Annotated in this window: 38 protein-coding genes and 1 pseudogene; 19 read left to right on the top strand and 20 right to left on the bottom strand. The window is 56.0% G+C overall.

What is annotated here, in order from left to right; genetic code table 11:
• Positions 1–95: 95 nt before the first annotated feature.
• Positions 96–236, bottom strand: a pseudogene (locus C4520_17890) (DUF305 domain-containing protein).
• A 283-nt stretch (positions 237–519) separates the two neighbouring features.
• Here C4520_17890 and C4520_17885 point away from each other — a divergent pair.
• Positions 520–846 carry a DUF4258 domain-containing protein gene (locus tag C4520_17885; protein ID RJP17073.1) on the top strand — a complete coding sequence of 109 codons (327 nt, stop codon included), beginning with the start codon at positions 520–522 and terminating at the stop codon, positions 844–846.
• Positions 810–1,067: a type II toxin-antitoxin system MqsA family antitoxin gene (locus C4520_17880; protein RJP17072.1), complete on the top strand. Its 258-nt coding sequence runs from the start codon at positions 810–812 to the stop codon at positions 1,065–1,067. Before C4520_17885 ends, C4520_17880 begins: the two co-directional genes overlap by 37 nt.
• A 371-nt stretch (positions 1,068–1,438) precedes the next feature.
• Here C4520_17880 and C4520_17875 read toward each other — a convergent pair whose 3' ends face one another.
• The 11 genes from C4520_17875 to C4520_17825 all read right to left on the bottom strand — a co-directional run bounded on the left by C4520_17875 (position 1,439) and on the right by C4520_17825 (position 13,264).
• Complete coding sequence (locus tag C4520_17875; protein ID RJP17071.1) at positions 1,439–3,280, bottom strand: tetratricopeptide repeat protein; 1,842 nt, start codon at positions 3,278–3,280, stop codon at positions 1,439–1,441.
• Between the two features lie 150 nt (positions 3,281–3,430).
• Positions 3,431–3,931 carry a hypothetical protein gene (locus tag C4520_17870; protein RJP17070.1) on the bottom strand — a complete coding sequence of 167 codons (501 nt, stop codon included), beginning with the start codon at positions 3,929–3,931 and terminating at the stop codon, positions 3,431–3,433.
• Positions 3,932–3,944: 13 nt separating this feature from the next.
• Positions 3,945–4,580 (bottom strand): hypothetical protein, encoded by a 636-nt coding sequence (locus tag C4520_17865; GenBank protein RJP17069.1) that lies wholly within the window; start codon positions 4,578–4,580, stop codon positions 3,945–3,947.
• Between the two features lie 125 nt (positions 4,581–4,705).
• Complete coding sequence (locus C4520_17860; protein RJP17068.1) at positions 4,706–4,996, bottom strand: hypothetical protein; 291 nt, start codon at positions 4,994–4,996, stop codon at positions 4,706–4,708.
• 23 nt (positions 4,997–5,019) lie between these two features.
• Positions 5,020–7,089 (bottom strand): serine/threonine protein kinase, encoded by a 2,070-nt coding sequence (locus C4520_17855; GenBank protein ID RJP17067.1) that lies wholly within the window; start codon positions 7,087–7,089, stop codon positions 5,020–5,022.
• 36 nt (positions 7,090–7,125) lie between these two features.
• Positions 7,126–7,911, bottom strand: a complete 786-nt coding sequence (locus C4520_17850) for a hypothetical protein (GenBank protein ID RJP17066.1) — start codon at positions 7,909–7,911, stop codon at positions 7,126–7,128.
• Between the two features lie 146 nt (positions 7,912–8,057).
• The gene (locus C4520_17845; protein RJP17065.1) at positions 8,058–10,559 is read right to left on the bottom strand and encodes a PAS domain S-box protein; all 2,502 of its coding nucleotides are present in this window, start codon (positions 10,557–10,559) and stop codon (positions 8,058–8,060) included.
• A gap of 144 nt (positions 10,560–10,703) precedes the next feature.
• Positions 10,704–11,492, bottom strand: coding sequence for an alpha/beta fold hydrolase (locus C4520_17840; GenBank protein ID RJP17064.1), 789 nt, complete (start codon positions 11,490–11,492; stop codon positions 10,704–10,706).
• Between the two features lie 59 nt (positions 11,493–11,551).
• Complete coding sequence (locus C4520_17835) at positions 11,552–11,773, bottom strand: hypothetical protein (GenBank protein ID RJP17063.1); 222 nt, start codon at positions 11,771–11,773, stop codon at positions 11,552–11,554.
• Between the two features lie 326 nt (positions 11,774–12,099).
• Positions 12,100–12,714, bottom strand: coding sequence for a hypothetical protein (locus C4520_17830; GenBank protein ID RJP17062.1), 615 nt, complete (start codon positions 12,712–12,714; stop codon positions 12,100–12,102).
• A 100-nt stretch (positions 12,715–12,814) separates the two neighbouring features.
• A complete protein-coding gene (locus tag C4520_17825) occupies positions 12,815–13,264 on the bottom strand; it encodes a response regulator (protein RJP17061.1) in 450 nt (149 codons plus the stop codon).
• 92 nt (positions 13,265–13,356) lie between these two features.
• On the opposite strand from C4520_17825, the gene C4520_17820 reads away from it, so the two are divergent.
• Positions 13,357–13,602: a hypothetical protein gene (locus C4520_17820; GenBank protein ID RJP17060.1), complete on the top strand. Its 246-nt coding sequence runs from the start codon at positions 13,357–13,359 to the stop codon at positions 13,600–13,602.
• 78 nt (positions 13,603–13,680) lie between these two features.
• Here C4520_17820 and C4520_17815 read toward each other — a convergent pair whose 3' ends face one another.
• Positions 13,681–14,514 carry a hypothetical protein gene (locus C4520_17815; GenBank protein ID RJP17059.1) on the bottom strand — a complete coding sequence of 278 codons (834 nt, stop codon included), beginning with the start codon at positions 14,512–14,514 and terminating at the stop codon, positions 13,681–13,683.
• Between the two features lie 289 nt (positions 14,515–14,803).
• Between C4520_17815 and C4520_17810 the strand changes: the two genes are divergently transcribed.
• The 10 genes from C4520_17810 (at position 14,804) to C4520_17765 (ending at position 26,191) form a co-directional block, all read left to right on the top strand.
• The gene (locus C4520_17810; protein ID RJP17058.1) at positions 14,804–15,655 is read left to right on the top strand and encodes an alpha/beta fold hydrolase; all 852 of its coding nucleotides are present in this window, start codon (positions 14,804–14,806) and stop codon (positions 15,653–15,655) included.
• Between the two features lie 63 nt (positions 15,656–15,718).
• A complete protein-coding gene (locus tag C4520_17805; protein RJP17057.1) occupies positions 15,719–16,675 on the top strand; it encodes a hypothetical protein in 957 nt (318 codons plus the stop codon).
• A gap of 74 nt (positions 16,676–16,749) precedes the next feature.
• Positions 16,750–18,144 carry a radical SAM protein gene (locus C4520_17800; GenBank protein RJP17056.1) on the top strand — a complete coding sequence of 465 codons (1,395 nt, stop codon included), beginning with the start codon at positions 16,750–16,752 and terminating at the stop codon, positions 18,142–18,144.
• A 127-nt stretch (positions 18,145–18,271) separates the two neighbouring features.
• Positions 18,272–19,945, top strand: coding sequence for a hypothetical protein (locus tag C4520_17795; protein ID RJP17055.1), 1,674 nt, complete (start codon positions 18,272–18,274; stop codon positions 19,943–19,945).
• 11 nt (positions 19,946–19,956) lie between these two features.
• The gene (locus tag C4520_17790; GenBank protein RJP17054.1) at positions 19,957–21,006 is read left to right on the top strand and encodes a methyltransferase domain-containing protein; all 1,050 of its coding nucleotides are present in this window, start codon (positions 19,957–19,959) and stop codon (positions 21,004–21,006) included.
• Positions 21,007–21,015: 9 nt separating this feature from the next.
• Complete coding sequence (locus C4520_17785) at positions 21,016–22,113, top strand: DUF362 domain-containing protein (protein RJP17053.1); 1,098 nt, start codon at positions 21,016–21,018, stop codon at positions 22,111–22,113.
• A gap of 49 nt (positions 22,114–22,162) precedes the next feature.
• Positions 22,163–23,002, top strand: a complete 840-nt coding sequence (locus tag C4520_17780; GenBank protein ID RJP17052.1) for an alpha/beta fold hydrolase — start codon at positions 22,163–22,165, stop codon at positions 23,000–23,002.
• Positions 22,995–23,900: a hypothetical protein gene (locus tag C4520_17775; protein RJP17051.1), complete on the top strand. Its 906-nt coding sequence runs from the start codon at positions 22,995–22,997 to the stop codon at positions 23,898–23,900. The genes C4520_17780 and C4520_17775 overlap by 8 nt, the downstream gene beginning before the upstream one ends.
• Positions 23,848–24,981, top strand: coding sequence for a dipeptide epimerase (locus C4520_17770; GenBank protein ID RJP17050.1), 1,134 nt, complete (start codon positions 23,848–23,850; stop codon positions 24,979–24,981). Before C4520_17775 ends, C4520_17770 begins: the two co-directional genes overlap by 53 nt.
• A 385-nt stretch (positions 24,982–25,366) precedes the next feature.
• Positions 25,367–26,191: a caspase family protein gene (locus tag C4520_17765; GenBank protein ID RJP17075.1), complete on the top strand. Its 825-nt coding sequence runs from the start codon at positions 25,367–25,369 to the stop codon at positions 26,189–26,191.
• An 8-nt stretch (positions 26,192–26,199) separates the two neighbouring features.
• On the opposite strand, the gene C4520_17760 is transcribed toward C4520_17765, so the two are convergent.
• Together C4520_17760 and C4520_17755 are read right to left on the bottom strand one after the other, a co-directional pair.
• A complete protein-coding gene (locus C4520_17760) occupies positions 26,200–26,943 on the bottom strand; it encodes a hypothetical protein (protein ID RJP17049.1) in 744 nt (247 codons plus the stop codon).
• Between the two features lie 15 nt (positions 26,944–26,958).
• A complete protein-coding gene (locus tag C4520_17755) occupies positions 26,959–27,930 on the bottom strand; it encodes an ATP-binding cassette domain-containing protein (protein RJP17048.1) in 972 nt (323 codons plus the stop codon).
• A 9-nt stretch (positions 27,931–27,939) separates the two neighbouring features.
• Between C4520_17755 and C4520_17750 the strand changes: the two genes are divergently transcribed.
• From C4520_17750 to C4520_17725, 6 genes are all read left to right on the top strand, one after another.
• Positions 27,940–28,119: a hypothetical protein gene (locus C4520_17750; GenBank protein RJP17047.1), complete on the top strand. Its 180-nt coding sequence runs from the start codon at positions 27,940–27,942 to the stop codon at positions 28,117–28,119.
• On the top strand, positions 28,100–28,945 hold the full coding sequence (locus tag C4520_17745) for an alpha/beta hydrolase (GenBank protein ID RJP17046.1): 846 nt from the start codon (positions 28,100–28,102) through the stop codon (positions 28,943–28,945). Before C4520_17750 ends, C4520_17745 begins: the two co-directional genes overlap by 20 nt.
• 235 nt (positions 28,946–29,180) lie before the next feature.
• Positions 29,181–30,710: a 2-isopropylmalate synthase gene (locus C4520_17740; GenBank protein RJP17045.1), complete on the top strand. Its 1,530-nt coding sequence runs from the start codon at positions 29,181–29,183 to the stop codon at positions 30,708–30,710.
• Between the two features lie 47 nt (positions 30,711–30,757).
• Positions 30,758–31,540, top strand: a complete 783-nt coding sequence (locus C4520_17735) for an enoyl-CoA hydratase (GenBank protein ID RJP17074.1) — start codon at positions 30,758–30,760, stop codon at positions 31,538–31,540.
• A gap of 218 nt (positions 31,541–31,758) precedes the next feature.
• Positions 31,759–34,245, top strand: a complete 2,487-nt coding sequence (locus tag C4520_17730) for a VWA domain-containing protein (protein ID RJP17044.1) — start codon at positions 31,759–31,761, stop codon at positions 34,243–34,245.
• Between the two features lie 291 nt (positions 34,246–34,536).
• Complete coding sequence (locus tag C4520_17725; GenBank protein ID RJP17043.1) at positions 34,537–36,096, top strand: long-chain fatty acid--CoA ligase; 1,560 nt, start codon at positions 34,537–34,539, stop codon at positions 36,094–36,096.
• Positions 36,097–36,200: 104 nt separating this feature from the next.
• Here C4520_17725 and C4520_17720 read toward each other — a convergent pair whose 3' ends face one another.
• From C4520_17720 to C4520_17700, 5 genes are read right to left on the bottom strand one after another with little or no spacing between them, the layout of a single operon-like run.
• The gene (locus C4520_17720) at positions 36,201–36,854 is read right to left on the bottom strand and encodes a DUF3347 domain-containing protein (GenBank protein RJP17042.1); all 654 of its coding nucleotides are present in this window, start codon (positions 36,852–36,854) and stop codon (positions 36,201–36,203) included.
• 52 nt (positions 36,855–36,906) lie between these two features.
• On the bottom strand, positions 36,907–37,446 hold the full coding sequence (locus tag C4520_17715) for a hypothetical protein (GenBank protein ID RJP17041.1): 540 nt from the start codon (positions 37,444–37,446) through the stop codon (positions 36,907–36,909).
• Between the two features lie 49 nt (positions 37,447–37,495).
• A complete protein-coding gene (locus C4520_17710) occupies positions 37,496–41,239 on the bottom strand; it encodes an efflux RND transporter permease subunit (protein ID RJP17040.1) in 3,744 nt (1,247 codons plus the stop codon).
• A 45-nt stretch (positions 41,240–41,284) separates the two neighbouring features.
• A complete protein-coding gene (locus C4520_17705) occupies positions 41,285–43,228 on the bottom strand; it encodes an efflux RND transporter periplasmic adaptor subunit (GenBank protein RJP17039.1) in 1,944 nt (647 codons plus the stop codon).
• Positions 43,225–44,649, bottom strand: coding sequence for a TolC family protein (locus tag C4520_17700; protein ID RJP17038.1), 1,425 nt, complete (start codon positions 44,647–44,649; stop codon positions 43,225–43,227). Before C4520_17700 ends, C4520_17705 begins: the two co-directional genes overlap by 4 nt.
• Between the last annotated feature and the right edge of the window lie 320 nt (positions 44,650–44,969).

Here is a 44,969-nt window from a genome sequence, read left to right as displayed (position 1 = left end):
AGAGAGCCAGAGAAAATGTAGTGCCTAGAGCTTTTTCTGTCTCTGTAAGTTCTTGATACAAAATAGCTTAATTTTTCAAACTGTCGAAAATGAGTCAGACGGTTCATACTGAATGTCGCGTGGTCAAGCGAGTAGACGAGTTGGTACATCAGGAAAAACATGATGAAAGTCGACGTCGCGATCATCGCCGCGAATCGGCTCCAGCTCATTCCCATCATCTGCTTTTGCTGCTCCATTATTGCTCCTCTGCTCTTATGGCTTCATTGTTGCTCCAACGTGGCGCCGCGACGAGCGGCGTTGCAAAGCCCAGCTTCTCCAACCGCCATGAGCTATTCCTGAACGAACTGCAGCACAGCCTCCCTCAATTCGTAAGTGTTGCGGTAGACTTTGCCGTAAAATGGGGGCACCTCTTCGCGATTGAAATGGGGTTCCGTTATCGAGTCTGAACGCTTCAAGACACTGAATACCGCCTCTCAGCGGAAATTGACTCTCAAGGTCCAAGAATAGTAGAATGAAGTCATGGATACCGATGAGCAAATACTTGCTCGATTACGCACGCAGGTAGAGAAGGATGAGGTGCGTGTCACTCAGCACGCTCATCAGGAAATGGTTGAAGAAGAAATTTCTCTCAACGATATTTACGAGGCTGTAGCTTCAGCCAGAATCGTTGAGAATTATCCCGAGCATCGTAGAGGAGCGTGTTGCTTAATTGCAGGTTACACCAGCAATGAAAGACCGCTTCACGTCGTTTGCACGACCGGCAAGCCTGTGCTCATAATTATTACGGCGTATGAGCCAAAACCACCGAAATGGAGGACACCATTCCAAAGGGAGCAAGGAAGATGAAATGCAGCATCAAAGGATGTCCAGGTGAGTACGAGCAGAGATTGGTCGTGCATACGGTTCGTCACAAGGGCCAGGTAATTGTCATTGACCATGTTCCGGCCGAAGTCTGCTCTGTGTGCGGGGATGTTCTTTTTAGTCCTGAGACCATCCGACGCATTGAAAAGTTGCTTCAAACTGCAGGTCATCCCACGGCGACCGTTCCTCTTTATGAATATGCTTAATCTGCGCTGAGGGGAATCGCCCATCCACATACCACGATGCGTCCGTATCCTCGATGCAGTTGATAATAGGTTGAGGTTTCAAGTTCAAGGTTCAAAGTCGAGCGGAAGGATCAAACTGGACCCTCGATCGAATCGAGGACGGTGTCTGTGAAAATCACGCCAAGGCGTGACCATGCGAGACGCTTGGCAGGCAAGGTCATGCGGAATCTGCGGATAGGTGTCTTTGTCGGCGTTCATCGGCGTGTATCGGCGGTTGAATGTAAGATAAAAAGCAAGACTGGATTCCTGTCTCCGCAGGAATGACTTCAAAGAGACGCTTCGGCGTTCATCGGCGGTTATATGAATCTGTAGAATCTGGGGGGCACGAGAACTTATCCGCGGCGGGATGGCGGCGCGCTCTCCTGAATCCGAAGAATCTCCAGATGTAAACGCTCGACCTCATCGAGCCGGCCCTGCTTCTCGTACACACGAATCAGATATTTGAGAAGCGGTAAGAGCCTGCGCTCGTCGGCTTGGGGCGCCTCTTTCAGGATTTCGACTGCTCGGAGCAACACTGCTTCGGCCTCGGCGTATTTTTCCTGGCAGAAATAGACATGTGCGAGGTTTCGAAGGGAGTAAACGACGTATTGGTGATCCGGCCCAAAGCTCTTTTCATTGAGTTCAAGCTCTCGCTGATAGAGTTCTTCGGCCTCGGCATATTCACCTTGATCATAATGCATTTTCGCTTTCCAGGTAACCACCGTCGCAAGGTCGGGGTGTTCCGGATTCAGAGACTCGAGTGCTTTCTCCGCGCGGGCGAGTAACTCGATTGCCTCCTGATATCGGCCCATTCGGACGTAGAGCGCGCCCAGGTTATTAAGTGCAAAAGCAGATCGAGGTTCGTCCCCTTTAAATGCCGTCTCGAATGTCAACAATGATCTTTTCAGAAGCATCTCGGCTTTCTCGTAGTGCTCTTGTGAAGTGTATACGGCCGCAAGATTGGCCAGATCTATCGCCACATTCGGATGATGCGCATCGAGGTCCCTCGTATCCATGTCCAACGCCCGCATGTGCATGGTTTCGGCATCAGTGTATCGTCCTTGCTGTCGATAGATTATTCCGAGCGCGGACAGGACGGACGATACTTCTTGATGATCAGGTCCGTATACTTTTTCTCCGATTGCCAGCGCTCGATTGCATAGGAATTCAGCTTCGGAAAGACGGCCATGCTTTTCATAAGCTTCGGCCAATCCAGTGAGGCTTCTCACCAGGCGCGGGTGCTGCGGATCTCTTGCTTCAGCTTCTCTTATAGATGCCGAAAACATGTTCTCGGCTTCGGTATACAGGCCACGCTCGAACGCCTTCCTACCATTAGCCGCGTATTTCTTCGAGAGCATTTCATGGCTGGTCAGTCGGATCCCGAGAAGAACTGTCGCGGCAGCAAGATAGGCGGCTGTTACGGCAAGGAGAAGAGTGCGAAAAACCTTTTTCTCATAATTTCTATCGCGCTGCGAAACGGAGTCAAGCGGCGCTTTCAATCCGCGCCACATCAATATGAATTCTGCTGCCGGGTGGACGGCGAGAAAGCAGAATGCGGAGGCGGCCGCAGCCAGGAATCTGCCGGTGCCGGTGAATTCTGCGATCGAGGCAAGAGCCCATCCGACAACCGCACTCAGGAGCAGAACGCACAGAAATTTTATTGAGTTCTCGTGCAGGCGCTCCCAGCTTTGCTCCCCATAGAACGCGAATTTCAGAGACTTTTCGAATGTTGACTTTTCATAGCGGTCAGACAGACCTCTCGCATCCAGCCCGTTTTTCAGTTCCTGAAGAAATTGGGGGAGCCGCTCAAGCGCGGGAATTTTGACGATTCCTTCAGTCGAATGGATCCTCATTTTTAATCCGAAATTCAGCGGCATAAGATCAAGCTTGACCCGGGATATCGCCTCAAATGGAATGATCTTTATGAGCCGCCGGAATTTGTATGTAAGGCCTTCGTCGGCAATCGAAACTGAAAGAGCGGCCCTTCGATGAGCAAGGAAAGTAATGACTGACAATTCAAGCAACACAATCGATGGAATTACAACGGTGAGGAGCAGATCTTGAGATGTAACACCCGAACCAGGATGCCTTCTCATTACACTTATTGCCACTAAAGCGAGGAGAATGACGAGGACGAGGCCGTCCAAGAAATGAATCCAGCGTACATTCGATCGGCAATGGTAGCTGTTATTCATTTGGTTCCCGGATGGGGCGGAGCGAGGAAATGTTCCTTCTCCAGCTTACCTGCTGAAAGAAGATATTTTCCGCTGCCACGATGAATAAGGGTTCAATGTTCCGCTTCAAAACAACCATTCGATGCAGATTTGGGGAAATACATTTGTGGCTTAAGGCTCGGCTATTCCCTGAGCGGGTTCAGGCTCGAGCGATGTCTCGGGTGCGGGCGGCTGCACCTCGCCGGAAGTCTCCGGCCCGGCCGGTTCGACTTGGGCTGGGGACCCGGGGAGGGTGGACGGTGGCGCCGTCTCAGGAGACGGCTGCGCGGGCTCAGCAGGCGGCTCCACCGGCTCGGCGGACGGCGGGACCGGCGGGCATCCATGCATCTCAAGCCCGGTTATGTGTTCCGGCTCGGGCGGCGGCAAAACAAGAAAGTAAAGCGAGCTGCCCGCAACATATGCGGGTTTGAGCAGGAAGTCCAGCCCTCGCCCGATGGTGTCTCCGATGGGATGTCCCGAGACCGCCCACGGCTCCTCCATGTAGGAGGCGGCGTTTTGTGCGGAACCGGGCGGAGCGCCCTCATTTTCCGCTTCCGCAATCGGTGTGGGAAGCGCAGCGAGAAAAAAGACAAGAAGGAAAGTAGCAAACCGGACCGGCTGAAAACTGTTCATGCGACGCTCCTGCTCATACGTATGGCCCATTTTTTCTGCTTCTGGCGGCGAATTTGGAATGCCACTGCATCAATTCGTTTACCTCGAATCGGATCGCTTTCCTCTTTCCATCGGTCACCTGACAAAAAGGAATGTCGGTTGAGTCAAGCCACTTATACACCTGCTCGATAGTAACGCCGAGCGTATGCGCTGCATCGGTTATATTCAGCAGCACCTTTCCTCTGCGGTCTTCCTTGCGGCGAAGCCAGATGCGCCTCTGAATGAGCCGTCTTTCGCCTTCGACGGGGTGATCTTCGAACCGCCTGTCGCCGAGGCGGCGATTATATTTTCTTCTTTCGGAAGCGTCTTCCTGCAGGGCGAGGGCAACGGTTACGCATGCTTTCGACTGCATCTCATCGACCGCGCCGCCTCCCAACCTCGCGCCCGGCAGTTCCCGATGAGGAACGCGGACAGGCGGCGCAGGCCTGAGAAGATCCTCGTCCTCCGTTATTATATCGACAAGCTCTTCAAGGCTGGGCTCCGGCGGCATCGGATCATCCTCGATCGCAAACTCCTCGAAGGGGATCGGCGCCGCTCTCGTCCCCAGCGCCATGACAAGCGCGCCCAGAATGAATACAAAGAGGAGGATGACCAGGAACTCCAGCGACATCTAAATCTCCATCCAGGCGTCGATTTCAAACATCCGCCAGCGTTGTCCTTCTGCGTCCATGCAGCTAGCGCGCGTGCCGATTTCCTATTCTATCTTCTTTTTTCCGGCAATTCAAATTGGATGCGTCAGGAATCGTCGAATTCCTCTTCGTCTGCCTGATCGAGCGGATACCTTCGGCCGGCGGAAGCGAAGCGCTCCCGCAAAATCCGCTGAAAGCGCCTCCCGTAAATCATGTCGAAAGTCTGCTCTGAACCGGGAAACAAGCGCACAGCCGCCTGTTTGGTCGCATTTATCAGATCGAGCGCCTGGTCAATCGTCATCTTCTCCTGGGCAAGCACCTGCGCGGAGAAATCAACGATAAAACGCAGTCTCCGAAGCTTTCGTTCTTCTTCTTCGAGACATCGCGTATGTTTCATGAAGCAAAACTTCCTTTCCCGAATCATTTGTTGTTCAGAACGATCGCCCGATACCGGAATATAATCACACTTCCCCCTTTTTGCTGACTATGAATAAGCGATATACGAGCGATTTTTTCTCCCTTATTAATTTTGGCAGCATCTTCGGCCAGCGGCAATTTCAGGACATACCAGCCTTGCTCAAGGGAGACGGTATTTTTGGGGCGGCTTATGCGGAGCTTTTCAGGAGTTTGCCTGACCTCACTGGCCAGTTGCTCCTTATCGGAATCGAAGAAGCTATATTCCATCGAGGTTCCATCGGCGAAAGAGACAAGCAACGAGGCCGTGATTCTATCGTCTCCCATAATCAATTGCCTCGCTTCCACGATCACCTCAAGCGAATGAGGAGGCTCCGAATTCAGTTCTTTTTCCAGGATAATTTCACACGGTGCTTTTTCAGGATTCTGGCTGCTGACGACCGACAGCAGTTGATCTCCAAAGGTAACGCCGGTTGTTTTGCCGCACGTCGTGCTGACGTTCCACTTCTCGTTAACGGCCAGATTGAGTACACCTTTATCTGGCGCTCCGGAATCCTTCCGCGGCTGTTCCTCTAGCACCTTGGGCGGCTGCGCGGAGTCGGACGCGGATGAAGCCGCAGGCTCATCGAGAGGGGGCGGAGACGCCGCCTGCGCCTCCCGCTCGATCTCCGCCTTATTCTCCCGGAGCGAAGCGATCTGCTTGCGGATCTGCTGCTCCTCCTGCTGGCGCTCCTCCTCGCGTCGCTGGGCTTCATTGGCCGATGCCTTCTCGGCGGGCGTCGCATAAACTATCAACTGAATCTCTTCGCGAGGTATATCCGCCAGTCCCGCGGTTGTTCTGATCTTCACCCTGTCAAGCGATTCCCCCACCACGCAGCAGTTGATCTTGTTTCCCTTTTTGAAAAGGAGGACATCCGGCCAAAAAAGATCCGGCGTCGCTTTCCTTGAACGCACCCCCTCGAGCTGGACTTCGAGCCCGGCAAGCTGCTGAGCTATGCCCGCAAGCGCCTCTGCGTCAGATGAGACAGGCTCATCCGGAGAAGCAGCGGGAGCTGCGAGTGGCGATAATGCCGGCGCCGGCGGTTCAGCCGGCTCGTACGCAGAAACGATCTCGCGCAGAGCAGGCACTTCCGGAGGAGGAGGCGCGGGTTCCGGCTTTGCCCTCATCCTGAACAAGAGCACCGCCGCCAGCACGAGAATCGCTGCTAACGCCGCAGCCGTGGACAAGTGAACGGGGCCCTTTCTCCTGGTTTGAATCGGGACGCCCGCCTTCAGCCGCCGAAGATCCTGGATCAACTCCTGGCAGTTCGCATAGCGGTCGCGCGGTTTCTTCGCCATCATCCGCTGAATGACTTTTTCGACTTCAACCGGGATCTCCGGATTGAGAGCGCGCGGCCATTCCGGCTCCAATGACTGGATTTTTTTCAGGACCATCAGTGTGGTTTCGCCCTCGAACGGCACCTTTCCCGTCAGCAGCTCATAAAAGACAACGCCGAGAGAGTAGATGTCGCTCCGTGCGCTAGCGGGCTCGGCTGCGGCCTGCTCGGGCGACATATATTCAGGAGTACCGACGATGCTTCCGTCTACTGTCAGGCGGGTGGAACGTTCCTGAAGAGCCAGTCCGAAATCAGTGACTTTGGCTCTTTTCGAGCGGTCGATAATGATGTTGCTGGGTTTGATATCGCGGTGAATTATGCCTTCTCGGTGCGCGCAGTCGAGGGCGCGGGCCACCTGCAGCACGATGTTCATCGCATTTTCAAGCGGCATGAAGCCCTCGCGGTAGATGATCTGGTCGAGAGACGGGCCCTCGAGGAACTCCATGGTGTAATAGTGGATATCGTCCTGATTGCCGATATCGTAAATCTGGACGATGTTGGGGTGATTCAATTTTGCAATGGCGCGGGCTTCGTTTTGGAATCGTTTGATGAAGGCGGTGTCGGTGGTCAGGTGTTGGGGGAGCACCTTCATCGCCACCATGCGACCGAGGGCGACCTGGTGGGCCTTGTAGACCACGCCCATCCCGCCCCTTCCCAACTCTTTGAGGATTTTGTAATTCCCGATTTCCTTGCCGATCATAAGAGTACCGGGAAGAGAGGAAGCGGCTTTATGAAATTATTCTTCGCTCGCCATCGCCTCGCGGAATTTTTCCGGCATCACGTAGCGCTCGCTTGCCGCCTCGATCTCATCCGCCCGCTGGAGCAGTTTGCCAAGGCGCTCGGTGGCCTCGGAGATTCGCTGGTTGACTTCTTCAATGCGTTTACTGAAGTCGTCGGCCTCTTCTATCGTCTCCACGGATGACATTTGCATCCGCAGCGAGTTGATCTGTTGCCGCCAGGCCGTAATCTGATCGTACAGGCTGTATATCTGCGGCTCCATTTGCCGGAGTTCCTGCGCTTGTTCGGGCGTAACCCACAGATGCTGAAAGAAAACATGCCCCTTTTTTCGCTGTTCCTGCTCAAAGAGGAGCCTGTCTTCCCGAGCCTGCCTTCGAAGTTCGAGGATGCGTTCCTTTTCCTCCGGCGTCATCCATTTGTTTTCGAATTGAATCATGCCCTTGGAGAGTTGTTCCTGTTCAAATGCACGCTCGGCCGCCCTGCGGGCATCCCGCGCCTCTATCTCCGCCCGCTCCTGCTCTCTCCATTTCCTCAGCAAGACCTGGTTCTCTTCGTCAGTAGCCTTTTCCACAAAATCTATATTGTCCCTGCTGACGGTCGACACTCCCATCTCGGTCTTGAACGTGATAAAACCGTCTTTCTCACGGATGACTACCGCAGTGCGAGAGGTGCCGCTCTTGAAATAAATTTCGTCCGCCAGCGCCGGCGAAAGGAGCGCCGCCGAAAGAAACGCCCATATAAAAAAAAGACACACACCTTTCTTCTTGAAACAATCTATGATCATACATCGTCCCTTTCCTGCTGCCCTTCAGCGGACCCCGCCTCCGCGTTCCGAAGCGGAACCCGGATGAACCGCATGGGTGCGCGTGAAGTTCTCAAACAATAGCCTCTTAATGGGTGCGCGTGAAGTTCTCAAACAATAGCCTCTTATTATTCCGGTGGCCGGAACTGGTTCTCCTCTACGGCTTCGATAGCGTTTTTCAAGTCGTCCAGAAAGAATGGTTTTTCGACGACGATCCGACGGGTCTCGGCGCAGAAGGCCCTGAAGTCTTCGCTGAGCGTATCGCCGGTGGAGAAAATGATTTTCTGCGCCAGCCCCGGATTGGACTTCGTAACTTTCTGGAAGAAGGTCTTGCCGTCCATCCCTGGCATCTTCAGATCACAGATGATGATGTCGAAGGGTTTTTTCCGCACTTTCTCCAGCGCCTCTGCGCCGTTATGTGCGCGTTCGACACTGTAATCCATTTGCGAGAAAATGTCGGTCAGAAGATCGAGGATTACCTCCTCGTCATCGACCACGAGCACGCTCGATGACTTGGAGGAGGGCTTGATTTTCTCGTCAGCTCCTTTGTCGGACGTGGACGAGCCATCAAGCGGGAGTTCGAGAGAGAAAGTGGTATGTTTGTGCGGCACGCTTTCAGTTGTGATTTGGCCCCCATGCTCTTGTATGATCCCGTATACCACGCTCAGGCCGAGGCCGGTACCGGCGCCTGGCTCCTTTGTGGTAAAGAAAGGATCGAAAATCCTGGGCAGCACCTCCTGCGGAATACCCGGTCCGTCATCCGAAACAAACACGCGCGCCCGGCCGGATGCTTCGTCGCATACGGTCCGCACATCGATGGCGCCGCCGCTCTTCGCTGTATGAATCGCCTGATGCGCGTTATTGATCAGGTTGAGGATCACCTGCTGGAGCTGGTAGTGGTCGCCGATGATGTAAAGGCCGTTCTCCTGAAGCTGAAGATTCAGTTTTATTCCGTCGAGCTGCAACTGGTAGCGCTTCAGCTCGGCCACGCTCTTGATGACCGCCTGAATGTCAATACGCTGTTTCTGCGGTTTATGGCTTCGGGAGAAGCGCAGCAGGTTCTGGATTATCTGTTTACACCGGTAGGCTGCCGTATTGATCTTTTCGAGGTCCTGGCGGTACTTGTCGTTTTCAGCCGTCTCGAGCAGGAGCTGGGTGTACCCCATGATTCCGGTGAGCGGATTGTTCAGTTCGTGCGCGATTCCCGAGATGAGCTCCCCCATTGCCGAAAGTTTTTCGGTCTGCACCAGTTTCGCCTGGGCCGACTTCAGCTTCGCCATCGATTCCTCAAGCTTGTGATTTGCCTCGACCACCGATTCGTGCAGGCGCTTGAACTCGGCTTCCCGCTTGGTTTCCTCCGTCGCGTCCCGCGCAATGCACATCTGTCCCTTGATTTCCCCGTCTTCCTCGAGAAGGGAACTATTCACTTTCAGATAAAGGTCCTCTCCCCGAGCGGTCTGTATTCGAACAGGCATGACATTGGCTCCACCGGCAGTTCCGCGGGACCACCCTTGCAAAACTTCGCTCAGGTCATCGGCGCTGATAAGCTCGGAAAAATGGCGCCCGATCCAACCCTCCGCCTTATGGCCGGTCAATTGCTCGCCGCGCTTGTTGATCGAGACAAAACGGCCCTGCATGTCGAGAATGAAGATGATATCGATTGCATTGTCGATCAGGTAACGATATCGCCGCTCCGATTTCCTCAGATCATTGTAAAGTTGGGCGTTGCGCCATGTAACGGCCGCAAGGTCGGCGAAAACCGAAAGGTTCTCAATCTCGGCGTCGGAAAACGATGAATTTGGCGGCGGGACGGCCGAAATGAAACCCACTTCGTTTTCAGGTTCGAGCATGGGAATCACCAGCATTGCGTCCACGCCCAGTTGTTTGAGCGCCTCCGGCATGTGCACGCGCCCGTCTTTCATGATGTCGCTGCTGAAGACCGGCTTCCTTTGGGTGAGCGCGATGTGGAAAAGGCCCTCCGCGTCCTCCGGCTTCCGCGGAATAGACGCAAAGGCGGCCAGAAATTCCGGCAGCTTCTTCTGTTCGATCTGGCGGAAAAGCGGGCCCGCCGCGAACTGCTTGAGCAGGAAACTATTGTTTTCTCGGTCTATCGCGTAGATGGCGACAGCCTCGGCGGCCGTCAGCTTCAATGCGCCATCGCAGATGAGCTTCAATACTTCTTCGGGGCCGATCGAGGGATTGAGGATCTGATGGATTACCTCGTCAAAAAGACCCGGGAAATCATTTCGGGCCGGCTCGAGAGGTTCTGCGGGCGAGCGACTTCTCAATCTCTTTCTGGTTTCGCAGAAAAAACGAAACACACTGCCCCAAGTGGGCGGCAAGGCTTCGTCTTTGAAGGACGACTGCATCACATTCAACGCCGCCAGCTCAAAATCATCGAGAGAGGCCAGAAGCTCTGTCTTGGTGCGGGCCTCTTGGAGAGCGGCTTCGGCCGCTTTGGATGCGCACGCGCCGATTTCCGCTCCTCCAAGACACAACATGAGATGTGAAAAAACGGACTCCAAAAAATTGCGAACCAAGGCCCTTTTTGCTGGATCCGCAATGGAAGGATTTAGGAGAGTAACTTTTTGTTCGGTTAGAATGCGCTGCAGGTATGCAAAATCATTCATAATGCCAATGCATGCAACAAGTTTATGCGGACGGATGAAGTATAAACTGTTATCGCATTATAACATAAGGGATAATGATTTTCCACTTGGGGATAAAGGGTCCAACTGAGAAGAGAGCCCTGAAGGACGAGAAAAAAAGTGTGTTCAGGCGCGCGACAAGCAGAAGTTCGTCACTTCTTCAAATAGAACGCAGCGATCCCGGTCAAGCGGCGCTTTGTGGCGGCTGTTCTCCAATACGATATACCTTTTTTCAGCGCTTGCGACGGAACGGAAGATATAATTGCCGCTCTCTCTCCAAATGACGTCGTCTCGCTGGGAATGCACGACCAGGAGCGGGGCTGTCACCCTCTTGAGGATCGGGCGCGTCAATTTCATAAGGTCGAGCAGGCACAATATGCTGCGGGAAGGATATTTGTTGTACCCGTTCAGGTACGAGCGAAGCGTTTTGTCCGACAAGCTGGTTATGCCGAACTTGGGAATATTGGCGCCGACGAGCGCTCCAAATCTGGCCGCACGTTGCAGCACGTGCTCACTCAGCACTCCTCCTCGGGGAAAAACAGGCGTGCAAATCGTCACCAACCCTTCGACATCGCGCAGGGTCGCCAGATGAATCGCGAGCAGTCCGCCCATGCTGAAGCCGACCACTACAACCGAGCCGCAGGCCTCCTTCATTTCCGCAAATTCCCGTTCAACCGTCCCGATCAACTTCTGGGAGGAGATCAAGGCGAAATCGTGAAGAGACGTCCCATGACCGGGCAGCGTCACAGAGGTCGTGGTTATCCCCTGTTCTCTCAAATAAACCGCCATCGGCTCCATTAAGGCGGCCGTATCTCCGAATCCATGCACCAGGAGGCATCCCACAGTTCCTCTTTTGAAAGAGAATGCAGGAGCCGGCGGGGCATTTTCCATAAGCATCGTTTCCGGTGGTGGCATAGAACCTCCAGCTTGCCGGTCAACGCGTCTCCGGCGATCAGCCTGCGGTCCTCTTTATCTTAATAGTAGTAATGCCCCTTGAACAGGCCGACATTCTTCAGGAATCGATACGCGCCCATAAAAGCCGCTCCCGCAATCACACTGACTGAAAACAGGCTAAGCAGCAGCGCGAATGTCGTCGCAAATTCCGTATTCATCGTGAAGCTCCTACTGGTAAAAAACGCCACAACAATCGGCACACCAACAAGCGCTAGCATGTAGATTGCTCTCGGTTTCTTCATGAGAGAGATTCCCCCAATTTTCAGAAGGTTCGTTAGGCTGACATTTGGGGTACAAGAACTGTGCCATCATTCGCAATTTTCCCGGCGAAGGGCACAACAAACTGATTCTGAACGAGTTACAGCAACCGGCGGGAATCCCTTTGCGGAAAAGTGGAGAACAAGAGGTAAACTTGGACTCGCGGGTAAGAGGCTGCTTAACGGTAACTTATTGCTCGAAAAGGAGTTAGTATGCAACTGATTTCATGCAGGCGGTGCAATTGTTTTCTTGCATTCTCAGGGGAAATATCGGATGGATGATCGGCGGCAAGGGGCGAAGTTAACCGGAATCAACCTTTAGATTCATCCTCTTTCTTACTTACCACCGTCATCTCCTCGCTGCTGCGCGTCGAATACGGCCCGCTCAGGTGCAGGCTATGGCGGCGGAGCAGCCATAACTCCGGAATTATCTCTGAGATTATCTCGCCATTGTCAAAGACACGGACGATAGAAGTTTCGGAGACAACAACAGCGACGGCGTGCGTTTCTTTTGTTATGGACGCAGCCGCCACATGGCGGCTCCCCAACCCCATGGGAAGCTCGACGCCTTCGGCGGTGGCGCTGACGTATCTGCAGGCGGAGAGGGCGATCCCATCATCAGAGATGATGAACGCGCCGTCGAGCTGGGCCAGTTCTTTCAAGGTCTCGCGCACGTCCGGATCAGTAACATGCTTTTTTTCATTCGGATGAAGGGCGAGGGGATCCAGGATGAGAGCCCTGGAACGTTTTAGCACCTGGCCCGAATCGCCGATGATAAACATGGTGCCGATTTTCCTGCCTTCCCGTCCTTCTCTTGCCAACTCGATTGCGAGCAGGATAACTTCCTCAAGAGTTCGCAGGTTGACTTCTCGTCTGATATTACAAATATCCTTCAGCAGAATGGATTCTTGTTGTTCCGCAGCCATATAACTTCCTTCGGCGAAATCCCGATCTGTTTTTTTCTTTCAGTCTCTCATGAAATTGGCAAAAAGCAAGTGCGCCTTCTTGAGGCGCCGCGGGTACGGATCACTTTTCAGAATATCCCTCTTTTAATTCGCTGCCGGCCCAAATATTGTACCAGCGCGCACACATTGGACTTGCCTTTTTTGCGGCTGCCTTGCAGATGACCTCTGCCAGGAGCTCAGTGCTGCAAGGCTTGGTCAGATACTCGAATACGTCCTCCCGCATCGCAAGCAGGGCCGATCGCATCGTGCCATAGCCGGTCAGGATGATCACCTCGAGGTCGGGCCGGATAATTTTGAAGCTGCGAAGCAGCTCATTGCCGTCAAAATCGGGCAACCGCAGATCAAGCACCGCGACATCGATGTCATTGTTCCGAATCCAGTATAAGGCCTCCTCTCCCGTTCCGACACTGGAGACTTCAAACCCGCACTTTTCCAGCAGGCCGGTCGCCAGATTCCGGAAATGCTGGTCATCATCGACAACCAGAACCTTTATCCGTCTTTCCTCGCGCATCTTCGGCCTCCTTTCTTTTCCGAATCCTTGTCCGGAGATTTTCCAACGCGGGAAGCTTTCCCGCCTTCACTCCGAACGATACGGGATCGAAAATGATTCAGCCGCGCCATCGCGTCCTGAACCGACACTGCTGCACGACTGGCGGAGACATTTCAAAAGAGTTTAATGAAGGGGGGAAAGATGAAAATGGAAATGAGACAGGGAGCTTTCAGGCCTTCCTATTCAGATCGGCACTTCTTCCCACCTTTATTAAACCACATAACGGAATGAATTTTCAAGCAAAAAAGGAATCCGCGGCAAGAGGAATCGATAGCTGTATGCTGGTGTCGCGCGCTTGAATTCGACGGGCCGGACGGTTATTTCCGGGAACAATCGAGGGTGCGAAAAAGTGGATGCGCCAGCGGGCTTTCGGTGGTTTACGAAGCCTTCTTTTCTTCTGCGGATTTCTCCGGCACCTCTGCTTCTCGCTCGCGCTTTTTGGCTTCCTCGACGGCATCGCTGACGGCGTTGTAATGGATATAACCACCGCGATGGAGGATGGTGTCTCCGATTTCGGGGTCCATCTGCATGCTCGCGACGCACGGGTAGCTGTGCCAGTATTTCGCGGTGAAGTCCTCATTAATGCTTTGCGTTACGGGTTTGCCGATGAGGTTCTTTGCAACGAAATACGTACAGCCGCATGGCGCGCAGCAGTCAACCTGTGTGTTGACGATCTTGCCGTCGTGGACAAAAATCTGGATCTTCGGTTTTCCGATTTTGAACCTGTGGATGAACTCATTGATAAAAGGGTGCTCCGCCGCTTCTTCCAGCGCGCAGAACGGCTTCGGGAAGGCCGTTTCGAGCCCGAGGTCTTTACACAATTCGGTTACGCGCCGTCGGCAACCGCGGCCGAGCCAATCGGGCGCCTCCGCCGGCACGATGAGCGCTTTTGCCCCAGCTTTTTTTGCAAGAGCCGGGATATCGGTGAGAAGATCCTCATGGACATTCAGCGCGATGGTAACATCGTGCTCCGGCAGCTCGGGCGGCAAATACTGGTCCGAATCATCGGCAAACATCGGCAGCTCAATCGGCAGTTTCAGCACACCGACCACGTTTCTGGAAAAATCGATGCGTGCGCTGTAGCGGCAGTGGTCGCAGTCTTCCCCGCAGCCAATGCACAAACTCGGATCGTCAACGAGATGTTTTACGAAGCGGGAAGGATAGCCGTCATCGAAGAGTTTGCAGAAGGGCTCTGCTTTCTTCGGCCTCATCTTGTCAGGACAGATAATAAATACCCTCACTGTTCCTCCCGTTCATGCCCTCAGAAGATATTCACCCATTTCTATACTGCCAGAATCGGCCCCAATTGGCAAGGCGAGCGGGCAAAAGCCGGACGGAGCAAACAGTCCCCCATCTGTTGTGCTGTCACCGATTCCCCCCCGTTTTCGTATAATGTTTCATTTGCTTTTTCTGGTAAAATGTGGTAAGCTTGGCCGATTGAAGCTGATCAAATTCCGAGAATGAGAGCTGCCAAGGCGGCGTTGCCGCCGACAGAGAAAGATGGTCTTGTCGGCGTCCGAATTTACAAATGACGTCCCCTTCAATAAAAAGATTTCAACCTTCTGGCAGAGATCGCGAACTGTAGCCAGAGGACATTCTCCCTATACGCTTGGGAAAGGCGAACGGGCGTTCCTGCTCGTGCATGGAATCGCCGGCTCTCCCGCCCAGATGAGAAAACTTGCCGAGTTTCTTGACCAATTAGGCTTTACCGCACGAGCGATGTTGTTGCCGGGGCATGGCACCCACCCGGATGACCTCGAAGGGGTCGTATGGCAGGACTGGTACGAAGCCGTTCATGACGAGTTTTGCGAGTTGCGGAAACGCCATCAGGAAGTAAGTCTTGCCGGATTCTCGATTGGGGCGGCGCTGTCGGCACATTATGCGGCGCACAATCCAGTGGATCGGCTGATCCTGTTGAGCCTTCCGCTCTGTCCGCTCAACGACAGGTTTCCGACGGACCTGATGTTGCGGATTTACTGGGCGTTTTTCAAGCAGGTCAAGGGGAATCCCGAGGCGATTACAGGGGCAGACGGCGAACCATTCTATTTTGTCTATGAGCGTGTTCCGACGGCAATCCTGCATACCATGTCCGAATTAATACGGATCGTCAAGCATCGGCTCGACCGTGTCACCGCGCCCACATTGCTGATCCAATCGAAGTGCGACAGAATATCCGGAGCAAAGAGCGGCCCGCTCGCGTTCCGACAGATCGGCTCGGATCAGAAACGGTTGGTGATGCTCGAGAGGAGCGGACACAACGTCATCCTGGATGACGACCAGCCTCAGGTGTTTCAGGAGATCAGGAAATTTATGAGCGTTCCCCGGGCCGATGTCTCCGGAAAGCTCCTCTAGAGGAAGGCGGCGTGATGACGCATAGTAAAAGAATGGAGCATTCAAAGTAAAGAAGTAAAAGCAATGAACGTGAAAATGAAAGGCGTTGTCGCCGTCCTGATTTTTCTTTCGCTTTCTGCCGCAGGCATAAGCAGCATGGCTTCTCTTCCCGCTTCTGAAGACACAGGACGTCCTGATGGACGTGTGGTTGCCATACTGTTTTCGGTCTGGCAAACCGAGGATGCCAAAAAACATTTCCGGGACGTCCCGAACCTGGACTTGCTGGAAGTCAATGGCAAGCCGATGATCGAGCACGTCTACGACGCGCTTCGCAGTTCGAGGCACGTTGACAAAATAGTCGTCTTTGCGGCTCCGGAGGTTGAGAGACGCTTGAAGCTGACAGATGATCCGGGAACGTCCTTTATTGAGGATCGGGGAGACGCGGCCGCGAACCTTCAGTTCGGCGTAGGTGAAGTCGAAAAGGGCGACCTGGTGATGTTCATTCCATCCGACCTTGCCCTGGTGACGTCGGAAGGTTTGGACGAGTTGATCGATCGCGTCCTGGATGAAAGATCGGTCGATCTCGTCTTTCCTCTCGTGAGTCGACAGCAATGCGAGCGGCAATACCCGGAGGAGGCTCGCACGTATGGGCATTTTCGGGAGGGCCAGTTTACGGGCGCGCATGTGGAGTTCCTGCGACCGGACCTGTTTCTGGACAATCCCGACGAGGTGCGGGCACAGAAAGACAATCTGTACAATTTGTACTACATGCGCAAGAGCACGCTCGGCGCAGCGCGATTTCTCGGCGTCAAGCTGACGTTGAAGTACGTTTTTGGCTCACTTTCGATTCAGGACCTCGAGCGGCACGTCCTCGAAAAATATGAAGTGACCGCGAAGGCGATTCTGTGGGACGATGCCGATCTCGCCACGGATTTGAGTGAGCCGTCGGACGTGCAGATGATAAGCCGCGCGCTGCAGCAAAGAGCGGCGGCGCAGTTACGTACCCCCCCGGCACGCGGCGCTGTGAGCGGCCGGAGTTGACCCAAGACAGAGACGTGCGCTGGAAGGCCTGGGCGACCATTTAAAAATCCTGCTCTGAGGCCTGAGCAGGTTACATGAGAAACAGGAGGGCGAACGTAATGAATGTGGACCGGACCATGGCTTACATGAAGGCGAAAGGCCTTTCCTATCTTCTTCCGGCAGTCACGGGAAACGGGAAAGTCTTGGAAACCCTCATCGATACCCTGAGGAACAGGGCAAAGGCGAAAGCGCTCGCGGTCAGGAAAAATCAGGATCCGGAAAAGCAGCAGATCGCCGGCGAGAGCATGGACATGTTCTTCGAGATGGTCAAGCGGAACTTGCCGAGGCTCTCGTCGCAGACGCAGCGCAGGCTGGCCTTTAACATGTTTTTCAACCATCTCACCTTGGGGCAGGAGGTCCGCGATCAATATACCGCTACTTACGGAGAGCCCCCGCCGTTCCTCCTGGTAATCAGCCCCAGCATGAAATGCAACCTCAAATGTTTCGGCTGTTACGCCGCCGAATATGATAAGACACAGGAGCTGAGCCGCGAAGAAGTCAGCCGGATTATCAGGGAAGCGAAAGAGGAACTGGGCGTTTATTTCATCACCATATCCGGGGGCGAACCGACAATCTGGCCTCACCTGTTTGATATCGCCGAGGAACACAACGACGTTTTCTTCCAGGTCTACACGCATGGAATGATGATCGATGACGCTATGGCAAAGAAAATGGCGCGGCTCGGAAACGTGCATCCCGCCATCAGCATTGAAGGCGGCCCTCGCGAGACCGACGACCGGCGCGGCAAAAACGCCTATGCCCGTATTCTTGCGGCGATGGACAGGCTGAAACGGGAAGGCGTACTGTTCGGGTTCTCCGTGACGCACACCACGAAGAACCATCATGCCATCATAAATGAAGAATTCATCGACGAACTGGTCCGGCACGGTCCGGCCTTCGGCTGGTATTTTCAATACCTGCCGACCGGCCGCAATCCCGACCCCGCTCTGATTCCCACGGCGCGGCAGCGGCTGGAGCGATTTGAGGCCGTCGAAAAATTTCGCAGGACCAGACCCATTGTGGTCTACGATTTCTGGAATGACGGCGAGGCCACCGAAGGATGCCTGGCGTGGGGGCGAAAGTACCTGCATGTCACCCCGAGCGGGATGGTCGAGCCGTGTGTCTTCATTCACATGGCTACCCATAACATCCGCGATCATTCGCTCGTGGAGATTCTGAACTCGCCGTGCTTCAAGGAAGCCCGCTCCATGCAGCCGTTCAACGAGGATCATCGCCGCCCGTGCTGCATAATCGACAATCCGGAGAAGCTGCAGCTTCTGTACGAGAAGTATCACCTGACTCCGACGCATGAAGGCGGCGAACGTATCGTGACGGAGTTACACGACACATTGGTGCGCAATTGCCGGGCGTATCAGGACGAGCTTGAACGCCTTGATGCCGCCCGGCAGAAGGTCGTGCATTCGGCCTGAGCAGTCGTCCCCGCGGCGCCGGCGCGGCACGAGGCCTCGTGCAGGGGCCGATGCAGCAGCCGGCGGCGTTTTATGTTGAAGAGGCGGAGCTCGACGCTCCGCCTCTTTTTCGCGAAGACGCGGCAAGATGATCGACCACCTGCTCTTCCTCTATCTCAGAACCGTTCTCAGCCGCTCGTGGAACGAGCTGATGGACGCCACGCACCAGCCCGCCCGCATGCAGGCGAACCGACTGATGGACATCCTCTCTCGAAACCGGGATACAGCCTTCGGACGGGAACATTCCTTCTCGATCATTCGCTCGCTCGCCGATTTTCGGGAGCTCGTGCCCGTGCGGCCATACGAGGAATTCGAGCCATACATCGAGCGCCTTCAATGCGGCGAACGGCAGGTGCTCACCAAGGAAGAACCGGAAATGTTCGGCCGTACGAGCGGCACGACGAGCGATCCCAAATTCATCCCGATAACCCCCTCCTTCTACGAAGAATTCTCGAAGACGCAAAAGATGTGGCAACGCAAACTCCTGGCCGACCACCGCCGCATGGCGCGCGGCAAGATTCTCTCCGTGATGAGCGCCGAAATCGAAGGGTACACCGAGTGCGGGATTCCGTACGGAGCGATGAGCGGCCACAGCTACCAGTTGCAGTATCCCCTGACCCAGCAAATGTACGCGGTGCCGTACGAAGTGATGTGCTTGAAGGACTTCGAGGCAAAGTATTATCTTGTCCTGCGGCTCGCGCTCGAGCGGAACGTGACTGCTATCGCGGCGCTCAATCCGAGCACCATTGTGCTCCTGATGAAGAAGGTCAATCTTCACGCCGACGAACTCATTCGAGATATCGCCGATGGTTCTCTCCGGCAGGATATCGACATCCCGCGGCGGCTGCGGAGCCATATCGAGTATGCGCTCCGTCCCAACAGGCGGCGAGCGCGCGAACTCGAGGCGCTCAGGCGCAAGGATGCGCTGCTCAAGGGGAGCGATCTGTGGGGAGAGCTTGAAGTCATCACGACATGGCAGGGCGGCTCGGCCGGTTTTTACATCAGCCGGCTGTCAGAATATTTCCCCGAGGTTCCCCTTCGCGATATGGGATTGATAGCAACGGAAGCATACTGCTCGATTCCGCTGTGGTCGAACACGCCGAGGGGGCTGCTTGCGATAACGGGTCATTTTTTCGAATTCTTCGAGGTTGGAGAGGACGGCGGCCGCCGTGGGAAACCGCTGGGGCCCGAAGAGGTGGAGATCGGGCGAGAATACTATCTGGTGATCACGACGTCGGGCGGGCTGTACCGATATGATATTCAGGATATCGTCAAAGTGGTCGACCGGTTCAACAGGACCCCGGTCATCGTGTTTCAACGCAAGGGGGGGAACACGGTATCGATAACTGGGGAGAAGCTCACGGAAACCCAGGTGACGGAGGCGGTTGGCCGGGGCGCCGCGGCGCTTGCCGTTCCAATAGACGATTTCGTGTTGACACTCCGGCTCAGCGAGCCGCCGGCGTACGTACTGCTGGTCGAGACGCCGGAACGAAACGAGCGACTGCTCCGGAATCTGCTTGATCGTTTTGAGCGCGAGCTGCGGCTGCAGAATATCGAATACGCCGGCAAGCGTGATTCTCAGCGGCTGGGTCATCCATCTCTATGCATCGTTGAAAACGGCTGCTTCGAGCAGTGCCGAAAACGGCGGGTCGAAAGCGGGGCGCCGGACGGCCAGTATAAAATCGCCCGGCTCATGTATAATAGTGAAAACCTCAAACTCCGAATCGTATCTGAAATCAAATCAGGCGGGCAGGCGCTGTAAAGAGGGCGGGAATGAATCCGATACTCGAGCAAATCCGCTTCATGCATAAAATCGGAGGAATCGGCCGTCTCTTGCGGCTGAGAAAGAAGCATGCTCTCGGGTTGAAACTTATCAGGGGATATGCCGCCACCACCTGTTTCTGGACGCTCTCGAATGTTGGTTTGCTCGATAACCTGCTGGAAAAGGGCGCGGTCGATTTGAAGGAATTTGCGCAGGCAAACAAGCTGGACCTCGAGACGCTCAGATCGATCTGCGAATATCTCGACGGCATCAAGGTCCTCGACTGCGAGAACGACCGCTGCATGCTGGACGTGAATGGCAAAATTCTGCTCGAGGAGCCACGAGGACTGTTTGATCTTCTCTATGGATACGAGCCGGTTTTCACGAAACTTGAAGCGCTCGCGCGCTCGCAGGAAAAGTACGGGCGCGACGTTATCCGTCGCGGCGACGCGGTCGCCAAAGGCAGTGGCGAATTAGGGCGGCAGTTCCCTTTCCTCGCGATGCGCCAGATGGTGTACGATCACGGGTTTCGCCGCGTCCTCGATCTCGGGTGCGGCGACCTCGAGTTTGTCTTCCTCCTCTGCGAGAGGGCCGGGATAACCGCAGCGGGCGTCGATAGTGATCCTGCGGCAATCGAATGCGCGCGCCGGCGGCTTGAGGACGGCGCGTCCTGCAGCGGCCGCGTGACCGTCTCGCGGGCTGATATGTTCGACGTCGAGCATCTTGCGGAACTGTTTCCCGATATCGACGCAATCACCGCAATCGATGTTCTCCATGAATACGTTTATGGAGGGGTTCAGCCGGTGATCAAGCTTCTCGGGGAGTACAAGAGAAATTTTCCTCAATCCGCGTTGGTGGTGGCTGAATTCTTCAAACTGCCGCGCGTGTGGCTGAGGAGGATTCCAACCACCACACTGGAGCATCATCTTTTCCACTCGCTCACGAAGCAGGAGATCCTTCCCATCGGTCAATGGATTGACCTCTTTCAAAAGAGCGGGTATGGAATCGTAGATAAGAAGCTCGTGCACGGGATCGGGCACGCATATTTTGTATTGAGATAAGGGGTGCGTATGGGGACAGTGGCGGTGTATGACGCCGACTATTCGAGTGCGGCGGAGGTTATTGAGAAGGCTTTTTCCGACTTTGGAGTGAACCTCGAAAACAAGAATGTTGTCATCAAGCCGAACGTCATCGGACCGTTCGGGGTCAGCCGTGCGATAACAACACATCCCTCGGTGGTCGCCGGCGTGGTCAAGGCGGTCGCGGCCCGGCGGCCGGCGCGGATTGTCGTTGGCGACAATCCCGGCGTGCGCGGGTATGGATTGAATAAAACGAGCGCGCAGAGAAGCGGCCTCCTCGATGTGTGCTCCGATTATTACGTCAACCTCAGCGAAGAAGGCGTCTCGGCGCCGATGAAGTCGCGGTTCACCGACAAGGTGACTATTTCGCGCACATTCCTCGAAACCGATTTCTACATCTCGATTCCAAAATTCAAGACGCACATGCTCACCCATATAACCGGCGCGATCAAGAACAGCTTCGGGATGCTGGTGGGCGGGCAGAAGACGGCGATTCACCGCCTTGCTCAGTCGTGCGAAACCTTTTCCGAAGCGCTCGTGGATATCTATCAGCTTCGCGCGCCCGACCTGGTGGTGATGGACGCCGTCATCGGGATGGAAGGGAAGGGGCCTTCCTCCGAGGACTTGCGGGAAATCGGCAAAATCATCGTGAGTGATAACGGGGTCGAGCTGGATGCCGTGATGGCGGTGATGATGGGCATGGACCCTGTTCGCGTTCCGATGCTGCAATTGGCGCAAGAACGCGGGCTCGGGCGGATTTCCCTCGGTTCGATCAAGACGGTCGGGCCGATCGCGCAAATTGAAAATTTCAAATTGCCGTCAAAGATGATGAGGGGTCCGGTCGGCTTCATCCTGTGGCACCTGCTCACGCATCTGATGACCAGCCGACCGGTGCCGATAGAAGATAAATGCAGCAAGTGCGGAATTTGCGAGCAGCATTGCCCGGTGGGAGCGATTCAATTGAAGCCGTATCCGACCGTCAACCCGGAGCGGTGCATCTCGTGCTTCTGCTGTATGGAGCTCTGCCCGAATAGCGCGCTGGACGTCACCAACAAAGTCAAGCGGTATCGCGGGCGATTCAAGTATTAAGTGGTTGCGTTCTTCGCCGGATCATGTCCGGCTCCTTCCCTTGAGCGTGATGAGCATGTCGGCAACCGTGGGCGAATACAGGACACAGGATGGCTGTTCGCTGAAATATCGTTGTTGGCCGGCGGACTCCCAAACGGATGCGCTCATTTATCTGCATGGCATCGAGAGCCATTCCGAATGGTTCGCCGAGTGCGCCCGTCATATCAGCGGTATGGGGATCGGCGTGTATGCGCTCGATAGGCGCGGCTCGGGTATGAATAGCATGGAACGCGGCCATTGCAGCAGTTACAGGCGGCTGCTGCTCGATGTGCTCGACTTCGCCTGCGGCATATCCGGCCGACACGACCGGTTGCATTGCGCCGGCCTCTCGTGGGGCGGCAAGCTTGCGGCCGCCGTCGCTTCCGCATATCCCGCCCTTTTTGCTTCTCTGACACTTATCGCGCCCGGCATTTTTCCGCGGGTTGCGCCCGCTCCCGGCGAAAAAGCGCGAATCGCTTTTGATGCGCTCTTTCGCCCGCGCGCATTGCACCCGATCCCCATCAAGGACGCGATGTTCACGTCGATGCCCGAGCGCCTCGCCTATATCGCGAACGATCCGCTGCGGCTGCGCCGGGTAACGGCTTCCTTTTATCGCGAGAGCTTCAAGATCGATCGCCTCCTGAGGAAGCGCAACTACCAGTGGAAGACCCCGACGCAGGTGCTCCTTGCCGAGCACGATCGGATCATCGATAACGAGAAGCTGCAAACGATATTCGATTCGCTGGAGATGGAGCACAAAAGAATCCTATTATACAAGGGGTGCAACCATTCCGTGCAGTTCGAAAGGCCAGGCGAGGTGGCGCGGGATATCGTGGAGTGGATCGGGGAGGTTCGACAGACAGATGATTGAGTATCTGGTATACCTCGGAGCGGTTTTCCTGGCGACGGTCTTCCCGTTGAACCAGCTTTACTGGATCGCGCGGAGACTCGCCGATATTCACCGTTTTTTCGACCGGCGCGGCAGGGAGTCGGTGCGGGCGAATCTTCGCGTTATCCGGCCCGATCTGGAAGGCAGGGCGCTGGACGAGGCGATCAAGCAAACTTATTATCATTTCAGCCTGTATCTCGCTGAGTTTTTCCGCATGCCCAAGCTCGACAGGCGGTACCTCGATTCTCATATCCGCACCGAGGGCATGAAGAATATCGATGACAGCCTGAAGAAAGGGAAGGGAGTCGTCGTCGTCTCCGCTCATTACAGCAATTGGGAGTTGGGACTGGCTTATTTTGCAATGTGCGGATATCCGGCCTACGGCATCATCGCGCCGCACAAAAACAAGAAAGTGAACGATCTGTTTGTGAAACCGCGCCTTGAAGCGGGTGTCGGCATCATTTTCACATCGAATGCAATCGACGGAGGCTATCAGGTTCTCCGCGAGAACGGCATCCTCTGCGTGCTGGGGGATCGCGTCACAACGAAGGGCGGAATTGACGTGCAGTTCTTCGGGCGCACCACAACTTTTCCGAAGGGGCCGGCCAAGTTTGCTCTTCGCGCGCAGGCGCCGGTGGTGCCGGCATACATCATCCGGTTTCCGGATAATCGTTTCACGTTTGTCTTTGACGAACCGATCGAAACGGAGGGGCTGCCCGATACCGACGAGTCCCTGCGCTTCCTGATGAAGCGATACATCGAGCGCCTGGAACAATACATTCGGCGCGACCCGACGCAGTACGGCGTCTTTTACAGGATCTGGAAGGATGCGGATAGTTCAGTTCGAAATCTACAGGATCAGGATTCCGTTCAAGCATAGATATGTGCACGCCGAAGCCGGTCGCGAAGAGGCGGAAAATATCATTGTGCGGATTCGTTCCGATAATGCGTTGAGCGGCGCCGGCGAAACAATTCCCCGCGCCTATCTCACCGGCGAAACCCTCTCTTCCGTGATGGACACCCTCAAAACCACCTTCGGCCCGCAAGTCGTCGGCGCGAAGTTCACCAGTTTCGAGGACGTCTCGCATTTTCTCCCCGAGCTCATGCGTGCGGGCGGTGAAGGCTCGATCGAGGCCGCATTCTGCGCCGTCGATCTTGCGCTCTTCGATCTTGCCGGCAAAGAATTCTTGAGGTCGGTCCTCGATTTTCGCGGCGGACCGAAAAAGAAAAACATTCATTATACCGGCCCGGTCTCCGCGGATGGCAGATGGTCCACCGCACGGGCCGCTCTTAAATTGAGGCTGGCTCGCTTCTCGCAGCTCAAGGTGAAGGTGGGCGTGGGCGACGACGAGGCGCGCCTCTCAGCCATTCGGAGGGTGATGGGCGCCAAGGTCGATATCCGGATCGACGCGAACTGCGCCTGGGGACCGGAAGAAGCGGTGGCAAAGATCAGGAAGTTGCAGCGCTTCAACATCTCTTCCGTCGAGCAGCCGGTCGGCCAAAAGGATATCGAAGGAATGCGCTACGTGCGCGAGCGCTGCAATGTGCCGGTGATGGCCGATGAATCCCTCTGCAGCATCAGCGACGCCAACCTGTTGGCCGACATGGGCGCATGCGATATTTTTAATGTGCGGCTCGCGAAGTGCGGCGGAATCACCGGCTGTCTGAAGATCATCGAGATCGCGCGCCGCCGCGGCCTCAAGTTCCAGCTCGGCTGCCTTGTCGGCGAGACTTCCATTCTTGCCGCCGCCGGAAGACATCTCGCATTCGCAGTTCCCGATTTCATTCATCTCGAGGGCTCATACAACCGGCACTTGCTCGAAGCCGACATCGCGCATCCGCGACTCGGATTCGGCTTCAACGGGTCCGCCGCCCCGTTGGGCGGTTATGGACTCGGCGTGCATCTGGACGAGACAGCACTGCAAAGGTGTGCGGTTGAGCGGCTCAGTGTTGGAAGGTAGCTCGATCGCATTGCCGCGCGTGGTCTAACCCGCAGTCGACGAGTCTGCCTGTTTCCGAGAAAATCGCCGCTTAAAGGTTTCGGAGTTTCCCGGCCGCTCTCTCCACCGCAGCGGCGGCATCGGAATCATCCTCCCTCCGCTTGTTCCAAATCCATTGCTTACCGGCTAAGAGTTTTTTGTTGACAAATTAATTAATGCGAAATATATTATTTTCACCATTTTGGCTCCTGGAGGATAGGCCGCGAACCGGAACCGCGGGCAAGGGCCGTGATGGGGCGGCTTATTACAGAAGCAGAAGGCGGTGGATCCCTTTTCCGGGAAGTTCTGCGCGGGCATGCCGCGCAGTGGAAATATTGGCGCGGGCTCAAGAGAAGGAGAAGAAGCCATGATCAAGAACAGCAAGAATGCGCTCTGTATCGGGATCAACGATTATCCGGGCACCGGCAGCGACTTATCCGGCTGTGTCAACGACGCCAACGACTGGGCGGACGTCCTGAAGGGCCGCGGTTTCACGGTGCAGCGGATACTGAACAAGGATGCGACCGGAGAGGTGATGCGTTCCTCGATCAGAGAACTGATACGGGCGGCGAAAAAGGGTGACAGCGTGATAATCACATATTCGGGGCATGGCTCATTCGTTCCCGATCTGGACGGCGATGAGCCGGACGGCACCGATGAATGCCTCTGTCCGCACGATATCAGCAGCAATGGGCCGATCACCGACGACGATCTTTTTGAGCTTTACAGCGCGGGCCAGCGAGGGGTTAAAACGGTCATGATCTCCGATTCCTGCCATTCCGGCTCGGTCACCAGATTCGCTCCCATCAGCACACCTCCCACAACCCGAAGCAAGGATGCCCCGCAAAGAAAGGTTCGCTTTCTCCCGCCCGAGACGTACCTTTCCAAGCGGGAGTTTGCAAAGTTGGGGAAGAGGCGAGCCCGGCGCGTCTCCAGTCCTCCCGGCCGCTATGCCGCTCTCTTGCTGGCGGGCTGTCAGGACACTGAATACAGCTACGACGCCTGGTTTGAAGGAAGGGCCAACGGCGCATTCAGTTTTGTCGCTCTGAGCGCTCTTTCCTCACTGAAAGAAAACGCGACGTACGGGGACTGGTTCAACGCAATTCGCGCGAAGCTGCCGTCTCAGCAGTATCCGCAGACGCCGAACCTCTATGGTTCCAGGCAGATGAAACGGTGGAGGGTGTTACAATAGCATAATCATTACAATTTCCTGAAGCTTCTCATTCCCGCTCCAATTGCGAGGGCGCAGAAAGTGAGAAGAATGAGAAAGTCGAGGTGAATGGGGAACTGGTTTATGCCGAGGATGATCCCGCGGAGCGCATCCACTCCGTAAGTGAGCGGGTTCACGTACGTCAGGGTCAGGAGCCAGGAGGGCAGATTTGAAGCGGGGAAGAGAGCGCCGCTGAAGAAAAACATCGGCCACAGCACAAATCCAATCATCAGGTTGAACCCTTCGGGGCTTTTCATGTTGGCGCCGATCAACAGCCCGATGCTCGTCATGACCATCGAGATCATCAGGAGCATGAGGAACGCGGCCAGAAACGTGAGCGGCCCGAGTGGAACGTTGATGACGAATCCAATGAGCAGGATGAAGGTCGCCTGGATCATCGCGTCTGTCGCGCCGCCAAGCATCTTGCCGGTAAACACGCTCGCCCTGGTTATCGGCGCTACCAGCACTTCCTTCAGAAAATCGAGCTTTCTGTCCCAGATGATGTAGACCCCATAGAACAACGAGGTGAACAGCACCGCCATCACCGCAATGCCGGGGTAGATGAAGATCTGGTAGCGGTATCCCTCGATATCCATTTGGGTTCCGAAGCCGGCGCCGAAGACGAATATCCACAGCAGCGGGGAGATCACGGAAGAAACGAGGCGCTCCTTTTCCCGGAAATAGATTTTAATTTCGCGCAGCCAGATCGCAAAGATGCCTTCGATTTCGTTCATCGTTCCGTCCGTTCTTCAGAATCTCGGCTCCGGTTCGGCTTCGCGGATTTCTCGACCGGTATAATGCAGGAACACGTCATTCAGGCTCCCCTTGCGCACCTCGACAAAGTCGACCGGCCCGATGTGCGCGAGCAGGTCCTGCAGGTTCTTGCCGGCCTCGTTGACGGTGACGCAAAGGTAACCATCTCTGATGTATGCGTCTTTCACATACGTGAGGGACTTGATTTCCTGCAACTGCGGCCGCTCTTGCCGTATCTTGATCACGTCGCCGGTGATCTGCTTGATCAGCGTCTGCGGCGAATCGAGCGCCGCGATCTTGCCGTAATCGATGATCGCGACGCGGTCGCACAGCTCCTCGGCTTCCTCCAAATAGTGCGTAGTCAGTATGATGGTGATGCATTCCTGCTGGGAGAGTCCGCGGATATATTCCCAGATGTGGCCGCGTGTTTGCGGATCGAGCCCGAGCGTGGGCTCATCGAGGAACAGAATCTTCGGGTGATGCATGATGCCGCGCGCAAGCTCGAGTCGCCTTCTCATGCCGCCGGAATATGTCTTCACGAGGTCGTCGGCGCGTTTCTCCAGGTTCACGAGGGCGAGCGCCTCGTCGATGCGCCGCTTCCTCAGTTTGCGCGGGACTGCAAACAGAAGGTTATGCATGCGCAGGTTCTCGCGGCCGGTCAGCAGGTCGTCCACGCTCGGCGCCTGGAAAACGATGCCGATCGATTTTCTCACCTTCAGCGGGTCCTTCACGATGTCGAAGCCGTCGACCCATGCCCTTCCCGACGTCGGCGGCAGGATCGTGCACAACATCGAGAGCAAGGTCGTCTTTCCCGCGCCGTTCGGCCCGAGCAGCCCGAAGATCTCTCCCTCCGGCACCTCGAGGCTCAGGCGGTCCACTGCGACCAGGCTGCCATAGATTTTCGTCAAATCCTGCACCTTGACGACCACGGATTCGCCGCCGCAGGAATTTGCGCCGCTCCTGTCCATATCCTAATTGTGATATATTCGCGGGTTTTTTTCAATGGCGGGGAGAATTTGATTTCTTCATCGCCGCACGGATGTGGTCAAGCGCTTGCAAGCCGGCTTCAGTTGGATTACAATCTTCTTCTGAAACAAATTCTTGTAAACATTTCGGGCGAGTTGGAGATCAGTCAGCGTGCCTACGGCCTCAGTTAATGGGATCGAGATATGCTATCTTCTCGCCGACTTTCTTGATCCCTGGCTCGGCGGAAAACAACATCTCATCCTGCTGCACGGGTGGATGGGCTGCAAGGAAAGCTGGGTGAGGCAGATTCCCTATTTTGCGCGGGACGTCGCAGTCGTGGCGCCAGACCTTCGCGGATTCGGACAATCGTCGAAGCCGCGCAGGGGGTACCGGTTTGACGAGTACATCCGTGACATCGAGGGATTGTACGACATCATCGGAATCCGCAAGGCCCACATACTGGGGCAGTCATTTGGAGGAATCATTGCGCAACTGTTTGCGCTGGCGCACCCGGAGCGGGTGAATTCGCTTATCCTGTGGGCGACGCGCAGCGAGCCGGTCGGCCGGATGGACATCGATCTTGTCACTGATTTCATTCGGCGCGAGGGGATGCCTGCGTTCGCCGAGATGTTTTCGGGCCAACTTGCCGACGAAGCACAGCCGGAGATAACTGAGTGGAACAAGCAGCTTGTGGCGAAAGGCAAGCCGCATGTCGCGATCGAGACGTTGCGCGAGGTTTCAGCGGTCAATATCACGCATCGGCTGCACGAGATCAAGGCGCCGACTCTCATTCTGCATTCCCGAGACGACAAGGTGATCCCGTTTTCGTACGCCGAGAAAATGCGCGACACGATTCCCGGCTCATACTTGTACGAATACAAGGGCAGCCACGGCGCCTATTTGAAGAGTCCGGATGAATGCAACAGGGTAATTCTGGAATTTCTGAGAAAGTTCACTTGCAGGGATGAAAACGCTTGCGGGAAACCTTCCCCCGGCTATCCTGAGAAAAAGATTTGACGCACCGGCGCCGTTTCTGTATAATAATCGGCATGGACTCAACTTATTTCGTATATTCCTCGCTCCGAAAGTCATGGATGCGGTGCATCCATGAAGGTCTCGCGCTATCCCTCCTTCTTAGCCTCCTGTTACTTCGCGGGTAAGCCCGCGAACTGAGATAAAAAAATAGTACTCCGACCACTAAAAATTCTGAATCAGTAGAAGAGCGTTCTCTTTTAAAAATCGAGGTTATTTTATGGGTGAGCAAATATATATCTTCGATACAACACTCCGGGACGGCGAGCAGTCGCCCGGCGCGGCGATGACGATCGATGAAAAAATCCGCATGGCGCTCCAGCTCGAAAAGCTCGGCGTGGACGTGCTGGAAGCCGGATTCCCGATTGCGTCGCGAGGCGAGCTCGAGTCTGTCCGCAAGATAGCGGGTACGATCAAACGGGCGGCGGTTGCCGGTCTTGCGCGCACCAACAAAGCCGACATTGATGCCGCATGGGAGGCCATCAAGGAGGCCGCTCGCCCGCGCATCCACGTTTTTATCGCCACCTCCGACATCCACCTGAAACATAAGCTGCGAAAGACGCGGGAACAGGTGCTCGAGGACGCCGTCGGCGCGGTCACTTACGCCCGCCGGTTTACCGGCGACGTGGAGTTCTCATGCGAGGACGCCACCCGCAGTGATGCCGACTATCTGTGCCAGATCCTCCGTGCGGTGATCGATGCCGGCGCCACCGTGGTCAATGTGCCCGATACTGTCGGGTATGCGATTCCGGCCGAGATCGGCGCTCTGTTTCGCAAGATACGGGAAGGAGTGCCCAACATCGACCGCGCGATCCTGAGCACGCATTGCCACAACGATCTGGGGATGGCGGTTGCAAACAGCCTGGCCGCGGTCCGTTTCGGCGCGCGCCAGGTCGAGTGCACCATTAACGGCATCGGCGAACGCGCCGGAAACGCCGCGCTCGAGGAAATCGTGATGGCGCTCCGAACGCGCGAGGACCAGTTGCCGTTCTACACCGGCATCAACAGCCAGGAGATCTACCGCACGTCGAAGCTGCTCAGCACGCTGACCGGGCTGGTGATCCCGCGCAACAAGCCGATTGTCGGCAAGAACGCTTTCGCGCACGAGTCGGGCGTGCATCAGGACGGCGTCATCAAGCAGGCGCTCACGTACGAGATAATGACGCCCGAATCCGTCGGTGTCCCGCAAAGCTCAATCGTGCTGGGCAAGCACTCGGGCAAGCATGGCCTTTCGGCGCGCTGCGAGGCGATCGGATTCAAGCTGAACGACGAACAGCTCAAAGAGGTTTATAATAAATTCATCGATCTTGCGGATAAGAAGAAGGAAGTCGGCGACGAGGATTTGATGGCCATTGTCGAGGATGTTCTCGACCTCGTCGAAGAGGTGTACGTGCTCGAATACCTGCAGACCACCAGCGGAAGCAATACCAAAGCGACTGCGACCGTGCAATTGAGGAAGAACGGCGATTCGGTCCTGGATTCCGCCGTCGGCGACGGCCCCGTTGATGCGGCATACAAAACCATCGAGCGCATCACCGGCGTGGCGGGGCGCCTGCTCGAGTATTCGATCAATGCGGTCACTATCGGCAAGGACGCCATGGGCGAAGCCTTCGTGAAAGTGCGATTCCAGGAGGATTCGGTAACCGGACACGGCCTGAGCACCGACATCATCGAGGCCAGCGCCAAAGCGTTCCTGAACGCGCTCAACAAATGGCTCTCGCTCCAGAATCGGAACAATCACAAGAAGTGATGGGCAAGCCCGTCGACAGGCGCCTGCCGCCATGTCAGGAGGAATTCATGTCATATGAAACGCTTGTTGTGCAGCCTGAAGGACAAATCGCGGTTGTAACGTTTAACCGGCCTCCCATGAACCCGATAAATCAGCGCCTGACGGAGGAACTCGATCGTCTTCTAACCGAGATCGAGAATGACAATGGGATTCGAGCGCTGATTCTGACGGGTGCGGGCGAAAAAGCGTTTTCCGCCGGCGCCGACGTGGCCGAATTCGGCGAGGCCTTCGCCGAGGGACGTGTGAAGGAAGCCGCGATGTTGCGCCACCGCGTGTTCACGCGGATCGAGCGGTTCCCCAAACCGGTGATTGCCGCTATTAATGGATATGCTTTCGGGGGCGGCTGTGAATTAGCGATGGCCTGCCACCTGCGTCTGATCGCCGAAGGCGCCTCGATCGGACAACCGGAGATAAACCTTGGCATCATTCCCGGCTATGGTGGAACCCAGCGGCTGCCGCGGCTCATAGGCCGAGCGCGGGCCTTCGAGCTCCTGCTCCTCGGCGACCGGGTTCCCGCCCGGCGCGCCGCCGAAATCGGTTTGGTGAACACCGTCTGCGCCGGCGCATCATTGCTTGAAGAGGCTAAAGCTCTTGCGCGCCGACTCGCGCAGCAGGCGCCGGTCGCGGTCAAAATGATCATCGATTCTGTCAATCGGGGATTAGAAACCGATATCGAGAAGGCTCTTGAGATTGAGGCCGACAATGTCGTTCTCGTTTCCGCCACCGAAGACGCGATGGAGGGCGTCATGGCTTTTCTGCAGAAACGCCCTCCGGAATTCAAAGGCCGGTAACCGCGCATCGCGATGCAAAGTTTTTCTACCGGAAACGTGATAAAAGGAACCATCCCGTTATTTCAGAAATGAATTCAAAGATGACGATCCTGTAATTATCCCGCATTTTTCCTGCAGTCATTTCCCCGCTCTCTTCATTTCAAAAATACTTAAGCCATTGAATCTAAAAAGCTTATGAAGGAACCACGCCAACACGCATCTCCGCGTGTCCGTCAGGCATGGATGATGCTCTTTTGAGATTAGCCTACATATGCTTCTTGTCGGGTAGAGGCACACAAGCATCAATTCAAAGCCGTTCTCTGCGAAACTGGGAAACGGAAATGACTGATCCCATAAGCGGAAGATATCGATGCGGACTCGTCGCAATTCTGTTCGCGCTCGCAGCAGTATTGCTGTGGCCGACAGAGGCGTCGACTGCGAAATCCCGCGACCTGGTTGTGGTGCTCGACGTCAGTTCGAGCATGTTCGATCTGTTTGATACCGCAAAGGCCGAAGCGAAGCAATTTATCTCCTCGGCGCAGGTCGGCGACCGGGTGACGGTAATCACGTTTGGAGAAAAATCGAACCTTCTCATCCGTTCGCGCGTCAAGTCGTCGCACACCATCGGGCGCATTCTTTCCGAAGTTGATATGCTCTCGCCGGTTGATTTGAACACCAATCTGCCGATGGCGATGGAGCGGGGTCTCCGCGAAATGGAGCAGTTTTATGAGGAGGATCCCGATGCAGAGCGGACGCTGATGTGGCTCAGTGATGACAAGGACAACCCGCCGAAGGACATTCCGAATCTGATAACATTCTCGTCGCTCAAAGAGGAACATTCCAACCGGATGCCCGACCATAACTGGTTCGTGTTTCAAAAACCAATCGAGACGGAAACCCACCAGGAGATGGACTGGTTCATGGACTGGGCCAAGCGCAACCACATGCTGCTGAGAGTGGAAGCGGCGGGACGCGATCTCGGATCACTGACATTGCCGCAAAACGAAACCGAGTTCACCGTCACGTTTACTCCCGATTCCGCCGGTGTCTGGGGCACCTCATTCTCGGTAGTGGCCGAGGTGATCGACGAGGAGCGGGGGAACTATACGGCCTCGGTCCCCGTTAAGCCGCCTGTGGTTGTTTGCGACAGCAAGCCGTGGACGCAGGCGTTCCAGATATCGCTTCCGGACCGCACCGGCTCATACGTGTGCCGTGTCAGCTTTGTGCTTCCATCGGACAAATTACTCGAAATCCAGCCGCCGCAACTGGCGCTGGAGGCGCGAGTGCGGGCGGAGGTTTCGAAGATTGCGGCCCAGGCCGAGACGATCGAGAAAACATTTGACACTCAGTATCACGCGACGCTGCAAAACCGGGCTTCGCAGGAATCGTCATTCGCCCGGGAGATCCGCGGGCAGCTTGTGGGCGAATTTGTGAAGGCGGTGGAGCGGAAGACGGTCGTGTTCGGCCCCATCGTTTCCGGCGGTCAGTACCTCGAGAGTACGCCACTGGTTGTCACCGGGGATGTCCCGACGGAATCGATCCAAATGAAAAGCAGTTTCACTTTACCCGAGGGAATCGAGCTGCAGCCGCAGTTCCGAAAAGAGGAAGGAAAGGTGATCGCCGACCTGTGCCTGCTGGTGAACGAGGCGATGCTGCCCGAGGACGGCTGGGAGGTGAAGGGATTCATCTCGTTCCTGGTCGACAACAGCAAGGCCAAAGTCACCCCGGCCGCCATCCCGATCAGATTCTATACGCGGCCGGACATTTCGGCCTGGGGCCGGCGCGAACTGGCAATGAACCCGGCGTATGCTCGGGTAAGCGGTGCGGCAACCGCATTGGTGCAATTGTCGTTGAAGTTGGCGAAGGTGCTGGTTCCGCTGGCGATCCTGTGGTTTTTCGTTTACCTGGTGAAACGCTACTTCTTTGTTACGACCGATCTCGTCGGAATGCTTGAGATTGCCAAGAACCCAACCAAGCACAGGATACGCTACTTCAATCTGCAGCGCCTGGGAAAACTGAAGAAGCGCAACTCGCTGACAATCGGCCGCAGCAGAAAAGCGGATATTGTGCTGCCGCACCCGTCGGTTGCGGATATTCAGGCCAAGATCATGACGACCAAGATCGACGCGAGCATTATCATATTCATTCAACCGCTCGAGGGCAACCAGATCAAAGTCAACGATATCACCTACAGTCGCCAAAAGGAGATCAGCGACTGCGACAAGCTGACCATCGGCGAATTTGTCTTTGTCTACAAGCGGCCCGAAGTCTATCGCGAGACGGTGGTGCATTACGCCGACGGGGCCAATTTGCGCGGGACACTGATCTCGTGGGATATCGATTCCCCCAACTTCGATTTCCTCCCGATAAATGCGCCATCGCTCAACTCGAAAATGAGCATCAACTTCAACGAATTGAAAATGGTCACCTTCATCCGCAAAGCCGAGCGGTTTTCGCTGGATCGCCTGCTTGGGTCGGGCCGGCCCATCGGATATCCGGTCGAAGTTTTCTTCAAGGACGGCGAGCTGCTCGAGGGCTACATGATGGGAGAGACCGGCGAATGGAGCAAGCGGTTCTATGTCATTCCCAAGGACGCAGAGGAGATCGCCCTTGTCCTCGTTGAACGCGCGGCCGTCGAAAGCGTATTCAAGCGCGATCCGTTCAAGCAATCCTTCTTCAGCCTGCGCCGCGTTCTGCGCGCCCTCGTTCCCAACACCAGCCATTGAGCGTGCCATATCCCCTCATCGTTAACCATTGAAGATCAGTCTCTTGATTTGCATCCAAACACTTGACCAATGCCGAGCATCCGTTGTGAAAATTGTCCAACAGTTGATTCGCCCGATTCCCTGCGGTGGGGATAGCCCAAGCGAAGGGACCGGCTCCGCAGACACCTTCACAGTCTTCGTCGCGACCGACACCTTCACTGCGTGTTGAAATCCCAAATTCGCTTCTGATAGAATTACCCCTGCCGAAAATACGAGGATTGAATCAGCTTTGAAAAAGAGGAGGCGCCGTCCATGGACCTGGGAATCAAGCTGAAGCTGAACGCAGAGGAATTCCCTGATAAACCAGCCATCATCTTCAACGATAAACAGACGACATACAAGGAGATCAATGAGCGAGCGGCCCGCTTCGGGAACGCACTGATGTCGCTTGGTCTCAAGCGCAGGGAGCGGGTGGCGGTTATCATGCGAAACCGGACAGAATTTCTGGAGATCATCCACGGATTGATCAAGGCGGGCATAACGCTCGTGCCGGTCAACTGGCGGCTCGCGCCGGAGGAAATGCGGTATGTCATCGATAATTCCGACGCCTCGGCCGTGGTCGTCTCGTCGGAATTTCTCGAGAAGCTGACGCCCATTATGAAGCAACTGCCGAAGGTAGCGGCGACCAACTACATCCATTTGGGGGAAGATTGTCCGGCCGGAATGCACCCTTATGAACAGCTTCTCCGGAAAGCATCCGCCGCCGAGCCGGGTGTCGAGAATCAGCCGGGGGATCCCCTCTTTATTGGGTATACTTCAGGAACGACGGGCTTTCCCAAAGGCGCAATCACCCCGCACGGTGATTGGGATATCAAGATGCTGTCGCTGTTCGGTCTGCTGCGGCTGGACGAAAACGCGGTCCAGTTGCTGACGATGCCCCTGTTCCACATGAACGCAATCAATACGTCGACCGTCAGCCATTATGGCGGGCAGACCGTCGTCGTCATGGAGCGGTTCCGGCCGGAGGAAGCGCTGCGCCTCATCGAGAAATACAAGGCCAACTTCTCCTCGATGGTGCCGACCATGTATAACCGCCTCAAGAACATGCCGCCGGACGTCTTTGAAAAATACGATACATCTGCAATGAAGAGCCTGATTCAATCATCCGCTCCGCTTCCATTTTCGACGAAGAAATGGATTGTGGAGAATTTTCCTTCGGCGGGCCTCCACGAGCTGTATGGAGGCACCGAGGCCGGATTGGTCACGTATCTTCCGCCCGAGGAGCAGCTTGCGCGGCCCGGCTCCGTTGGGCGGGCGCTTCCGACGATCGAGATCAAATTGGTCGACGATGACGGCAACGAGGTCCCGGTGGGGCAGGTGGGCCAGTTCATCTCGAGGCCGAGAGAGGGCGCAACCCTTGGGAAAGTGACCGAATATTACAAGGATGAGAAGTCGACGAAGAAATCGTTCAAGGGCGGCTGGTTCTACAGTGGCGACATGGCGCGCATGGATGAAGACGGATTCTATTATCTTGTCGACCGCAAGTTCGACATGATCATCAGCGGCGGCGAGAACATTTATCCGGCAGAGATCGAGGGCATCCTCTACCGGCACCCGAAAGTGCTCGAGGCTGCAGTCATCGGCGTTCCCGATGACGAGTGGGGCGAGTCGGTGAAAGCGGTCATAGTGCTTAAGGAACGCGAGAAAGCCTCCGCGGAAGAGATCATTAGCTACTGCCGGGAGCATCTGGCAGGTTACAAGGTGCCGCGGTCGGTTGATTTCGTGGACGATCTTCCGAAAACTGATACGGGCAAGATACTCAAGAAAATCATAAAGGAACCCTACTGGAAAGGCAGGGAGACAAAGATATAATTTGTTTTGTTTCGCACAGCCGGAGGCGGGGCGCATCCGCGGAAGATCGGGATGCGCCCTCATCCCCTCAGCTGGAGCAAGGGAGACTGCTCGGTCGAACCCTGCTACTCAATTTTGCGACCGCATTTTGCCATTGAGAGACCGTAGTATGGATTTCCCGGAATGTCACCCTCCTGCAGCCATATCTTCTTAGCCATGTCGCAAGCGAAAACATGAACGTCGTCCGATGCGGCGCCGCTCATTTTCCGGTAGTCGTATAACTGTGAGCTTAGCTTGCCGAAATCGGTGCGGGCGGACTCGATATCTTTCTTTCCCGCAAGCTCTCGCGCGGTGGCGGCCATATCGGCTTCAAGAGAACCTTCAGCGTCATCTTTGGCTGTGTCCGCCGAATCTCCGGCGCTCAAATCCTCTATCTCCTTCGCGAATGCATTCGCGTGAGCAGGCACTTCCTTCAGCGTGTCTTGTGCGAGAGAAGCCCGGATATCGAAGTAGCTCTGTAACGCAGCGTCCGTTGCGGAATCGCCGGATGATTCCGCCTCGTTCTTAACTGTGTGGTCGCCATGTTCACGGTTTGCAGCTGCGGCTTGATGTGAGCCGTGACCGCTCGAATGGCCGCCACAACAGTCTGCTCCCCATGCCGTAATCGGCAGCGCTACGCCAAAGCACACGATAAGTCCCTTTGTCAAAGCCATGAGTTTCCGCATCGGTTTCCCCCTTTTTTCATACTCATTGCCGCGGTGACACAGAATTTTATGCACAGGCGCTTCTCATTTTTCGCCCGTGGCGATATAGGCGAAGCCGCCATAAAGCTCAGTACGGGAAGTTGCCCGGGTAATACGTGTGGCCGTCATAGAAGAGCGGCCCCCCTGGGTAGCAGTCATCCCGATACACGGTTTCAACGAATGGGCCTTCGTCGGTATTGATTTGCGTGTCGCCATATCGGACCGAAGCTACCTTCAAGATCATGCCCGACTCGCGTTCTTCAAATTTGCCGGTTACCGTGATTTCGTCGCCCGAGAGCCGAGCCTTCTCGACCAGACTGTGCGCCTTCACGATCGTGGCGGGATTAAAGCCCTCTTCATAGACCGCAAGCCGGCTGCCGGAGGAACCGAGAACGAAATTCCAGGTCTTGTACTCGCGGCCTTCAGGCACGGAATTATCGACCACCGGCGCCGAGAGCGTGATCACCTTGTTGCTGAATTCACCCGGATTGGCTGTGACCGAGGATAGATCGGTTTCAATGGAAGCCGATTTCCATCCGATCAAAGCAACGGTCGCGAAAAGAGCCAGCCCGCACTTGCACGCGACGCGCGCACTGCAATTTTTCAGGAACTTTTTGAGGTTAATCATTTTCTTATTTCTCCTTTCATCTTAGACGCCGCAAAAACATCTTTATTGATCACGCCGCTTTGGCGGCTTCGACGAAGTGTCCTTTCCTCCATCCCCGTTTCCAGAGAAACTCTTTGAGCCAGCAGTAGACGACCGGCATGACAAACAGGGTGATCAGCTCGATGGTCATGCCGCCGACCAGCGGAAGCGCCATCGGGATCATGACGTCGGCCCCCTTGCCGCTCGAGGTCAAAACAGGCAGCAGCGCGAGAACGGTGGTCGCGGTTGTCATCAGGCACGGCCGCACTCGTTTCTTGCCCGCCTCGATGGTGAGGCGGCGGATATCTTCGATTGAGGCGACAGTCCTTGAGCCGAACTGCTGGTTCAGATAGGTGGTTATCACGACCGCATCGTCCGTCGCGACCCCGAACAGGGCGATGAATCCAACCCAGACCGCCACGCTCAGGTTATACTGACGCAGATGAAAAATATCGCGCACGTTCTCGCCGAATACCGAGAAGTTCAGGAACCACGGCTGTCCCGCCAGCCACAGCATGATGAATCCGCCGGCCCAGACTACTGCGATTTGAATAAAGATAAGGCTGGTGATCGAGGTGGACCGGAATTGGAAGTACAGGATCAGGAAAATGAGAAACAGGCTTGCCGGCAGAAGGATCATGAAGCGATTCTGGAAGTTGATCTGATTTTCATAGTTGCCCGCAAAGGTATAATTCGTGCCGGGCGGAAGCAGGAGTTCGCCGCTTTCGATTTTCGCCTGCAGATAGCGCTGGGCCTCCTCGACGACGTCCACCTCGGCGTGCCCCGGCCGCTTGTCGAACAGCACATAAGAAACCAGGAACGTGTCCTCGCTCTTTATCTCCTGAGGTCCGGGCACGTAACTGATATCTGCGAGTTGCGCCAGCGGTATCTGCACGTTTTCACTTGACGAAACCAGAATATTTTCGAGCGCCTCATACGAATCTCGAAGCTCGCGCTGGTAACGCACGCGTACCGGATAGCGCTCGCGTCCTTCGACCGTGGTCGTGGCTCGAATTCCGCCGACGGCGATCTCTATCACGTCCTGCGCGTCGCGTATGTTCACCTTGTAGCGCGCGAGCTTTTCGCGGTCGAGGTCGATCTCGAGATACGGCTTTCCGACAACGCGATCGGGTATGACCGCTTCAGGAGTCACGCTCGGGACTTCTTTGAGGAACCGCGCGATATCGTAGCCCACGCGCTCGACCTCTTCGAGCGTTTGCCCGCGGACCTTGACGCCCATTGGCGCGCGCATGCCTGATTGCAGCATCACGATGCGCGCCGCTATCGGTTGCAGTTTCGGCGCTGAGGTGCTGCCCGGCACATCGGCCGCTCGGACAATTTCATTCCAGATGTCGTCCGTCGATTCGATATGGTCCCGCCACAGGCGCGGCCGTTTGCCGGTTTCGGGATCGGGCGGACCATATTCCGGTTTGTAGGTGATGACGGTCTCGATCATGGAGACGGGGGCCGGATCGATTGCGGTTTCAGCGCGCCCGATCTTCCCCACGACCATATCGACCTCGGGAATCGCGCGAATCGCGCGGTCCTGTTTCTGCAGGATATCGAGCGCTTCTCCGATGGAAGCGTGCGGCATCGTCGTCGGCATGAAGAGGAATGAACCTTCATCAAGCGCGGGCATGAACTCGCGCCCCAGCCCGGGGAACGTATGTACGGCGCCCGACCAGAGGGCGGTCGCCTTGATCTTCTCCTGCGGAAGGCCGATCTTCTCCAGACCTGCAGGAATCCAGTTGAACGTTTTCCCGAAGCCCTGCCAGACGACTATTCCGAAAATGACCAGCGCGGCCGGCAACGAGAGGAACGCCAGCTTGTTCCGGAGAAATGTTCCCAGCAGGTTCGGGTAGAAGTTGATGACGATCACCCGTAGTGAAGTCCAAGCTATGTTGATGCCGAACACGAAGATCAGATTGCGCGTCAATCCCGTTCCCAGACCCAGCGGCATCCAGTGCGTTGTCAGCAGCGCGAGCACAAACAGTGCGGCCAGAATGGACATGATCTGCGGCATCCGCTTCAAAATCCGCGCCGGCAGGCGCTTCTCGAACATGAGATACAGGCCCGCCAGGATCAGCGGAAGGCCGGCCCAGAACGAGAGCCAGAATAGGGCGACGATCCCGATCAGGACCAACGCGCCATATGCGATCATCTTTACGTTGACGTGCACCCGCCTTTTCGTGAACAGGATATGAGCGAACGCCGGAAGCACCGTGAGCGCCACGAAGACGGAGCCGAACAGCGCAAAGGTTTTCGTGTAGGCCAGCGGCTTGAACAGTCTTCCTTCCGGCCCGGTCAAGGCGAATATCGGCAGGAACGAGATCAAGGTGGTCGCGATTGCGGTCACGACCGCGCTGCCGACCTCGCTCGCCGCCAGATAGATGACTTCGAGCGGGTCCTCGTCCGGACTCGCTTCATCAAAATGTCTGACGATGTTCTCGCAGAGGATGATTCCCATGTCGACCATCGTGCCGATCGCGATCGCGATGCCGCCCAGGCTCATCAGGTTCGAGTCCACCTTGAAGATGCTCATCAGGATGAAGGCGGTCAGCACCGCGATCGGCAGATTCGCCGAGATCAGGATGTTCGATCGGAAATGCGCGAGAAGAATGAAGACGACAAAGCACGTTATGAGCACTTCCTCGATTAGCGCGTCGTTCAGGGTCTCGAGGGTCTGATGAATGAGATCGGTGCGATCATAAAACGGGACGATCTGCACCTGCGAAACGCTGCCGTCCGCGAGCGTCTTTTTGGGAAGGCCCACATGGATTTCGCTTATTTTTTCTTTGAGGCGCCCAATGACCTCGAGCGGATTCTCGCCATAGCGAACGATGACCACGCCGCCGACAACTTCGGCGCCCTCTTTATCGAGCACGCCGCGGCGCAGCGCCGGCCCGAGAACGGCGGTCCCGACGTTCTTCACGTAGATGGGGACGCCGTCATTGGTTTTTAGCAAGATGTTTTCGATATCGGTCAGGTTCTTGATGAACCCTTTTCCGCGAATGAGATATTCGACTCCGTTGAACTCGATGGTTTCGGCCCCGACGTCGATGTTTGCCTTTCTGACGGCGGAGAAAACGTCCTGGAGCATGACACCGTGAGCGCGCATCGAGTCGGGGTTCACGTCGATCTGATATTCCTTGACGTAGCCGCCGATGGAGGCGACCTCGCTGACGCCTTCTGTCGACTGCAGCGCGTAGCGGATGTACCAGTCCTGGATCGAGCGAAGCTCCTGCAGGTCGAACCCCTTGGCCTCGACGGTATACCAGAAGATTTGGCCCAGAGCGGTGGCGTCGGGGCCGAGCGACGGAATCACTCCCTCCGGCAAGTCTTGCTGGGCCACGTTCAGCCGCTCGAGCAGGCGCGAGCGCGACCAGTAGAAATCAATGCCGTCCTTAAAGATCACGTAGACCGTCGAGAATCCGAACATCGAATAGCTGCGAATCGATTTGACGCCCGGGATGCCCTGCAGAGAAATGGTGAGGGGATACGTTACCTGGTCCTCGACGTCCTGCGGCGACCGGCCGGGCCATTCGGTGAAGACGATCTGCTGGTTTTCACCGATGTCCGGGATCGCGTCCACCGGAATCGGATCGCTCGGGAAGAAATCCGAGTCGCGGTCGAACGGCATGACGTAGATGCCCCAGCCCAGAAGAAACGCGAGGAGGAGGAAAACGATCAGCTTGTTCTCCAGACAGAACCTGATCGTCTGGTTTATCCAGCCTTTCACTTCGGGATTGCCGGAGCGATTCTCTTGGATGTTCATCTTGCGGTCAACTCTCTCGCAAATTCTGAAGCGATGCGTTATTCATCAATTAATCTCGCACTTGATCTCGCCGCAGCGAAGCATGGTTTCGCCCCAGTACGGATTGTTGATCTGGCGCCCTTTCTGATACCACGTGCCGCCCTTGCCGCCGAAGGCCATGAAGCAAAACGTTTCGAAGAGTGGCGAGTCAAGATCCTGTTTGAATGCGCCCAGGTAATCGCCCATCGGACTCGAAATCGAGGCAAAGGCGGCTCTTTGCTGCGTAATATCTTTTGGGGTCTCGGCGGGGATCGCCGATTGCAATTCCTGCGCAATCGGCGCGAAGCGGTCATGCGCTTCTCCGCTCTGGGAATGAGGGTCTACGTTTGCGAACGCCTTCCTCATTGCGTCAAAAGCAGATGCCGCCGCTTTTGTATTGTCAGCGGCCAGCGCCGAACCCAGCTCGAGATAAGCCGCCAGCACCGGCTTCATTTCCGGTATCGGGGGCAGCCGTTTGGCATCGGGAGACGGGTTCGGGGTTGCGGGTTTGGCGGAATGCTCTTTGTGGGTATCGGCCTGCGCAACGACGGCGCCATGCTGGTGTCCCGCCGGTCCGCCGCCGCCCTCGGGCTTCATCATGCTCGGCTTGGCCTGTATCTGCAAGGCGGAATCGATTTTGAAGTTGCCGCGGGTCACCACGCGCTCGCCCTCGTTCAGACCAGCCAGAACGAGGTAATAATCCCCCGCTCGCGGTCCCAATTCGACTTGACGCCCCACATACACGGGCTCGTTATTCACAAATTCCTCGACGTAGACCACCGCTCTTTTTCCTGTGAGCAGCGGAGCGGTTGCGGGAACGGTGAGTGCGCGGTTTTGCCTGGCGCTGGTCTTCACTATTTTTCCGGAATTGTCGACCGGGGCCTCGAGCCGGGCGCGGGCATACATGCCGGGCTTCAGGCGCTCATCGGGATTCGCGACGTTCACCCGAACCTTCACGCTGCGCGTATTCTCATTAAGGACGGGCTGAATGAAGGTGATCTTCCCCTTGAACGTCTCGCCGGGGAACACGTCGGTCTCGAATTCCACGATCTGGCCGATCCGCAGCGAACTGAGGTCGATTTCGTACGCATCGAGGTTCGCCCACACCTCCGACAGGTCCACAATGGTGAAAAGGCGCTCGCCCGGCTGAACGTACTTGCCCTCGAACGCTTCGCGCGCGATCACTGTGCCGCTCGAGGGCGCGTAGATCGTCATGTGGTCGTCGGGGCCGCCGTTGGCGCCGATCCTCTCGATCTGTGCCGGAAGGATTCCCCAGAGCTCCATTTTTTTCTTGATCGCATCTTTCACGGCGAGCGCCGATTCGATCTCGTGCTCGTCGCCCGCTTCTGTCGCCTCTCTCCAGCGCCGGTCGGCGATCATGTATTCCTCCTGGGCCGTACGCAATTCAGGCGAATACAGGTAGATCAGCGGATCGCCTTTGTTGACGCGGACACCGAGGTAATTGACGTGCAGCTTGTCGATGCGACCGCCGATCCAGGCGGATACATGCGCGAGCCTGGTCTCGTCGTAGTCGATCTTGCCCACCATCCGCACGGTCTTCGTCAGCGGCCGATGCTCGACCGGAGTAGTCTCGATTTCCGCCAATTCGCGCGCCGTCTCGGAAAGCGCGAGCACCGGACCGTCCATCCCGCTGCTGCGCGAGCTTTCATAGACCGGCACCAGATCCATGAAGCAGATGGGGCATTTTCCCGGCTCCGGCATCTGGATATGCGGATGCATCGAGCACGTCCAGTAGCGGATGTTCTCCTCCTCCGCGTGCGCCTCGGTGCCGACATGTGGCGCGGGTACCGGGCCGGAGCGCGCGCCGTAATAGCCGATCAGGAACATGATGGCGCCGAACAGGAGAATCCCGCCCCACAACAGCTCCTTGTGCTTCCTGAGCCAATCCAGCCGCTGATGCCGCGATTCATCGACTGGAGTATTAAGCTTTCTTTCTTCCGATTCGTTCATTTGTTCTTCCCCTTTTTAACCTGCCGCGCGGCAGTGGAATCATTCACGATATCCGGCCCCAGCATGTTCAGCACTCCCTCGGGCCACCGCCCCAAAATCACGAGCGACATTTCCGCCAGAACGATTTCGCGCCGGCCCTCGGCTGAAGCATGCGCCAGCCGATAATCGAGAAGCGTTTTCTCGGCATCGAGAAGATCGAGAAAATCGGTTATGCCGCTGGTATATCCCGCGCGCGCCGATTCGAGCGATGCCTTCGCTTTCGGGATCAGGCGGTCGCTGTACAGCCGCACGTTGCGGTCGGTCTCGCGCCAGGAGAACGCGGTTTCGGCGAATCTGACCGCGAGCTCGAGCTCTTCCGCGGACAACCTCGCGCGCGCCGCTCCCACGCCCGCCTGTCCCTGTGAGATTTCGGCCCGAATCTTGTCGCGCCATATCGGGAGCGTCAGCCCGAACGACGGCATGAACGGCACGGGCGAGGCTTCCACATTGGCGCCAAATCCGAACGAGTAGTCGGGAACGGTCGTCTTTCTTGAAAGCTGGTAGAGCGCGATCGCCTGCAGCACCTGCGCCCGCATCTCTTTCAGCCGCGGGTTCCGCTCAAAGGCGGTTTCGAGAAGCGATTCTTCCGTCAAACCGGAAACGGATGGTTCGAGCGCGGCGACCGGCTCCGGAAACGATTGATCGGGTCCGATCCCCAGCGCCGATTTCAGACGCGTCACGATCGGCCCGCGCGAATCTATAAGGTTCGCCAACTCATTTTCGAGCTTGTCGCGCTCGATCTGCGCGCGAAGAACGTCCTGCTGCGTAACGTTGCCGACCGCCAGACGCTCGCGCGCGATCCTCTCGATGTCCTCGACGATTTTCAGCATCTCGCGAGTCCAGTAGATTTGCCGGTCAACGACCCACAGTTGGTAATACGCGCGCTTGACCGAGAGCGCCGTCGCAAGCAGCTCATTCTCGAAAGCCGCCCGCTGCCCGAGCGCTTCTCCGTAGGCGGCCTCGGCTTTCAGGCCGAGCTTGGACGGTATCTGCCAATTGCTCATCGGATCGGTCATCAGCATTGGAGTAAGCGCTTCAACGACCCCGCTCACAAATTCCAGATCGAACTGGAGCATCGGGTTCGGCAGCGAGCGCGCCATAGTGATTTCCTCGACTGCCGCCTTCCATTCATAGAAACTTGATTCAACGCGCGGACTGTTCAGGAGGGCATATTGCAGCAACTCTGCCAAAGCCGAGTTCTCCGTCAGGACGGGCAGGTCCGGCTTTGCGGCCGCGGGACGGTAGACAGTCTCGGTCGCGCCCAAATCCTGCCGGGCCGCGCGCTCGTTACGGGTCGGTATCCCCGCGCAACTGGCGAGTATCACCGCCAAAATCACTCCTGCGCTCAGGAGGGTAAATTTCTTTCTCTTGCTTATATTCATGTTTCGTGTTCTTAGTCCGTCGTCTTGATCCTGCGCCCGTTCACCGAGCCGAAGCGTTCTGTATTACGTTTCTTCCTGTTTTTGTATGAGCAAGGCAGGGGCCAAAGAACATCGGCAGTTGTAAGCTCTTGTAGATATGGAAGTTACAAGAATAGACCGATTGACGTTTCAGCAGGATTCAGGGGAATTAGCCACAGAAGGTGTTTGAAAACAGACAAGGACAAAAAATAGGGACAGAGAGACTGTCCGACGGTTATCATTTTAAGAGCAGCTTCTTTAAGTAAGAACTTCTTTTCATGGGTAGTCAAGTTGCGAACACT

The organism is Candidatus Abyssobacteria bacterium SURF_5 (assembly GCA_003598085.1).
Classification (GTDB): Bacteria; Abyssobacteria; SURF-5; order SURF-5; family SURF-5; genus SURF-5.
Note: the sequence above shows the minus strand (reverse complement) of the source record. Positions and strands in the feature narration are given on the sequence as shown.

Bases quoted from the DNA above. Each gene is read 5' to 3' on its own strand.
- C4520_17785 (RJP17053.1), top strand. From the start codon at position 21,016: ATGGGGACAGTGGCGGTGTATGACGCCGACTATTCGAGTGCGGCGGAG.
- C4520_17765 (RJP17075.1), top strand. From the start codon at position 25,367: ATGATCAAGAACAGCAAGAATGCGCTCTGTATCGGGATCAACGATTAT.
- C4520_17875 (RJP17071.1), bottom strand. From the start codon at position 3,280: ATGAATAACAGCTACCATTGCCGATCGAATGTACGCTGGATTCATTTC.
- C4520_17835 (RJP17063.1), bottom strand. From the start codon at position 11,773: ATGAAGAAACCGAGAGCAATCTACATGCTAGCGCTTGTTGGTGTGCCG.
- C4520_17865 (RJP17069.1), bottom strand. From the start codon at position 4,580: ATGTCGCTGGAGTTCCTGGTCATCCTCCTCTTTGTATTCATTCTGGGC.
- C4520_17755 (RJP17048.1), bottom strand. From the start codon at position 27,930: ATGGACAGGAGCGGCGCAAATTCCTGCGGCGGCGAATCCGTGGTCGTC.
- C4520_17775 (RJP17051.1), top strand. From the start codon at position 22,995: ATGATTGAGTATCTGGTATACCTCGGAGCGGTTTTCCTGGCGACGGTC.
- C4520_17705 (RJP17039.1), bottom strand. From the start codon at position 43,228: ATGAACGAATCGGAAGAAAGAAAGCTTAATACTCCAGTCGATGAATCG.
- C4520_17810 (RJP17058.1), top strand. From the start codon at position 14,804: ATGGTCTTGTCGGCGTCCGAATTTACAAATGACGTCCCCTTCAATAAA.
- C4520_17885 (RJP17073.1), top strand. From the start codon at position 520: ATGGATACCGATGAGCAAATACTTGCTCGATTACGCACGCAGGTAGAG.
- C4520_17780 (RJP17052.1), top strand. From the start codon at position 22,163: ATGAGCATGTCGGCAACCGTGGGCGAATACAGGACACAGGATGGCTGT.
- C4520_17815 (RJP17059.1), bottom strand. From the start codon at position 14,514: ATGAGGCCGAAGAAAGCAGAGCCCTTCTGCAAACTCTTCGATGACGGC.
- C4520_17860 (RJP17068.1), bottom strand. From the start codon at position 4,996: ATGAAACATACGCGATGTCTCGAAGAAGAAGAACGAAAGCTTCGGAGA.
- C4520_17725 (RJP17043.1), top strand. From the start codon at position 34,537: ATGGACCTGGGAATCAAGCTGAAGCTGAACGCAGAGGAATTCCCTGAT.
- C4520_17830 (RJP17062.1), bottom strand. From the start codon at position 12,714: ATGGCTGCGGAACAACAAGAATCCATTCTGCTGAAGGATATTTGTAAT.
- C4520_17790 (RJP17054.1), top strand. From the start codon at position 19,957: ATGAATCCGATACTCGAGCAAATCCGCTTCATGCATAAAATCGGAGGA.
- C4520_17820 (RJP17060.1), top strand. From the start codon at position 13,357: ATGATTCAGCCGCGCCATCGCGTCCTGAACCGACACTGCTGCACGACT.
- C4520_17825 (RJP17061.1), bottom strand. From the start codon at position 13,264: ATGCGCGAGGAAAGACGGATAAAGGTTCTGGTTGTCGATGATGACCAG.
- C4520_17855 (RJP17067.1), bottom strand. From the start codon at position 7,089: ATGATCGGCAAGGAAATCGGGAATTACAAAATCCTCAAAGAGTTGGGA.
- C4520_17850 (RJP17066.1), bottom strand. From the start codon at position 7,911: ATGATCATAGATTGTTTCAAGAAGAAAGGTGTGTGTCTTTTTTTTATA.
- C4520_17845 (RJP17065.1), bottom strand. From the start codon at position 10,559: ATGAATGATTTTGCATACCTGCAGCGCATTCTAACCGAACAAAAAGTT.
- C4520_17710 (RJP17040.1), bottom strand. From the start codon at position 41,239: ATGAACATCCAAGAGAATCGCTCCGGCAATCCCGAAGTGAAAGGCTGG.
- C4520_17730 (RJP17044.1), top strand. From the start codon at position 31,759: ATGGATGATGCTCTTTTGAGATTAGCCTACATATGCTTCTTGTCGGGT.
- C4520_17700 (RJP17038.1), bottom strand. From the start codon at position 44,649: ATGAATATAAGCAAGAGAAAGAAATTTACCCTCCTGAGCGCAGGAGTG.
- C4520_17760 (RJP17049.1), bottom strand. From the start codon at position 26,943: ATGAACGAAATCGAAGGCATCTTTGCGATCTGGCTGCGCGAAATTAAA.
- C4520_17880 (RJP17072.1), top strand. From the start codon at position 810: ATGGAGGACACCATTCCAAAGGGAGCAAGGAAGATGAAATGCAGCATC.
- C4520_17870 (RJP17070.1), bottom strand. From the start codon at position 3,931: ATGAACAGTTTTCAGCCGGTCCGGTTTGCTACTTTCCTTCTTGTCTTT.
- C4520_17735 (RJP17074.1), top strand. From the start codon at position 30,758: ATGTCATATGAAACGCTTGTTGTGCAGCCTGAAGGACAAATCGCGGTT.
- C4520_17840 (RJP17064.1), bottom strand. From the start codon at position 11,492: ATGCCACCACCGGAAACGATGCTTATGGAAAATGCCCCGCCGGCTCCT.
- C4520_17770 (RJP17050.1), top strand. From the start codon at position 23,848: ATGCGGATAGTTCAGTTCGAAATCTACAGGATCAGGATTCCGTTCAAG.
- C4520_17800 (RJP17056.1), top strand. From the start codon at position 16,750: ATGAGAAACAGGAGGGCGAACGTAATGAATGTGGACCGGACCATGGCT.
- C4520_17715 (RJP17041.1), bottom strand. From the start codon at position 37,446: ATGATTAACCTCAAAAAGTTCCTGAAAAATTGCAGTGCGCGCGTCGCG.
- C4520_17740 (RJP17045.1), top strand. From the start codon at position 29,181: ATGGGTGAGCAAATATATATCTTCGATACAACACTCCGGGACGGCGAG.
- C4520_17795 (RJP17055.1), top strand. From the start codon at position 18,272: ATGATCGACCACCTGCTCTTCCTCTATCTCAGAACCGTTCTCAGCCGC.
- C4520_17805 (RJP17057.1), top strand. From the start codon at position 15,719: ATGAACGTGAAAATGAAAGGCGTTGTCGCCGTCCTGATTTTTCTTTCG.